This is a genomic window from Microcoleus sp. B3-A4, from assembly GCF_036705385.1.
Classification (GTDB): Bacteria; Cyanobacteriota; Cyanobacteriia; order Cyanobacteriales; family Microcoleaceae; genus Microcoleus.
The window spans coordinates 57,672-115,342 of sequence record NZ_JAUBUI010000003.1 but is presented as its reverse complement, the minus strand read 5'-3'; the positions used below and the strand labels follow the sequence as shown (position 1 = coordinate 115,342).

Annotated in this window: 43 protein-coding genes and 1 pseudogene (2 of these 44 cut by a window edge); 22 read left to right on the top strand and 22 right to left on the bottom strand. The window is 45.5% G+C overall.

Annotation, left to right across the window (positions count from 1 at the left end):
* The 3 genes from QUB33_RS02845 to QUB33_RS02835 all read left to right on the top strand — a co-directional run.
* Positions 1-4,485: the 3' portion of a CHAT domain-containing protein gene (locus QUB33_RS02845; RefSeq protein WP_333346950.1), read on the top strand. 387 nt of this gene lie to the left of the window's left edge; 4,485 of the gene's 4,872 nt are visible here — the last part of the coding sequence; the start codon falls outside the window, past its left edge; it ends in the stop codon at positions 4,483-4,485.
* 579 nt (positions 4,486-5,064) lie between these two features.
* Positions 5,065-10,410, top strand: a complete 5,346-nt coding sequence (locus QUB33_RS02840) for an ATP-binding sensor histidine kinase (RefSeq protein WP_333346949.1) — start codon at positions 5,065-5,067, stop codon at positions 10,408-10,410.
* A 43-nt stretch (positions 10,411-10,453) separates the two neighbouring features.
* Positions 10,454-11,986: an ATP-binding protein gene (locus QUB33_RS02835; RefSeq protein WP_333346946.1), complete on the top strand. Its 1,533-nt coding sequence runs from the start codon at positions 10,454-10,456 to the stop codon at positions 11,984-11,986.
* A gap of 624 nt (positions 11,987-12,610) precedes the next feature.
* Here QUB33_RS02835 and QUB33_RS02825 read toward each other — a convergent pair.
* Positions 12,611-13,303 carry a hypothetical protein gene (locus QUB33_RS02825; RefSeq protein WP_333346943.1) on the bottom strand — a complete coding sequence of 231 codons (693 nt, stop codon included), beginning with the start codon at positions 13,301-13,303 and terminating at the stop codon, positions 12,611-12,613.
* A 28-nt stretch (positions 13,304-13,331) separates the two neighbouring features.
* Positions 13,332-14,717, bottom strand: a complete 1,386-nt coding sequence (locus QUB33_RS02820) for an ATP-binding protein (RefSeq protein WP_333346940.1) — start codon at positions 14,715-14,717, stop codon at positions 13,332-13,334.
* A 121-nt stretch (positions 14,718-14,838) separates the two neighbouring features.
* Between QUB33_RS02820 and QUB33_RS02815 the strand changes: the two genes are divergently transcribed.
* Together QUB33_RS02815 and QUB33_RS02810 are read left to right on the top strand one after the other, a co-directional pair.
* Entirely contained in the window at positions 14,839-15,006 is a 168-nt protein-coding gene (locus tag QUB33_RS02815) for a hypothetical protein (protein WP_333346937.1), read from the top strand.
* Positions 15,007-15,112: 106 nt separating this feature from the next.
* Entirely contained in the window at positions 15,113-15,436 is a 324-nt protein-coding gene (locus tag QUB33_RS02810) for a DUF3155 domain-containing protein (RefSeq protein ID WP_006635576.1), read from the top strand.
* A gap of 352 nt (positions 15,437-15,788) precedes the next feature.
* Here QUB33_RS02810 and QUB33_RS02805 read toward each other — a convergent pair whose 3' ends face one another.
* The 7 genes from QUB33_RS02805 to QUB33_RS02775 all read right to left on the bottom strand — a co-directional run bounded on the left by QUB33_RS02805 (position 15,789) and on the right by QUB33_RS02775 (position 21,254).
* On the bottom strand, positions 15,789-16,322 hold the full coding sequence (locus QUB33_RS02805; RefSeq protein WP_333346933.1) for a cofactor assembly of complex C subunit B: 534 nt from the start codon (positions 16,320-16,322) through the stop codon (positions 15,789-15,791).
* A 174-nt stretch (positions 16,323-16,496) separates the two neighbouring features.
* On the bottom strand, positions 16,497-16,628 hold the full coding sequence (locus QUB33_RS02800; RefSeq protein WP_333346930.1) for a hypothetical protein: 132 nt from the start codon (positions 16,626-16,628) through the stop codon (positions 16,497-16,499).
* Positions 16,629-16,643: 15 nt separating this feature from the next.
* The gene (locus tag QUB33_RS02795; RefSeq protein ID WP_190657761.1) at positions 16,644-17,036 is read right to left on the bottom strand and encodes a PadR family transcriptional regulator; all 393 of its coding nucleotides are present in this window, start codon (positions 17,034-17,036) and stop codon (positions 16,644-16,646) included.
* A 342-nt stretch (positions 17,037-17,378) separates the two neighbouring features.
* On the bottom strand, positions 17,379-17,582 hold the full coding sequence (locus tag QUB33_RS02790; RefSeq protein ID WP_190657763.1) for a DUF751 family protein: 204 nt from the start codon (positions 17,580-17,582) through the stop codon (positions 17,379-17,381).
* Between the two features lie 384 nt (positions 17,583-17,966).
* Positions 17,967-19,259, bottom strand: coding sequence for a type II restriction enzyme (locus QUB33_RS02785; protein WP_333346927.1), 1,293 nt, complete (start codon positions 19,257-19,259; stop codon positions 17,967-17,969).
* Between the two features lie 2 nt (positions 19,260-19,261).
* On the bottom strand, positions 19,262-20,155 hold the full coding sequence (locus QUB33_RS02780; RefSeq protein WP_333346924.1) for a DNA adenine methylase: 894 nt from the start codon (positions 20,153-20,155) through the stop codon (positions 19,262-19,264).
* A 163-nt stretch (positions 20,156-20,318) separates the two neighbouring features.
* A complete protein-coding gene (locus QUB33_RS02775) occupies positions 20,319-21,254 on the bottom strand; it encodes a metallophosphoesterase (protein ID WP_333346921.1) in 936 nt (311 codons plus the stop codon).
* 103 nt (positions 21,255-21,357) lie between these two features.
* On the opposite strand from QUB33_RS02775, the gene QUB33_RS02770 reads away from it, so the two are divergent.
* From QUB33_RS02770 to QUB33_RS02755, 4 genes are all read left to right on the top strand, one after another.
* A complete protein-coding gene (locus QUB33_RS02770; protein WP_333346918.1) occupies positions 21,358-22,389 on the top strand; it encodes a hypothetical protein in 1,032 nt (343 codons plus the stop codon).
* A 232-nt stretch (positions 22,390-22,621) separates the two neighbouring features.
* Entirely contained in the window at positions 22,622-22,747 is a 126-nt protein-coding gene (locus QUB33_RS02765; protein WP_333346915.1) for a hypothetical protein, read from the top strand.
* Between the two features lie 75 nt (positions 22,748-22,822).
* A complete protein-coding gene (locus tag QUB33_RS02760) occupies positions 22,823-23,044 on the top strand; it encodes a Uma2 family endonuclease (protein WP_333347136.1) in 222 nt (73 codons plus the stop codon).
* A gap of 45 nt (positions 23,045-23,089) precedes the next feature.
* Positions 23,090-23,227: a hypothetical protein gene (locus QUB33_RS02755; protein WP_333346912.1), complete on the top strand. Its 138-nt coding sequence runs from the start codon at positions 23,090-23,092 to the stop codon at positions 23,225-23,227.
* Between the two features lie 257 nt (positions 23,228-23,484).
* Here QUB33_RS02755 and mrdA read toward each other — a convergent pair whose 3' ends face one another.
* Positions 23,485-25,299, bottom strand: a complete 1,815-nt coding sequence (gene mrdA, locus QUB33_RS02750; RefSeq protein ID WP_333346909.1) for a penicillin-binding protein 2 — start codon at positions 25,297-25,299, stop codon at positions 23,485-23,487.
* 214 nt (positions 25,300-25,513) lie between these two features.
* Here mrdA and QUB33_RS02745 point away from each other — a divergent pair, with 214 nt between their 5' ends.
* The gene (locus QUB33_RS02745) at positions 25,514-25,873 is read left to right on the top strand and encodes a phage holin family protein (RefSeq protein ID WP_333346906.1); all 360 of its coding nucleotides are present in this window, start codon (positions 25,514-25,516) and stop codon (positions 25,871-25,873) included.
* 153 nt (positions 25,874-26,026) lie between these two features.
* Here QUB33_RS02745 and QUB33_RS02740 read toward each other — a convergent pair whose 3' ends face one another.
* From QUB33_RS02740 to QUB33_RS02730, 3 genes are all read right to left on the bottom strand, one after another.
* On the bottom strand, positions 26,027-26,704 hold the full coding sequence (locus QUB33_RS02740) for an N-acetylmannosamine-6-phosphate 2-epimerase (protein ID WP_333346903.1): 678 nt from the start codon (positions 26,702-26,704) through the stop codon (positions 26,027-26,029).
* A gap of 94 nt (positions 26,705-26,798) precedes the next feature.
* Positions 26,799-27,164 carry a four helix bundle protein gene (locus QUB33_RS02735; RefSeq protein ID WP_190734244.1) on the bottom strand — a complete coding sequence of 122 codons (366 nt, stop codon included), beginning with the start codon at positions 27,162-27,164 and terminating at the stop codon, positions 26,799-26,801.
* Positions 27,165-27,291: 127 nt separating this feature from the next.
* Positions 27,292-29,838: an ATP-binding protein gene (locus QUB33_RS02730; RefSeq protein WP_333346900.1), complete on the bottom strand. Its 2,547-nt coding sequence runs from the start codon at positions 29,836-29,838 to the stop codon at positions 27,292-27,294.
* Positions 29,839-30,469: 631 nt separating this feature from the next.
* On the opposite strand from QUB33_RS02730, the gene QUB33_RS02725 reads away from it, so the two are divergent.
* The 4 genes from QUB33_RS02725 to QUB33_RS02710 all read left to right on the top strand — a co-directional run bounded on the left by QUB33_RS02725 (position 30,470) and on the right by QUB33_RS02710 (position 38,426).
* Entirely contained in the window at positions 30,470-31,756 is a 1,287-nt protein-coding gene (locus tag QUB33_RS02725; RefSeq protein WP_333346896.1) for a chemotaxis protein, read from the top strand.
* A 200-nt stretch (positions 31,757-31,956) separates the two neighbouring features.
* The gene (locus QUB33_RS02720) at positions 31,957-33,879 is read left to right on the top strand and encodes a response regulator (protein WP_333346893.1); all 1,923 of its coding nucleotides are present in this window, start codon (positions 31,957-31,959) and stop codon (positions 33,877-33,879) included.
* 265 nt (positions 33,880-34,144) lie between these two features.
* Entirely contained in the window at positions 34,145-37,615 is a 3,471-nt protein-coding gene (locus QUB33_RS02715; protein ID WP_333346890.1) for a PAS domain S-box protein, read from the top strand.
* A 424-nt stretch (positions 37,616-38,039) separates the two neighbouring features.
* Positions 38,040-38,426: a response regulator gene (locus QUB33_RS02710; RefSeq protein WP_333346887.1), complete on the top strand. Its 387-nt coding sequence runs from the start codon at positions 38,040-38,042 to the stop codon at positions 38,424-38,426.
* 672 nt (positions 38,427-39,098) lie between these two features.
* On the opposite strand, the gene QUB33_RS02705 is transcribed toward QUB33_RS02710, so the two are convergent.
* A complete protein-coding gene (locus tag QUB33_RS02705; protein ID WP_333346884.1) occupies positions 39,099-39,260 on the bottom strand; it encodes a hypothetical protein in 162 nt (53 codons plus the stop codon).
* Between the two features lie 233 nt (positions 39,261-39,493).
* Here QUB33_RS02705 and QUB33_RS02700 point away from each other — a divergent pair, with 233 nt between their 5' ends.
* Positions 39,494-39,802, top strand: coding sequence for a DUF1830 domain-containing protein (locus QUB33_RS02700; protein WP_333346882.1), 309 nt, complete (start codon positions 39,494-39,496; stop codon positions 39,800-39,802).
* Between the two features lie 5 nt (positions 39,803-39,807).
* Positions 39,808-40,227 (top strand): hypothetical protein, encoded by a 420-nt coding sequence (locus QUB33_RS02695; protein ID WP_333346879.1) that lies wholly within the window; start codon positions 39,808-39,810, stop codon positions 40,225-40,227.
* An 82-nt stretch (positions 40,228-40,309) separates the two neighbouring features.
* Here QUB33_RS02695 and QUB33_RS02690 read toward each other — a convergent pair whose 3' ends face one another.
* The gene (locus tag QUB33_RS02690; RefSeq protein WP_190657625.1) at positions 40,310-40,663 is read right to left on the bottom strand and encodes a DUF6464 family protein; all 354 of its coding nucleotides are present in this window, start codon (positions 40,661-40,663) and stop codon (positions 40,310-40,312) included.
* 410 nt (positions 40,664-41,073) lie between these two features.
* Positions 41,074-41,805: a sucrose-phosphate phosphatase gene (locus tag QUB33_RS02685; RefSeq protein WP_333346876.1), complete on the bottom strand. Its 732-nt coding sequence runs from the start codon at positions 41,803-41,805 to the stop codon at positions 41,074-41,076.
* 164 nt (positions 41,806-41,969) lie between these two features.
* Between QUB33_RS02685 and QUB33_RS02680 the strand changes: the two genes are divergently transcribed.
* On the top strand, positions 41,970-44,216 hold the full coding sequence (locus QUB33_RS02680; RefSeq protein ID WP_333346873.1) for an iron uptake porin: 2,247 nt from the start codon (positions 41,970-41,972) through the stop codon (positions 44,214-44,216).
* Positions 44,217-44,817: 601 nt separating this feature from the next.
* On the opposite strand, the gene QUB33_RS02675 is transcribed toward QUB33_RS02680, so the two are convergent.
* Entirely contained in the window at positions 44,818-48,159 is a 3,342-nt protein-coding gene (locus QUB33_RS02675) for a PAS domain S-box protein (RefSeq protein WP_333346870.1), read from the bottom strand.
* A 408-nt stretch (positions 48,160-48,567) separates the two neighbouring features.
* Positions 48,568-49,227, bottom strand: coding sequence for an HAD family hydrolase (locus tag QUB33_RS02670; RefSeq protein WP_333346867.1), 660 nt, complete (start codon positions 49,225-49,227; stop codon positions 48,568-48,570).
* A gap of 111 nt (positions 49,228-49,338) precedes the next feature.
* On the opposite strand from QUB33_RS02670, the pseudogene QUB33_RS02665 reads away from it, so the two are divergent.
* Both QUB33_RS02665 and QUB33_RS02660 read left to right on the top strand, forming a co-directional pair.
* Positions 49,339-50,103 (top strand): annotated as a pseudogene (locus tag QUB33_RS02665) (Uma2 family endonuclease).
* Positions 50,104-50,388: 285 nt separating this feature from the next.
* The gene (locus tag QUB33_RS02660; protein ID WP_333346863.1) at positions 50,389-52,197 is read left to right on the top strand and encodes an aspartate kinase; all 1,809 of its coding nucleotides are present in this window, start codon (positions 50,389-50,391) and stop codon (positions 52,195-52,197) included.
* 380 nt (positions 52,198-52,577) lie between these two features.
* Here QUB33_RS02660 and QUB33_RS02655 read toward each other — a convergent pair whose 3' ends face one another.
* Both QUB33_RS02655 and QUB33_RS02650 read right to left on the bottom strand, forming a co-directional pair.
* Positions 52,578-53,609: a DNA (cytosine-5-)-methyltransferase gene (locus tag QUB33_RS02655; RefSeq protein WP_333346861.1), complete on the bottom strand. Its 1,032-nt coding sequence runs from the start codon at positions 53,607-53,609 to the stop codon at positions 52,578-52,580.
* A gap of 148 nt (positions 53,610-53,757) precedes the next feature.
* Positions 53,758-53,919, bottom strand: a complete 162-nt coding sequence (locus QUB33_RS02650; RefSeq protein ID WP_333346858.1) for a hypothetical protein — start codon at positions 53,917-53,919, stop codon at positions 53,758-53,760.
* A gap of 28 nt (positions 53,920-53,947) precedes the next feature.
* On the opposite strand from QUB33_RS02650, the gene QUB33_RS02645 reads away from it, so the two are divergent.
* Positions 53,948-54,331: a DUF4346 domain-containing protein gene (locus tag QUB33_RS02645; RefSeq protein WP_333346855.1), complete on the top strand. Its 384-nt coding sequence runs from the start codon at positions 53,948-53,950 to the stop codon at positions 54,329-54,331.
* A 58-nt stretch (positions 54,332-54,389) separates the two neighbouring features.
* On the opposite strand, the gene psb32 is transcribed toward QUB33_RS02645, so the two are convergent.
* Positions 54,390-55,112 carry a photosystem II repair protein Psb32 gene (psb32, locus tag QUB33_RS02640; RefSeq protein ID WP_333346852.1) on the bottom strand — a complete coding sequence of 241 codons (723 nt, stop codon included), beginning with the start codon at positions 55,110-55,112 and terminating at the stop codon, positions 54,390-54,392.
* Between the two features lie 132 nt (positions 55,113-55,244).
* Here psb32 and QUB33_RS02635 point away from each other — a divergent pair, with 132 nt between their 5' ends.
* On the top strand, positions 55,245-55,475 hold the full coding sequence (locus QUB33_RS02635; protein WP_190734279.1) for a hypothetical protein: 231 nt from the start codon (positions 55,245-55,247) through the stop codon (positions 55,473-55,475).
* A gap of 166 nt (positions 55,476-55,641) precedes the next feature.
* On the opposite strand, the gene QUB33_RS02630 is transcribed toward QUB33_RS02635, so the two are convergent.
* The gene (locus QUB33_RS02630; RefSeq protein WP_333346848.1) at positions 55,642-56,187 is read right to left on the bottom strand and encodes an NADPH-dependent FMN reductase; all 546 of its coding nucleotides are present in this window, start codon (positions 56,185-56,187) and stop codon (positions 55,642-55,644) included.
* 321 nt (positions 56,188-56,508) lie between these two features.
* On the opposite strand from QUB33_RS02630, the gene ftsH reads away from it, so the two are divergent.
* Positions 56,509-57,671: the 5' portion of an ATP-dependent zinc metalloprotease FtsH gene (gene ftsH, locus QUB33_RS02625; RefSeq protein ID WP_333346845.1), read on the top strand. Its footprint extends 772 nt past the window's final position; only the first 1,163 of its 1,935 coding nucleotides appear in the window; the start codon lies at positions 56,509-56,511; its stop codon lies beyond the right edge, outside the window.

Below are 57,671 nucleotides of genomic sequence, written 5' to 3'. Positions count from 1 at the left end.
TCTTTTTTTGCGACAACTGCTACAGGTATTGGTTTCGGCGATCGCTGGTTCAGTTCTGCCGGAATTAATGATTACAAAGCTTTACTGGGAAATCCCAATCAATTTAATTTTAATAATTCACAAGTGGGTGCAATTGTCAATGCGGGTAACTTGGCAGTTGGCAGCGGGCAAAGTTTAACTTTGCTCGGTGGCACCGTGATTAATACAGGACAATTATCCGCTCCCAACGGTCAAATTACTGTGGCTGCTGTTCAGGGAGAAAATGCAGTCCGTATCAGTCAAGTTGGCAATTTATTAAGTTTAGAAATTACTCCGTCTTTGCCGTCAGAAAACTCGGCGGTCGCCCCGGTTTCTTTGCCTCAGTTGCTAACGGGTCCCGGCGTAGCGTCAGCCACAGGTTTAACGACTAACGAACAAGGTCAATTGGTACTGACTGGCGGCCAAACAGTGTCGGCAGTTCCGGGAAGTGCGATCGTCTCGGGTTCTTTAAATGTATTTGCTCCTTCTGGGAATGCTGGCGGCACAGTCAATATTTTAGGGGAAAAAGTTGGACTCTTCGGCGCAAATATCGATGCTTCCGGGACGAACGGCGGAGGTACTGTGCGCGTCGGAGGCGGTTTCCGGGGGATGGAACCGGTGCCGAACGCACTGGTAACTTATGTTAGTCCTGATTCTACGATCGCAGCAAACGCGATCGACCGTGGCAACGGCGGCACTGCGGTAATTTGGTCAGACAATACAACTCGCTTCTTCGGCAATATTAGTGCTCGCGGGGGCATCGCCGCAGGTAACGGCGGACAAGTAGAAGTTTCCGGCAAAAATGCTTTAACTTTCCAAGGACGGGTCGATACCCGCGCGACTAACGGTGCGATCGGCAATTTGTTCCTCGATCCGGCAAATATTACGATCGTCAGCGGTAACGGCGACACTAGCGGGGGCTCGACTGGCGGGGAACTCGAATCGGCACCAGAACCCAATGAAACATCGATCTCAGAAGTACAGTTGGAAGAGATGGCCGCCGGCAGCAACGTGGTTCTAGATACCCCGGGCTACATCACCCTCCAAGACTTGCCCGATAACAAGCTTTCGCTGCAAGCGAGAACGGGAGACACCGTAACTTTTAGATCGGGCGGAGTGTTTTTTGTCAATGACCCCAAGGATGTAATCGAGACTCAAGGTGGCAACATCAACTTTTTTGCCAGCAGCATCTCTCTGGGCGGACTCAATGCTAACGGCGGCAATATCGCTATCACTGCTAACGGCATTGACTTCAGAGGCGGCAGCAATTCTGTCAGCAGTGCGGGGGGAACAATTCGCTTGCAACCCAACGATAGCCGAGCAATTCGGATCGGTGGCACCGGCGATATTTTGGGCATTTTAGACTTGACGGCAACGGATCTCGGCGCTTTGGCGGGGGGTTTCGGCTCGATCGCGATCGGGCGCGAAAACGGTAGCAGCTCGATCGCGATCGTCGCACCTATTACCTTCAACAGCCCGCTGACACTTCAAGGCAGCTCAATCAGGATCGACAATCCCCTGAGAACAAGCGGCAGCACTAGCTTGACTCTCGACGCGCCCAAAACCGATCTCAACGCCAACATTGCGACATCCGGCGGCGATCTCACTTTTACAGGAAACGCCTCCCTCAATGCTGACGTGGCTTTGAGCACGGAAGCTACGGGCAACATTCTGTTCTCCGGTAGCCTAGACGGATCTCGCGCCCTGAGACTAGACGCTCAGCGAGTGCTGTTCGGCGCTACAGTCGGTCAAGCTGCACCGCTGGCGAGTTTGACTGTCAACGCTGGCAGTACCGGGGTATCGGGCAATATTGCGACATCTGGCGACATGACTTTCAACGGTGCCGTCACAGTCGATCGCAGTGCCGCCCTAACCACCACTACCGGCAATATTGCTTTTGCCAATACCCTCGACAGCACGCCGGGCCGGGCTAATAATTTGACGCTGCGCGCTGGCGGCAACATTACTTTTGACGGCCTAGTCGGTCAAACTCAGAGGTTGGGCCAGCTCTCGGCCGACGCTGCTAGCGTGACGGCTGCTTCCACAATTACAGCGCGCAGTTTGAGCGTTAACGCCCGAGATTCTGTTAGCTTCGGGGGGGACAGCACGGCCGCTTTGGGAGCCGATATCAAGGCAGAAAATGTCCTCCTAGAGGGTAATTTAAGGACGGGTGGCGGCAGCGTGAATCTGCAAGGAAGCGGCGAGGTTCGGACTGGTAATATTACCTCGAACGGGGGGAGGATTCGGGTTGAGGGAAATACTGTTGCTGCGGGTGCGATCGACTCGTCATCGGCGGGCACAGGAGGCGCGATCGCTCTCCAAACCAATGCTGGGCCTTTAACTGCGGGAGCTTTGAACGCTTCGGGGGCGATCGGCGGAAATATTGATGTCACCTCGAAAGCGGGTATTTCGGCTCTAGATATCAACTCCAGCGGCACTTCAAACGGCAACGGCGGAGGCGTTTCCCTGAACGCGACTGATAACATTCAGTTGGGCTTTATCAATGCTCAAGGTGGCCCTGGTGGCGCTGGTGGCCGCGTTGATGTGACAACCCTCGGTTTGTTTCGCTCGAACAATGTTTTCAATGATATATCGGGCAATTCTTCGAGTATTTCTACTGCCGGAGGTGCGGGGGCGGGGAGGATCGCAATTCGCCACGGAGGCGGTATCGATCGACCGTTTGTAGTTGGGGGCGCGATCGACAATGGAACCCTGGGAAGCATTAATGCTGGCGCGGGAAACGCCATTTTGCCCACTTTTTCTTTTAGACAAACTTACACGCAAGGAAGTTTACCAAATCAGATTTCCCTAGTTACGCCGGGCCCGCCCTCTGCTCCTGCACCAATTCCCTCACCAATTCCTGCACCAATTCCCGCACCAATTCCCGCACCAATTCCCGCACCAATTCCCACACCGCCTGTAGTGCCAGTAGTCCCCGTAAATCCTGATCCGGCGCTGTCACTTCCTGCATCCGTGCAAGTAGAATTGCGATCGCAAAGTCGATACAAAACTCCCGAAAATAGCCAGGATATTTTCGCTCCTTCTCGCCGGCTAGATTCGGCAGGTTCGGGAGTTTTAGCATTTGAGGAAATCTTTACTCGCGAGTACGAAAAATATCTGGACTTGCCCGCCAGAAGACCGATTAGTAATATGTCGGTAATTTACGAAACTCTTCGCAAAAATGAACAAATTACCGGGATAAAATCGGCCATTATTTATATGAATTGGGTCAGCAGAGCGGATGCAGGTGCCGCCAAAGAAAATGGTTCGGTGCTGGTAGCCAGTCAGGATTTATCTAATCTACTGCCTGTGAGAAAAAACCTCGCATCCCAGCCTCCTCATCCGTTAGAATATAAGTTGACCCAGAGGCTGCTGCCGGATGGCAAAGAAGTTTCCGATGTTCCTAATGGGGAGCTTTTAGAATTAGTGTTAGTAACAGCTAACGCTCAACCGCAGCGCGTTTTAATTCCGGCGACAACGCGCTGGCAGGTGTTGCAACTAGCCGACGCCCTGCAAAGCGAAATAACTAATCCCCGAAAAAGAGGCAGCCTTAGTTATTTGGATACGGCGCAAAAACTTTATCAGTGGTTAATTGCGCCAGTTGCTGCTGAATTGACAGCTTTAAAGATTGACAATTTAATTGTAATTCCGGCAGCAGGTTTGCGGAGCGTGCCGTTTGCGGCCCTTCACGACGGCAAAGGCTTTTTAGTTGAGAAATACAGCATTAGCGTGATGCCGAGTCTGAGTTTAACTGATATCGCCTACGACAATATTGCGGATGATGAAATTTTGGCAATGGGGGCGTCGGTATTTGAAGATAAAGCGCCATTACCAGCGGTACCGGTGGAGTTAGAGTCGATCGCGCCGCCCGATCGCGGAAAATCATTTTTGAATCAAGATTTTACTCTCGGAAATTTGCAAGCTCAGCGGGTAAATCGGCCTTTTGGTATCATTCACTTAGCAACTCACAGCGAATTCCAGCCCGGGGAGCCGAAAAATTCTTACATTCAGTTGTGGGATACTAAATTGCGCCTGGATCAAATGCGGCAGTTGCGGTGGAATGAACCGCCGGTGAATCTGTTAGTTTTAAGCGCGTGCAGTACCGCTTTGGGCGACGAAGAGGCCGAGTTGGGGTTTGCGGGTTTGGCGGTAGCTAGCGGTGCTAAATCGGCTTTGGCGAGTTTGTGGGAAGTCAGCGATGAGGGGACTTTGGGGCTGATGACGGAGTTTTACCGGCAGTTGCGAACCCCCAGACGCGGTGGCAATTTGATGATTAAAGCGGAGGCTTTGCGGCGGGCGCAATTGGAGATGCTGCAGGGGCGCGTGCGGATTCAAGACGGGATGCTGCGAGTCGATGGGCTTTCTATGAGTCTAATTTTGCCTCCGGAAATTGCGGCGCGGGGCGATCGAGTGCTTTTGCATCCTTATTATTGGGCCGCCTTTACAATGATTGGCAATCCTTGGTAATGGAGATTTCCCACAAGTCTTACCGAAGTTATTAGGGTGGTGTGATGAAATCCCTTGATTCGTTAATTGCCCGAAAACCTATACCATTGATATCAAATCCGTTAGCATCGGAATAGTAAATTCGAGTTTACTGTTCACTGTCAGCAGTAAACAGTGAACATCATTCCGCTGTAACCGGAAATGATAGGACATACATTTTTAGGCATTCGGGTTTCACAGTCTCGCTGGAACAAGGCGTGGGACTCATCATCAGCGATAAATTGACGATCGCATTTGACAAAAATGTGGTTCTGTTTTCCTTTTTCCTTAGTGTTTTTACGGATATGGGTTAATTTGCACTCGCTTTCATTGCATGGTGATTCCACTTATTCATACTATAATTATGCAACCGAGCGCTCAGACTCCTAACATAAATATTTATTTGTAGTTTTTTGAAGAAATGTAAAAAATAATATTGTTTAGTTAAAATTTAAATTTTGCTTAAAGTGCAGGCTAGTCTTTATATTAGAGGATACATCTACTTACAAATTGAGAATTGCTAAAAAAAATGTGTATTAATTATTAAAAGAGGCTGCAAAGATGATTAACTTAGCCGGGTACGAAATTACTAACCAAATTCATGAAAGTAACAATTCTTTAGTTTATCGAGGAGTGAGAAAGCAAGACAACCAACCAGTCATTCTCAAATTTCTCAAGCAAGATTATCCGATGCCAGCTTCGTTAGTCCGATACAAGCAGGAATACGAAATTACACGCAATCTCAACCTAGAAACTGTACCTAAAACCTACAGCTTAGAAAAATACCAGAACAGTTTGGCGATCATTTTCGAGGATAGTGGTGGAGAATCATTAAAGCTGTGGTTGGCTTATCAAAAACTTACCTTAGAAGAGTTTTTGTCAACCGCTATTAAAATAACCCGAGCTTTAGGTCAAATTCATCAACATAACATTATTCATAAAGATATCAACCCCAGCAATATTATTATTAACTCGACAACAGGGCTAGTCCAAATCATAGATTTTGGCATCTCTACTGTTTTAACTCGTGAGAATCCTACCCTAAAAAATCCTAATGTTTTAGAAGGCACTCTGAGCTATATATCGCCGGAACAAACAGGCAGAATGAACCGAGCGATCGACTACCGCACTGATTTTTACTCATTAGGGGTCACTTTTTACGAACTGCTAACAGGGCAACTGCCATGGGATTACAACGATGCAATGGAATTAGTGCACTGTCATATTGCTAAACAAGCAGTACCGCCCCATGAAATCAATCCAGGAATAGGAATTCCTAAAACCGTTTCTAATATAGTAATGAAGCTGTTAGAAAAAACTGCTGAAAAAAGATACCAAAGTGCTTGGGGAATCATCGCAGATTTAGAAGAATGCCGAGAACAAATACAGGCTAAAGGAACGATTGCTGATTTTGATCTCGCCCAAAAAGATATTACGGATAAATTTCAAATTCCCCAAAAACTATATGGGAGAGAAAAAGAACTAGAAACCTTGCTAGCCGCGTTTAATCGCGTTAGCAATGGCACGAAAGAAATTATGTTAGTGTCGGGTTATTCTGGAATTGGTAAATCCGCCTTAGTGCAAGAAGTTTATAAGCCGATAACTAAAGCAAGGGGTTATTTTATTGCCGGAAAGTTCGATCAATTTCAACGCAATATTCCTTACTCAGCTATTGTCAAAGCCTTTCAGTCCTTAGTCAAGCAACTGTTAACTGAAAGCGAAATCCAACTCAATAGCTGGAAAGAAAAACTTTTAGCGGCTTTTGGTGATAACGGTCAAATAATTATAGATGTCATTCCCGACGTAGAACTCATCGTTGGCAAACAGCCACCAGTCCAAGAATTAGGGGCTACGGAAGCGCAAAACCGTTTTAATTTAGTCTTTCAAAAATTCATCCGGATCTGTGGATCTGTGGAGCATCCCTTAGTCATTTTTCTGGACGATTTGCAATGGGCTGACTCCGCTACTCTGAAACTGCTGCAAGTAATGATGGCAGATGAGGAAACAAAATATTTATTTCTAATGGGTGCTTATCGAGATAACGAAGTGAGCCCCACACATCCCCTGATAATGACTTTGGAGGGGCTGCAAAAGCAAGAGGCTACTATTAACCAAATTACCTTAACTCCCTTAGAAATCGGACATATTGCTAACTTGATAGCTGATACTGTGCGTAGGGATAGAGGATCAGTCATGCCCCTAGCTGAGTTAGTCGTCGGTAAAACTCAAGGCAATCCTTTTTTTGTCAATCAGTTTCTCAGAACTCTCTATGAAGAAACCCTCCTGAATTTCAATTTAGTGAAAAGAAGCTGGGATTGGAATATTTCACAAATCGAAGCAGTAGGGATTACCGATAACGTTGTTGAGTTGATGGTCGGTAAATTGAGAAAAATGCCAGATTTAACTCAGCAGGTTTTACGGTTAGCCGCTTGTGTGGGCAATAGTTTTGACTTAAATACTCTCTCGATTGTCAACGAAAAATCTACCGCTGAAACCTTTCAACAGCTATTGCCAGCAATCCAAGATGGATTAATTTTAGCCACTTCTGAACTCGGCGTAACAGAAGAAGAAATCGTTAAATCTCATCTGGTCATTACTACTTATAAGTTTTTGCACGATCGCGTCCAACAAGCAGCTTATACTCTGATTGAGGAAAGTTCTAAAAAAACAGTTCACTTGCAAATTGGTCGCTTGCTGTGGCAAAATACCTCGCCAGAGAAACGAGCGGAAGAGATATTTGCGATCGTCGATCATTTGAATCTGGGAATTGAACTCATTAGTGATGAATCCGAACGAACTGAAATTGCAAAACTTAATTTAACTGCAGGTCAAAAAGCTAAAGCAGCAACGGCTCATGCTGCGGCTACCCAATATTTGCAAACAGGTTTGGGACTGCTAGCAAATTCTAGCTGGACTCATCATTACGAACTGACATTAGCACTACATACCGAAGCAGCAGAGGCAGCATTTCTCAGTGGTGACTTTGACCGGATGCAGAAATTAGCTGAGGTCGTGCAAAACTGTTCCAAAAACCTATTGGAAAAAATAAAAATCTATGAAGTCCAGATTCAAGCTTCCGTGTCGCAGAAAAAGCTACTAGAAGCCGTTAATACAGCATTAGAAGTTTTAAAGCTCTTAGGGGTGGAGTTTCCGTCTCAGCCAAACCCGTCAGATATTGGGCAAGCACTGGGGGAAACGGCGGCAATTTTGAACGGGAAGCGAATTGAGGATTTAAGTGACCTGCCTCAAATGACTGATCCCTATAAACTAGCAGCTATGAGACTTATATCAAGTATCTTTGCTCCTGCATACATTGCTGCTCCACAACTGTTGCTCTTGACGGTGTGCAAACAAGTAGATTTATCCGTCCAATATGGTAATGCTTCTGTTTCTCCCTTTGCTTATGCCAATTATGGTTTTCTTCTTTGTGGAATTGTGGAGGATATTAATTCGGGTTATCAGTTCGGTCAATTAGCTTTAAGTCTATTGTCAAAGTTGAATGCTCAAGAAATCAAAGCCAAGACCGTTGTCCATGTAAATATATTTACCCGACATTGGAAAGAGCATCTGAGAGAAACCTGCGATCCTTTAGTATCTGCTTACTATAGTGGAATAGAGACAGGAGATTTAGAATATGCAGGCTTTAGTCTAATACATTCCTCCTGTGCAGCTTACTATAGTGGCAAAGAACTGACTGTGCTGGACAGAGGGATAGCAATTAACAGAGATGCTATTTATAATGTCAAGCAAGAAATAGCGCTTAATTATATAGAAATAAATTGGCAAGCTATATTAAATTTGTTGGGAAAAAGCGAAAACTCTTGCATTCTCAAGGGTGAAGCCTGTGATGAGGAGCTGAAGTTGCCATTATACCAGCAGGCAAAGGACAAATCGGCAGTTGCATACATATATTTGAACAAAATTTACCTTTGTTATTTGTTTGAAAATTACTCAGAAGGCATTGAAAATACTGCTCTAGCAGAGAAGTGTTTAGATGCAATGGTAGGATTGCCCGTTATTCCTATCTTCCATTTTTACGATTCTTTGGTGCGGTTGGCCGTGTATTCTGATACTCCACAGTCAGAGCAACAGGGCATTCTTGACAGAGTACAAGCTAATCAAGAGAAAATGCAAAAATGGGCGCATCATGGGCCAATGAATTATTTGCATAAATTCTATTTAGTAGAGGCAGAACGGCATCGGGTTTTAGGGGAAAAAGTAGAGGCAATCGAAATGTACGACAAGGCTATTTCGCTTGCTAAAGAAAACGAATACATCAACGAAGAAGCACTCGCTTACGAACTGGCAGCCAAATTTTACTTGGCATGGGGCAAAGACACGATCGCCCAAGCTTATATGCAAAACGCTCATTATAGCTACCAACTGTGGGGCGCTATAGCTAAAGTTGAGGATTTAGAAAAGAAATATCCCCAATTCCTAGCTAGAACATCAGCCAAGACAACAACTCAAACAAAAGTTAACCGAACAACGAATAAGGCTACTACCACTAGCACTAATGTGGGAGATACACTAGATTTAGCCACAGTGATGAAAGCTTCTCAAGCGATTTCAGGTGAAATTGTTTTGAGCAAGCTGCTAGAAAGGTTGATGAAAATTGCGATCGAAAATGCAGGCGCCCAAAAAGGATTTTTAATTTTAGAAAAAGCGGGAAACTGGGCGATTGAGGCTGAAGGCTCGGTGAAGGAAGATGAAGTCAGCGTGCTGCGCTCGCTTCCCCTGAATGCAAAAGCTGATTCTGGGGAAACGCCAAAACTGGCAAGTGCGATCGCCAACTACGTCATCCGCACCCAGAAAAACGTGGTATTAAATAACGCCACCCAAGAAGGCCAATTTACCCGCGATCCTTATATTGCAGCCACCCAACCCAAATCAATTCTCTGCACGCCTCTACTGCACCAAGGCAAGCTGACAGGCATTCTTTACCTAGAAAACAACCTGAGCGAAGGAGCCTTTACCACAGATAGACTAGAACTGCTAAAATTGTTATCAGCCCAAATAGCCATTTCCATTGAAAATGCCCAACTCTACAATAACTTGCAAGAGTTCAATCAAAACTTAGAGCAATTAGTGAGCGATCGCACCCACGAATTATCCAACGCCTTAGATAACTTAAAAGCTACTCAAAGTAAGCTAGTCGAAGCCGAAAAAATGGCATCCCTGGGAGGATTAGTAGCAGGCGTCGCCCACGAAATTAATACTCCCATCGGCGTCGGCGTTACCGTTGCGTCAGCTTTAGCAGAACATACCACAGAATTTGCTTCTACTTATAACAGCGGCAAAATGAAGCGCTCCGAGCTCGAAGAATTTTTGGATATAGCCACCACTAGCAGCAACACCCTTCTAACCAATCTCAACCAAGCAGCAGCATTAGTTCGGAGCTTTAAAGAAGTAGCAGTCGATCGCTCCAGCGAAGAACGGCGAACCTTCAGGGTAAGAGATTATCTCGATGAAATTTTAATCCAATTAAAACCAAAATTGAGAAATAGCAAACATTCGATCGAAATTAAAGGAGACACCAAAATAGCCCTAGATTCTTATCCAGGTGCATTATCCCAAATTATCACAAACTTGCTGATGAACTCTCTGATTCACGCTTACGAACCGGGCGCCAGTGGAAAGCTAGCTTTTGATTGGCAGCAAGAGGGTTCTCGACTTAGATTGGAATATTCCGATGACGGTCAAGGCATTCCCCCAGAAAATTTAAGTAAAATTTTCGAGCCATTCTTTACTACAAAACGCGGTCAGGGTGGTAGCGGGTTGGGATTGCATATTGTCTACAATTTAGTTACCCAAAAACTTCTGGGTGAAATAGAATGTAAAAGTGAGGTGGGAGTCGGCACCAAATTTATTATTAAGCTACCCGTCCAAATAAATTCACAACCGTAGTTTCCTAAATCCCAACATCAGTAACAAAGAAAGGTAAGCAGCAATGGACAAGAGTATTTACGGCTTTTCAAATGAAATATCATCTGAAGAAGTGTTATTTGCGGATGAAGTTAACTCAGATGAAGAGTTATTTTTTGCCGATGAAGTATCAGAAGATACTCCCACAGAAAGCTGGAAAGTTTTGATTGTAGATGATGAAGCTCAAGTTCACACAGCTACCGATATAGCCTTAAGAAAGTTTGTTTATGAAAATAAATCATTAAAATTTATTAGTGCTTATTCCGCTAAGGAAGCTAAACAATTAATTCAAGAACATCCGGATGTGGCCATCATCCTGCTTGATGTAATCATGGAAACGGATGATGCTGGCTTAGAGTTTGTGAAATATGTCCGCCAAGTGTTAGGCAATCAGTTAGTGCGAATTATTTTACGCACGGGTCAACCCGGACAAGTTCCCGAAAAAAGTATTATTATCAATTACGATATAAATGACTATAAAACTAAAACAGAATTAACGACATCAAAGCTATACACTACAGTGCTAACAGCTTTGAGAAGTTTTTGTCTCGGTCATAAATTGCAGTCAGAAATAGAGCAGCGCGAACAAGTAGAGAAAGCACTGCGTATCAGTGAAGAAAAAGAACACCAAAAAGCTCTTGCCTTAGAGCATTTTGTGAAAGAACTGCAAGACACACAACTACAGCTAGTTCAAAGTGAAAAAATGTCGAGTCTCGGTCAATTAGTTGCAGGTGTCGCTCATGAAATTAACAATCCGGTTAACTTTATTTACGGCAATGTCTCCTATGCCAAAGATTATATTAAAGAACTCATCTATATGTTGAATCTCTACCAACGGCATTACCCGCAACCAAAAGCAGAAATTCTCAATGCAATAGAAGATGGAGAGTTGCAATTTATCATGGACGATTTGCCAAAGTTGCTTTCTTCCATGCAGTTAGGCATCGATCGCATTCGCCTTATTGTGCAGTCTCTACGAAATTTTTCGCGGTTGGATGAAACTGAAATCAAATCAGTAGATATCCACGAAGGGATTGATAGCAGTTTGATGATATTACAGCACCGACTAAAAGCTAGGGCAGAGCGCCCTGCTATTGATGTGATTAGAGAATATGGTGAATTGCCGCTTGTAACCTGTTATGCAGGTCAGCTCAACCAGGTGTTTATGAACCTTTTAGCGAATGCTATAGATGCTTTGGAAGAGCGGGTAAGTCAAGAAAAAGGTACAGTTTTTCAGCCCCAGATATTAATTCGGACTGAATTTTTACCGGGCACCTCAGAGGAAAACATTAGCCTTGATTCAGGCATTCGGGTAACAATTGCTGATAATGGCGCTGGCATGACTGAGAAAGTTCGTTCTAAACTTTTCACTCCCTTTTTTACTACTAAGCCAATAGGAAAAGGTACAGGGATGGGATTGTCAATCAGCAAAAAAATTCTGCTAGAAAAACACTGCGGTCAATTGGAGTGTATTTCTACGCCAGAGCAGGGAACGCAGTTTATTATTGAGATACCTACTATCTGTATAGCAACCCATCTCGGGGTAGCTATGGCCTAGAAAGCTCATCTGGCTGAATTGATCGTATAGCGATTTTCTGTTGCATGAAAACAGGGTAATTGTTAATTGCTAATTAATCTCAATTCTGAAAGACTGTTTTCGCGCAGCAAGTCCACCCCTTCAAAAGTCGGGCTAGGCGCTGTGGCTAAAGCCACCTTCTTCTAACTTAATTTTGTTGGTTTCCAATATATTTTTTAACAATCTCTTCCGAGACCTTACCAACTGTGCCGTAAAAATACAGCATATTCCATGTATATGTAGTACACTGCATTCCGTAGATAAGCGGAAAAAATGAAACTTTATGCGATCGAGTTTCGTAAAAAAATAGTTAAAGCCTATGAACCCGGTGATACATCAATTAGGGCGCTGCTGAATTGTTGAGCGCGTAAATACAAGATTAACACATCCTGATAGCTCGTTTGACAGGAAAAACTTTTTGTTATTCTACATCACGCAACAAGTTGCTAAGACATTCCCTTCGACTATTAATTCACTATCTAAAGTTTGCTCATCTTCCGATGCCATATCAAAATCAAAGAAATTATTTGCATCGTATGCGATCGCCGGCGTTGCTTAGTGATACCCTAATTCATAAAGGACTTTTTTGTAATATCATCGACGCGCTCAACGATTTTCGCTTTGCTGGAAATGCCGCCAAACTTCATGATGACAGACGTACCAAAAATACAGGGCCAAATTCAGAAGAGCTAATAATTTAGTGCCATCTTCCAGCATAGCGTGTACTCCTTGGCTTGGTAAGTTTAACATATCGCCAAACCGGGAGATCGCGAACAAGATAAATGCTGCGACTAATGGCAGGTAAGGAGTGGTTTTGATGTATCGCCCAAACTTAACTCCGTAAAGCAAAACAGCACTACCATAACACAAATAAATTAATTTCTTAGATATTCCCAACCGAGAAATAATCAAAGTCATCCGAAACCTGTCATCCAGGAAAAAGAATCCGAGTAGTAAAGCACTAAAAAATAAGAAGAGCGGCGATCGACTGCGCGGATTTTTCTGGCGCAGCACTCCGAAAGTAAATGCACAAATTGCGACTGGGGTACACCAGAGGATTTCGGAAACTCCGGTTAGAATGCCTTCGTAAGGGAACCAGAAATTAAAAGGATCGCTAAACAGGCGTTCAACTGCGTCTCCCTGCTTGTTGAGTTTTGCGTATACGCTCAGCCCACCCAAAACCAGAACAGTCAGAATGTTAAAAGCAGTTAAAAACCTTACACTAAAAAAGTGTTTTTTCAAAACTTCTAAAGAATTTGATAACTTGGGAAGTTTATCGAATAAATGCAGATGCTTCATAAAAAATGTCTCTAATCAATAGGGAGCGTTACTTATTCACGGGTAGCCAAACCACAAATGTAGTGCCACGCTCCGTTGGATATAATAAATTAGTTTCTGCTGAGGGCAGCCATTCAGGATTGACTGGGGAAAATACTTCTATTTCTCCTTGCATTTGACGGACTAAATCGCGGGCGATCGCCAAGCCCAATCCTGTCCCAGGAATTTCGGTCTGCGCTTTTTCTCCCCGGTAGTGCCGCTCAAATAAATGCTCTAAATCCTGGGGGGGAATGCCGGAACCAGTGTCGCTGACTGCAACTGCTATGGCAGGCAGTTGGCTGTATCCGGCCCGATCGCCATCCGCTGCTTTGTACCTTACTTTAATATAAATTTGGTGGCCGGCAGGGGTATATTTCAAAGCATTGTCAATTAAATTGCTCAAAACCTCGCGCAAAGCTCGATCGTTCGCCCGGACAGGTGGCAAATCCGCCTCCAGGTCGGCTACCAATTTCAGATTCCTTTCAGATGCGATCGCTTCGGCGGAAATTAACAGCGGTTTTAAGACTTCTGCCACAAAACAGGATTCCTGCAAATTGGCAGCAGGTGACAGGGACAGAGGAGAATGCCGCATTGATTCCACATTGGAGATTGCTTTTTCTGAAGTACCAGATCGCAGTTTTAGGTGTGCTTCGCCGGTGTCAACGGTTCGATCGAACTGGCCGAGCAACTCTTGCAGCCGATCGCTCTCTCGGACAATACTAAAAGCCACATTGCGGTTTTTGTCTTCCGGTACCAGCCGCCGCGTTAACAGCTTGCCAAAAGTTCGCAACGCTGTCAGCGGACTTTTGAACTGGTGCAGCAAATTGTGCATCGTGTCGTAAACCTGAGCCTGGATTTGCCGACTCGTACCCAATTCCTGCTGCATCCACTGCGATCGCTGGTCTAAAATGCAGGCTAGGGCTAAGGTACGAGCAATTTGTTGTATCTGAGCCTCTTCTCGCTCGTTCCAAGGCCTGTCTTGCCGACCTGTGACTAGGAGTCCCATTACAGCTCCCTCGTGTATCAGAGGCGTCACAATTTGCCTCCGCTGCTGCCACACATTCTCCGGGCCTTGGCACTGATTGGAACTGCGCTCCTCATCCGGAAGGCGCTCTGGTGCGATCGCCCCTACCGTTGATTCCTCCGCCCGAAGAGGCGGCGCCAGCAGTCGCGGTACCGGTTTGACTGTCGAGCTTTCGGAAGATTGCAACCTCAACCCCTGATTTTCTTCCGATTCGGCCGAGGTTTCTGGGTAAACTGCGATCGGCACCAACTTTGCTTCGCTGCCTTCTACCAACTCTTGTGTCAGGTATACCGCGCTGAATTTCGCTCCCAAACTAACGGCGATGGCCACCTGCGAGCGGCAAAGTTTGACAAATTCTGAACTGGCTGGCATTAACATGAGCGCCACATTAAGATATCTAACGGAATTCTAAGTAAATTACAAACGATCGGCTACCGATTACTGATGAGAGACTTTTAGATTTCAGGTTTCTTCCCTTTGATAGGAGCCACCTATGTTGAAGGCATGGGGCTTTCATGAACCAAAATTGCCCCGCATCCGGGTCCGCGTAGTTTCCACCGATCCCCAAGCTTGGCTCTTGCCGGAAGTTGCGGCCCACCATACCACAACCGCTACACTTTTGTGGCTGGGCAGGAATGTTAAGATTATGTCGATATATTAAAAACAGTTGAAATTTTGAGCTAGAACGGATATACTGGCCTCGGATTTGGTAGCTATCATTACAACCTGTCTGCTCATACTGTCTGCTCACAGAGGAGGTAAAGAAATTGGCCAGGAGACGCAAACGCAAGAGTCGCCGCCGACAAGAAGGACGCAGAATTTTAGAGTGTGTGCCTCAATATAGCATCGAGAGCGGCGAAGATAAACCCGTAACAGCGGCTCGCAAGTTCATCCATGCAGAAGGCATTGCTCCCCCAGCTTTGCTGTTAGTCAAGCGTAACGAGCATACCACTGACAGATACTTCTGGGCTGAAAAAGGTTTATTTGGAGCCCAATACGTAGAAGAGAACCATTTCTTGTTTCCCAGCTTAAAGGTGATGTTGGAAGCTACCACAGAAAAAATTCCTGTGGTGTCAGCCAGCCGCGCATAGCTCAAAATGTTTAGCTCAAAACATTGACAGCAATGTTTTTCTAAGTCTTTTAACAAAAGCGCGAGAGTTCTCATTGTCTGGAGAGTGCCAACTGAAATTTATGCGAAAAGTCCTTAGGAATTAGGGTATAAGGAGCCGTCGCAAAAGGCTCGATCGCAGCCCAAGGGCGATCGCCACAATTGGCACTTTCACGATAATGGTTTTTTTTACTGTTTGGTCGATCGAACAAGTGGATCAAAAAAACAGCTACTGGTTTATCAACGAGAGAGCCGCTCTTGTTGAGTCATCGGTTCGTCAGCTCGAAGTCTAACTACGGCATCTAGCATATCAAAAAACGTTCCGCGTCAAACTTTTAATCGAGCGGTTTCAAATCTAAAGCTTTTTGCATTGCTGCTAGTTCATCGCGGTGAGCTCTGACAGTAACAAAGCTCTTGGCTTGGCTTCCAGACTCAGCAACTGATTCGAGTTTGAGGGAGACTTGCTCAGAGCGTCCAGCTTTTTTCCAGTAAAATACCCCCGCCAGCGGGGACAGCAGTACCAAAGCTAGGAAAATTTGACCCTGTTGGGGAACTAGCATTCCCAAAACCAGCCCCAAGCACAGAGCGCCACCTGCACTCAGCAGAGTTAGAAAAATAGCTAGAAACCAACTCGGCCGCACAAAACCCTCAAACGTGACTTTATAGTTGGGGGCATCGACGGCTGCAACTCGGTAAGCTCTATCGGCAAAATACTGTTGTAAGTCGGCTAACAGTAACTCTTGGGCGCTCTCGGAAGCCAGCTTGACTTGTTCGATTCGATCTTTGACTGAAGCCTTGATGAAGAAAAACAAGCCAACAGCCAGCAGTAGCGTTAGCACAAATGTTGAAGGAAGAACAGCAGTATCCATCGGTAGAAGTTTTTGTAATTGAAATTCTCTACTATTACTTTACAGAACTTGACATACGAAAGCGATCGAGGACTTACGCAGACACTTTGTTATCAAAATTCGCAGAAAGCTTCTTCTGCAAGGCGTTGTGCTCTCCATTACCCAATTCCCATATCTCCCCATCGTCGCTAATTCTCAAGTGACAATGCGTAAGTCCTGACGTAGTGTAGCTGCTTTAATCGCTGTCCGGCAGGCGATCGAGCAAAGCGAAGGCAAGGAAGGCAAATCGCTTTGCAAGTAGCGCCAGCTTCTCTTGGGTTTAGGCATCCGATTCAAACTCGGTTAACCCGTCTGACCAGTTTCTAAGGCGCGGGAACGACGATCTGACGCGCCGTTTCCCTGACCGATGTACTCATGCCAGAGACGAGCTAGGTCTTGAGCTTGGTGCCGCCACTCCGGGAGGATTTGATACATCCGGCGGGGGCGGCCGCGTCCTTCTACTTTTTTCCAGTAACCCGTGATTACGCCTTCATCTTCGAGGAATTTCAGAGCGCTGTAAAGAACGGTATCAGAAAGTCGGTAGATGGGGAATTCCCTCTCTAGTTGGCCAATCAGTTCTGTACCGTAGGAATCTCCGCGCAATAACACGGAGAGAATGTAGCACACAGCTAATTCCTTGTTTAGATAAACAGGAGGGGGGTCTTGAAAAAATTGATAGATATGTTCAAACTTCATCTGTCTTGTCCGCTGGAAACTCTCGTGATACCGTCAGGTTAACGGGAGAGGAAAGCGGGGCGGGGGATGCCGCTTCCTAAGGATTAAGTGGGACATCGGGGAAACAGAGGTGCAGTATTTCCCCAGTGAATGTTGATGGCCGCAAAGGCTTGTCCTGCACTTTGGTAATGTTTGCCTGCCCCTTGGTTGAGGAGCACTGCGGTAACTAGCGCAATTTTTTCCTCTTCCAATCTATCGCAGCGACTCTTGTCAAGTGTGCGATCGCCTGCAAGAGTTGGCAGTTACTTTGGAAGTTAGTGTTTTAACTGAATTTGCGGTTGATGTTGGCGCTCTAGCTTGGCTTTAAACCGAACTCAGGCCTAACATAGCCCGCAGTGTAAAAGTTAGAAAGACAAAAGTCGCTACAATCGAACTAATCAGGGCGATCGCAGTTGCCGGTCGATCGAGCAGGGGTTTAAGTCGCTCGAACAGGAAAAAGAAAATTCCCAGACATATCGTGATGAAAAAGCGCGGGTAGCGAGAGACGTTATTAATAAAATCTTGCATGAGCTTGGTGGGGTAAAGTGTCACAGCACCATCTTTGACTGGTAACACTTGTGAGCGAGTTAGACAATTTTGGCACAGCCGAAGCTAAATCTGCCGATCGGGCGATCGGGCATTTTTGCCGCCGAGGCTGACATATATAATTCTAACGAAAACTTTTCGCCGATCGCTCCGGCACTGTCTGTTTAATGCCACGCAACCTCCGGTAACAACTTCAGAAGTATGTCTATTGAGTTGTAGTTGTGATAAATATTATAGGGTCGTTATTTCTAGATAAATGTCTGCTGCCGCACCTTCTTTCGTCTTGCCACGTCCCTTTGTGAAAGGGGCCGGAGGCAAAACTAGGTTGAAGATATTAAAAACCCAGAGAATCAAACTAGGCGAATTTTAGTCTTTTATTTGGGACAAAATCCAAGAAATCCAGCCTTGGACAGTAGACTTACGCCTTTTTATAGTTGTATTATTAATATCGGGACGATTTTCTGAGATTATTTTACAGATTGGATCTTCTGGCGGAATGTCTCCCTCTTTAAGGGTTAATTCAAATACTAAATAGAAAACTTTTTTTTCTAAAATTTTATTAATCAAATCTAGATATTTTAATTTAGGTCTTTTATGTAAAATAGACCTTCCTTCACTTGTCAAGCAAAAAGTTACTTTTTTGGTCAGGGAATCTTTATAATTTTCTATCAGTCCAATATACAGACCAGCATTAGTATAATAGTCAGTTTGCCTGCGATCGAATTCATAGTTTTCTGTAATATCGTCTTTGGTTAAATCTCTTTCTAATAACAAGGATAATAAATCTACTACTCTCTCAAATTTATCAGCTTGGGGAAATGGAACATCTGGCTCTGCAATTATTTTAATATTATTGAGTATCAGATCGACATCACTCCGTTGTATTTCTTCGGGAGCGATCGTATAATTCTTTTGTGTGATCAGTTGGAGAGAGTTATAATCTTTATCATTGCTAAATTCATAAATAAAAAAGCTAAAAATGTCGTTAGAGTATGTCATGAATACTGGAATCACTTTTTTAGTTATTTTTTTTGACCACAATCTGTAAGGATAGTAAAGTTGTCGGATCAAAAAATCCTCAATAAAATATTTTTTAGATTCAATCAATACCAAATAATTTTCACTTTCAAATCCTGCATCTATTTCACACTGAGAATTTTTAACTTTGACTGAATATGGTTCCTTGGCGATGGAATTTATAATATTAAAATCAAAACACTCTGTAGACATTCTCCCCGAAACAGTATAAGCGGTTTTTTCACCCACTAAATCATCTATAATACCGATATTAAATGCACAGTGCAATGCAGAACTCTCAGAATATAAATTTTTGTAATCTATACTCTCTATTTCTGCTGGAAATGCAAAAGGCGTCACTTCTGTTTCACTATCATATTCAACTTTTAAGTGTGTAGCAAACTTCCCAATAACATATTTAGAACGAGAAATTGGCAATATAGATAGATGATTGTCTCGAAAGATATCTGGCAAATTAACCGAGTGATCAAACTTAGCCATCAGCCTGCTTTCTCTTTCTTGATTAATTTGACCAGATGCTATTTCAAAAAAACCATTCTTGTCTACCTCTTCTAATATCTTATGCCTTTCAAATAATATTTCCCAAGCTTTGTCATTGGCAGTTTTATGGCTTTTACTCATATTTATTTATCTTTTTTAATTTCATAATTCAAAACTAATACTTCATCAACCATACCTCTTTTCAAGGCATTTGAGTTGATACTTCTCGTTGCCCTAACTTTTTGGATTTTATCCTGATAATCCTTGTACAAATCCATGATAAAATCTGTACACGAATTACTCAGCATCAGCTTGCAACCTTTTTTATTTAAAACGTCAAACACTTTTTTTAGTCGTTTTTGTTGGTCTCTGTTAAAGCCATTCACATCATATCCCGTAAAAGAAGCTGTTTCCGAAACAGGATCGTAAGGAGGATCGAAATAAACAAAATCTCCTTTCTTGGCATCTTTAACAGCATCTTCAAAATCCTGATTTAACAGTGTGATGTCATTGCTATTTAAGTATTTGTTCACAGCTCTTAAAACAGCGTCATCCAAAAAATTGGGATTTTTATATCTACCAAACGGAACATTAAACTGACCTTGGGAATTAACCCTAAATAAACCATTATAGCAGGTTTTATTTAGATAAATGATTCGTGCTGCTTTTTCCACTTCGGACAAAATTTCATATTTTTTCGTTGAACGATCTAAGTCTCTCATCTCATAATAAGACGTTTCGCTATTGCTATATTTATCCTTGCTTAATTCCTCCATCAGCTCATCTAAGGAGTCTTTGATTACTTTATAGCAGTTAATCAGTTCTTTATTGCTATCATTGATAACAGCTTTTGGGGGTTGTAACTCAAACAAGAGTGCGCCTCCACCTATGAAAGGTTCATAGTATGTATGTTTGCTTGTCATCTTGGGAACATACTTAACAATTTCTGGCAATAACTGCCTTTTACCTCCTGCCCACTTTAAGAAGGGTCTTACTAACGGATTAATTTTCCCTCTTACTAACGTATCGCTTTTCACTCAGATGCCTCTAACGCTGAACAATTTATTGTAAGTTGAATTTTAGTTCAAGTCAAGAGGCAATGGTGATATCGATTCAAGGTGTAAGTCGCACTTAAATATAGCGACAAAAGCACCTTGACATAAATCTATTCATCTGATAAGTCTGGGAAAACAATCTGAATTAAGCCGATCGCACTTGAATCACCCCTCGGTCGAAAACCCGTTTGTCAGTACCGATAGAACTGACAAACATCCGGTCATCATAGACATCAAACGTCGCAAAACTCAGGCGGCTAGCAGAATACTCCGTCCACTCAGAACGCCCCACGGGACGAGTGCCCGCGCCGGCACCGCAAATTAAATAAGTCGTACCGTTAATCGAGCGAGTGCGTTCGTAACTATGCTCGTGTCCGTTGATATAAAGCTGCACGCCGTACTTTTGAAACAAAGGCGCCAAAGTCTTAATAGAAGATTGATTCGATCCGTAGATGCCAGAGGAATAAATCGGGTGGTGGCCGAACACAACTTTCCAAGGTGCGGTGCTCTGACTCAACTCTTTTTCCAGCCAAACAAGCTGATTTTCCCAGTCAGCATTGTGATTGGTATCTAAAGCAAAAAACTGTACCGGATCGCGCCGAAAAGTATAGTAGCGACCTTGCATATTAAAACCCGGATATTTAACTTGCTGGTCGCCGTTACCAGTGCGGATGTCGTGATTTCCCAGACAAGCATAAAATTTTACGTTTTGCTGCAATAACGGCTGATAAGGCTTCTCGAAAACAGCATTAATTTTTTCAAATTCGCCGTTATTGTAGATATTGTCGCCGGCGAGAACAGCAACATTAAAAGGGTTTTCCCGGTGATATTGCGCCATCGCCTCAGCCACAGCATACTGACCTTCAGCGCCGGTACCGGTGTCGGCCACCGAAATAAAGCGTAAAATAGGCGGTGAGGCCGGCAATGGGACGCTCGCCCTTTCTTCCTCAACGTTAGAAGGCGCAGCAGCCTTGGCGTCTGTACCCCAGGCAGTCCGAAGCTGAAACATTTTCCAGATTCCGGCAAAACCTAAGCTGCTGAGACTGCCTAAAATTAGAAAGTGACGGCGTTTGATGCTCATTTTGATTCAGTTACAACTAATGAAATGATAAATTAAGGTTGAGATGGCTCAACTAAAAATTTATCGCTTTTAGATATATTTGCAACGCCCCAAGGCAGAGAAAATGTCAGAAGAACAACTAAACCAGTCAATTCCAGAACCCTCTCAATCTCCGACACCGCAGGTTGATTCGGCTGCAAAGTCTGCCCCCACTGGCAGCAAAACTCAAAATGCCAGCAGCGCGGTTCCCAAAAATCAGAGAATCAATGCTTTGATTGCCTCGATTGGGAATTTGGGAAAAAAAGGCAAAAAATTACCAGCCGAACCCCCGTTGCAGCCCCAAAAGCCGATCGTGCCCACCGCTTCTGACTCAGCAACAGTAACTCCTCCCGCTGTTGCTGCGGAAGTTAACAGCGTGCCACCAAAAGTTGCTGTAAAATTTGATAAAAAGCCTGTATCCCAACGCAGGGAAGGGAGCTTTTTACAGAACGTCGGTGTACTTTGGCAAAGTATTGTACGGCTAGTGCGATCGCTACTGCCAGCATCTACGAACCAGAAGCTGTCCGATCCAATTTTAAACGCCGCCATAGCAGGAATTCTGATCGTTGTAGTCGGTTTAACTTTCAATAGTTTCTCGGCAAAACCGCCGGAGAAAGTAGCAAAAGTGCCTGTCCCAGCAGCGCAGCAATCGCCGCCAACATTTGACGATTTTATGGCGTCTGGAACGCCGAAATCCCCAGAGGCGATCGCACCGTCTAAGCCAATCTCTGCTAAATTCAAAAGCAAGTTGCCCGATTTAGTAGCTCCGGAAAAACCGCAACCAGTAGAAATTATCCCACCGCCACCGCTGACGCCCGAACAGTCTCTGATTGCTGGGATTCAAAATCAAGTTACTGACATTAAGAATCGACTGGGCGGCAGTTTAGTTGAGTCGGTTCAAGCTAATTTTTCCAGCAGCATTTTGACAGTAAAAGTCGCTGAAGATTGGTACAAACTCAGCGAACTTGAGCAAAATCAACTAGCAACGAAGATGTGGAAGGAGGCTAACTCACTCGATTTCAGCAAGTTAGAAATTGCGAATATGCAAGGGAAGTTAATAGCTAGAAGTCCGGTTGTTGGTTCGGAAATGATTATTTTAGAGAGAGGGATTAATTAGAATTTAAAGAGTCTGTATCTGTACACCATCTTACCAGCCTTACAGTCCAGGACGCAGAACCTAATTATGTAGCGTGCTCCCTGCGTACATTACGGCTGTTGATTTGTTTGAGAAATCTCAAACTTTTCCAAGCTGCGACAGAAGGCTAGTATTAAATCATATCAGGTCAGCGGCACGACCACCATTAAATAGGTTTGTAGTGAGGGCTTCAGTCCTCATAAAAATACTAGGAATGAAGTTCTCACTAGAAACCTTAGAACGCTTATTTACCCTTTTAACTCAAGTCGAACAAGTAGAAATTGAATATCCCAGCAGCGACGGAAACCCGATGGCTGAAAGCGGCATCACGCGCGATTAAATGACTTACAGCGTAGAAGCTGTCAAGCTTTACTTTCAACAATGTTCTAATTTTTACCTGTGAGCTAATTCTTTCATTTATTATGAACAAAGGAAGAAGCAAGCGGTTTTCGCTCCAGATATTTATGTGGTGTTTGGAGTTGCCAACCACAAAAGGGATAATTATAAAGTTTGGGAAGAAGGTGGACTTACTCCAGATTTTGTGTTAGAAATTACTTCGGCAACAACTCAGACGAAAGACCAAGAAACTAAACCGGAAATTTATGGGGCTTTGGGAGTTAGGGAATATTTTCACTAATATCCGTCGGCCGATTATCTGAATCAGATTTTACAGGGAGTAGGTTTGATAAACAATCAGTACGAGGCGATTGCAGCCAACAATATCGCTTTCGATACGCTGTGGTTGTTCAGTGAAGTGCTGGGACTGGAATTGCATATAATTTCAGGAGAATTGAGGTTTAGAGTTCCTGAAACGGGTTAGTTTTTGAAGACTCACCAGGAAGAAAACTTGGGACGACTGGCGGCGGAGTCAACATTGCGCTAGCTCGTAACTCAACTCTTAAATTCTGGAATCAGTCTGGAACAGGTGGCGCAAATGATGAATTTATCGACCGTGGAAGTGAGACGATTGGTAGGGGAAATTTTTTGAGCGATCGCACTTTTCCCAGATATGAAGGATAGTGCGATCGAAGTATGGGACAAAGTGAGAACAGTCAACAGTCAACTATTAACTAATGACTACAGAGGCTTATTAGTAGGTTTAAAACCCTGCTTTTGAAAATAGGTTCTAAATACGTCTAGAGCAATTGGTGCCGCCGATACTGCACCATATCCGCCGCCTTCAACGATAACTGCGATCGCAACTTCAGGTTTGTCAGCAGGAGCAAAACCCACATACATAGAATTGTCAGGATGACCGGGCATTTCCACCGTTCCAGTTTTGCCCGCACTTAAAGGAATAGTACCATCATTCAAGCCGCGGCCTGTACCTTTTTTCACCACCTCAATCAATCCTTGTTTAATGACATTTAAAGTTGCCGGCTTAATACCTGTTGAAATTTTTTGAGTAATAGGCGTATTGGTTTGAGAAGCCAACAAATGTGGCTGCACTCGCGAACCACCGTTGGCAATAGTTGACACCATTACTGCCAATTCTAGGGGAGTACAAAGTACCAAACCTTGACCGATCGCCATTGTTACTGTATCCCCAACATACCAATCTTCACCATACATTTTATTTTTCTCTGCTGGTATGGGAACTTGACCGTGATTGGCGGATTCCAACCCCAAAAGCTCTAAATTAATAGTACCGCCAATGCCCATTTTCTTAGCCCATTTCGCCATTTGTTCCGGCCCGGCTGCCATACCTACTTGATAGAAAAACGTATTGCTGCTGTAGGCCAAAGCATCGCGGAAACCGATCGTGCCGTAACCGGCGCCGTGTTCGTTAAAGGAAATTCCGCCGATGTTAATTGAAGAAGAACTTACCAAAGTAGAGTCAGGAGAAAACTTGCCAGACTCCATGCCCGCTACAGCAGTGACAATTTTAAAAGTGCTACCGACTGGATAACCTTGAACTGCTCGATTTAAAAAGGGTTTTTCTGGCCCTTGCAGCCGATCCCATTCTTGTTGAGTGACCTTACGAGTGAAAATATTGGGATCAAATGTCGGCCAACTAGCCATTGTTAAAAGAGCGCCGGTTTTCACGTCGATCGCCACAACTGCACCCAGGCGATTGCCCAAAGCTTTTTCCGCCGTTTTCTGCATATCTAAATCTAAAGTTAGCTGCACCGGTTTGCCGGGAATAGGCTCTTTTACACCTAAATCTTGGATTTCCTCGCCCTTAGCATTCACCTCGATTAAACGGTTTCCCCAAACGCCCTCTAAAGTTGAATTGGCTAATTTTTCAACTCCCATTTGGCCGACGAGCATCCCCATCGGATATGCAGGATTAGCTTTTAATTGCTCTAAACTAGCTTCGCCGACGTATCCCAAAAGGTGAGCTGCTAATTGCTGGTGGGGATTGTCTCGGCTCGATTCTACGCGAATTTCAACTCCCCGCAAAGCATTAGTTTGTTCTCCCAAAGCGACGAAAGTACCGACATCGATATCTTTACTAATTCGCACTGGTAGGGCCGATCTGTAGCCAACTCCATCGATTTTTTTGATAATTTCGGCTGCCGGAAGTTTGACGATCGGGCCCAGTGTACCGGCGATCTCTTGCCACTCCTGGGCCGATCGCTCTTTTGGCCACACATAGACCGATCGAGATACGCGGTTGGCCGCAAAAATTTGGCCGCTGCGGTCTAAAATTTGACCGCGAGTCGCTGGGACTGAAACAGGGCGAATGCGGTTATTTTCCGCCCGCTGTCGGTTGTAGGCTCCCTGTACCAGTTGCAGTTCGGCTAGACGAAATATTGGTAGCGTCACCAAGGTAGTGACGAACAGCATAAAAATCATAACTTGGAGCGATCGGCTGCGTTGCCGTGAAGGATTGTCCAAGCCATTTTTGTCGAATCGGATTTTAGAGTTAAAAGAAAAATCGCCAGCCATATTAATTAATCTGCTCTTTTTATTCAACTAACAGGTTGATACGGTTCCCATCCGGATGATTTGGCATATGATACAGGGATTATAACTTCTAACTCTTTAGTAACAGACATAAATTCTGTCGATTGGCAGACGAATCAGCCGGATTGTATGACTAGGGTAGATATTAAATATCAGGTTTTTGTGACAATTCAACTGTTAAGGAGGTAAGGGCGCTGTGGAACCGATCGATTTTTTGATTGCTTGGCTCGTGACGGGCAGCAGCTTGCTGCTAATTTCTCAACTGCCGATCGGCGTAAAAATTGACAGCACACCAAAAGCAGTAATTTCCGCTGCGGTTTTGGGAATTTTGAATGTTTTAATTTTGCCAATTCTGAAAGCAGTTTTTTTCGTGCCAAACCTACTAACGCTGGGATTGCTTTCCGGCCTGTTTGCTTTTGTAATGAATGTGATTGTTTTTGCCTCGGCTGCGAAGTTAGTTGAAGGATTTAGCTTGCGGATGGGTCTTTGGAGCGCGGTACTGGGGGCGATCGCCTTGGCTGTAGTTAGCAGCTTTATCAACGGCGCACTGATCTAGCAACTTCCCCTGATAAAGGGCGATTGAAATCCCTCGATATTTCACACACTTGCCTTGCGAGTTTAGTTTGTCTAGAACCGATTTCAATCGCCGAATATTTCTTCTCCCTTCTCCCTTCTCCCTTCTTCCTTGTCCCCTCTTCCCTCTTCCTTCTTAGTTCCCAATTGCCGAGTTATAGGCTTTCACCTTAAGATCGATCCCAGTAATATCTGTCCCCACAACAACAGCCACCGCTCCTAAATCCAAGGCTTTTTTAGCCATTTCCGGCCCCGATATTCCGCCTTCGCAGATAACGGGAACCTTAAGCTTTTCTACCATTTCCGCAAGCAAATCAAATCCCGGCGGCGAAAAATTTTCCGTTTGGGCAGTATAGCCAAAAAGAGTAGTTGCTACAGTATCTGCACCCGCTTCGCTTGCCGCGATCGCAGCTTCTATTGTATCTACATCCGCCATCACTAATTTGCCCAATTCACTGTGAATTCGCCCGATTAATGTCTTTAAGTCTTCGCCACCAGCAGGACGGTTTCTCAAAGTAGCATCAACCGCAATAATATCAGCTCCAGAAGCGGCGATCGCCTGCGCGTCTTCAAACCGAGGAGTAATGTAAATCTCGCATCCCGGCAATTGCTGCTTCCAAATCCCAATTATGGGAGCGGATATCTGTTTTCGCACTGCTGCAATGTGAGCCGGAGTGTCAATCCGCACGCCCGAGGCACCTCGATTGATGGCGGTTCGAGCCATTGCCGCAATTACGATCGGATCGTGCAGCGGCGAACCAGCAGGTGCTTGACAAGAAACAATTAATCCTGTAGGAATTTGACAATTAATCATGGGGAATAGGGAATGGGGAATGGGGTATCGGGCATCGGGCATCGGGCATTGGGCATGGGGCATTGGGCATGGGGCATGGGGCTTTTTTTGTAATTTATTCCCTGTGCCCTATTGAACTCAAATAAGCGTTCAGTTTGGGTAGTAGTTTATCGACAATTGGTTTAAATTTGCTTACTTCTTCGCTGGTGATAAGTTGTCTAGCATAGGCTAATCTTAACCAGTTTACTGTTTCGTACAAAGAGCCTCTAGCAATTTTTACAAAACGCCGATTATCTTGGTCATTATAACGACCTCTTCCTTCAGCAATATTAGCACAGACACTATCTGCAGACCGAACTATCTGTTTGCCCATCGTATCTTTTGTGAAGTAATCCCATTTTTTAACAATCTCCCAAATCTGATTCGCCAAACTTTCCGCCAACTTATAAACCTCTAATTCCTCAAAATCAGGTCTTCCCATAATTACGTCAAAAACTAAATTATATTAAATGCCCAATGCCCAATGCCCAATGCCCAATGCCCCATGCCCCATGCCCCATGCCCAATGCCCAATGCCCCATGCCCAATGCCCCATGCCCCATGCCCAATTACCCATTACCAATCCCGGTCATTAAAGAAATAATTTTGTCCAGCAATTGCTCAGGGTGAATCGGTTTAGCCAAACACTCGTTAGCTCCCGCCGTCACGAAAGATATCTGATCTGGCGGAATTTCATTAACGCTTAAAGCTAGAATCTTGATATTTTCAGTAGCGGGTTTTTGGCGCAGTTGGTGAATAATTTCGCAGCCATTCATACCGGGCAAACGCATATCTACAATCACAGCATTCGGCTGCAAAAGTTCAATTTGTTCCACCGCCGCCGAACCTTCAATCATCCACACCACTTGCAGTCCTGCGGCTGTCAGGATATCGCAAATCAGCATGGCAGTTTCTTCATCTTCTTCCACGAGTACGAGGCTGCCCCGCGAGGAATAATGCAGCGGTAAAGATGAATTAGATTTTTCATAGGTGAATTTTGTGGATTCATCTTTGGTTATAGTTTGGATGGGTATAAAAACGGTAAAAGTAGAGCCGACATCAACTTGAGAGTTGACTTCGATCGCGCCGCCGTGAAGCTCTACTAACTGTTTAGTTAAGGCCAATCCCAGACCGGTGCCGCCGTATTCCCGGCGGTAGGGGGAATCCAACTGCTGGAATTTTTGAAACAAAAGCGATCGCTGATTTTCGGGAATTCCAATGCCAGTATCTTTGATTTGAAAAACAGCGGTACTGCCAGCAGGTGCAGTACCAGGCTGCCGCACTGTCGGCGTTCGATTTTTATCTTCTGTCACCCAAACTCGCAGGATTACTCGCCCGCCTTTGGGAGTAAACTTAATCGCATTTCCTAAAAGATTGAAGAGAATTTGTCTCAAGCGGCGCGGGTCAGCGATGAAGCGATCGCACTCTTGTTTTATCCGCTGTTCTTGCAGCAGTTCCACGCCTTGAGCCGCAGCTTTTTCTTTGAGAGCGTGCAGGCTTTGAGAAGCTAATTTAGAAAGGGAAAATTCACTAATTTTTAATACTGCTTTTCCCGCTTCTACTTGCGATAAATCTAAAATATCGTTAATTAATTCTAATAAGTGGTCGCCGCTGTCTCGGATAGTTTGCAGGTACTGCCGCTGCTTTTGCACCGGCACTTCTTTACTGCCAACTTTGCCGTAAGACCACCGCAGCAGCGTGTCGGAAATGCCGATGACGCAGGTGAGGGGAGTCCGCAATTCGTGGCTCATAGCTGCCAAAAATTCGCTCTTGGCGAGGCTGGCAGACTGGGCGGCCACCAGTGCATCGCGCAGTTCTTGCGTGCGCTCTATTACGCGCTGTTCAGAGGTGCGCTTTTGCTGCTGGACTTGTGCATAAAGTTCGGCTTGATAAATAGCGATCGCCAAATGTTCTGCTATTTGCCGCAAAAATGTTTTTTTGCTTTCTTCCCACTCCCGAAGAGTACACTGGTGGGCAATTAGCAGCCCCCACAACTCGTCTTGAACTACGATCGGCACTAGCAACTTCGCGCGCACCTTCGCCCGCCGCATTAACTCTAAAAAACAAGGCTGCGAAGAGTAAGTTGTTTCCACATCCGCGACGCACAAAGCCAAACCTTTGCGATATTTCTCTTTGTCAATGACTCCATTGGTAAAACACTGTGCGTCTTCACTAAAATTTAGTACAGACGAGATAGCATCGTTGGCTAAAGCTTCGTAGGTGACGCGACCTAAATACAAGTAAGACCCGGAATTTTCTTGGATTTCGCCCGATCCAGAAACCGCCGCAGGTATTTCTTTAGCTAACTCGCCATTGTGCGGCGCTGGCACTTTTTCAAATTGATAAATTAACAGGCGATCGACCTCCAAAAACTCTCGCACTCGCTCCACTGCTTTTGACAAAATTACAGGCAATTCCAAACTATGGCGGATTTGAGTTGTCACCTGATTCAAAAGTCGCTCTTGTTCTAGCTGCTGCTGCAAAGCATCTTCTACTGGCTGACAAAATGAAATGCAGGAACTGGCAATTTGTAAGTGATTGACGGCTTCGGGAATCTGGAGCTGTAGCGTTTCTGGAGCTATCACTTTGGGCACGGAATTTGGCTCTATTTCTGTTTGGTAGTGTCTGGGTGGGGGACTGTTTGGTTTGGCATCTGAAGCGAGAATATCCAGCAAATTTAGGGTAAATTCGCTTTGAATAACTGCCGAGTTGGGCTTTATATTTTTAATTCCTTGTTTGAGGGCGCGAATGTCAATTTGCCCTGATAGTGTCGGCGTTATTTCTGCGAGTTTGTCTGCGAGGGGAGAGAGGAAATTGGCGATCGCCCCGGGATCGAAAGTCAACTGCACATTCAATTGCGAATGCAGATTTTTTTCGCTGTGCTTGTGTCCGTTTGTTGCGAACTCATCTAATAGATTGCCCCGCAGCAGGGCGCTAAAATGATCTGATACCACTGCTGCAAACCTTTCCGACGAATTTTCCCGATTTTGAGAATCAGCGATCGCATCGTCGGTCAGCCAAATCGCCCCTGGGATTTCAGCCATTTGCTGTAACAACTGGTAAGCAGCCTCAAAGGTTGCTAGTGGCAAAGTCCGATTTAAGGTTTTTGGTTTCAATCTAGATATTTTCCCGGTTGTTTTAAAGAACAAAATATGAATTCCCCTGTTGTGAGGACGGAACCTGGGACACAGCAGGCGCGGCCCATCCAACAAACTTGAGATGACAGTAGTCAGAAAGGACGTAATATAAGGCCCCGGAGCCAGAGAGCTAATTTCTCCATATAGTTGTCATCTTTCTTCTGGGCGAGTGACCCCCGCTGCAGCGCTTTACGAGCGCGAAAGCGGTAGGAGGAAACGGGGGGAAGGGATACGGCTATATAATCGATCGCTTCTGGTTTTGTTTGTGAACCGGGTTGTTGATGGAAACTAAGCAATTCCACTCCCATTGCTGGGGGGAAGTTAGCACGCGCCTTTGTTTTCTGAGCTGATTCGCCTAATGGCACGTCCTTAACCCAAATAAAAATGTTTAACCCTTAACGACAGAACAGGGAACTAGCTACGCATCCCCTTGGTGTCATTACTCAAAAAACCTAGACATCAAAGGTCTCAGGCTGGTCAACTGAAAATGAAGTTTTAGGCCCCAAGCCCAGTCACTTCCGTGCTGGGTCTTTGACTACTTTCAACAATCTTATTCCAGTATAATATTAATATATAATTTGTTAACTTGTACTTAACGCTATCCGGGTAAATGAGCAATCCAACTCAACTCACCCCCGATTTCACGATCGGACATCTGCCGTGTCACGACTTCCAAGTGAGCGCTGCAACTCCAGGACAGGTAGTGGCTGAAAGATTTGAGCAAGAACCAGACCTGCCGGGAGTCATTATTACTCATGAATCACAAGTATTGGGCATGATTTCTCGCGTCAAATTTCGAGAGCAAATGAGTTTTCCCGATCGCGTAAAACTTTACGGCTCCCACCCGATTCGAGCCTTGTTAGATTTTATTAGAATTCCGCCTTTGGTGCTTGCAGAAAACTGGAAAGTTGACGATGCCGTGCAAGCCTCTTTCAACAGGCACAAAGACTTGATTTATGAACCGATTATTGTGGTAATGGAAAACCAAAGCTACCGCATTTTGGACGTTCAAACTCTGGTAATTGCCCAGTCGAGACTTTTATCGCAAGCTAACAAAATTATTCAAAAATACCGAGTAGAAAGACAAAAGTATTTGGCGCTGCTTCAACAAGAACAGGCTAAGGTTCACGAATGTAATGAGCTTTTAAAAATCCAACAGCGTCAAACAGAAAATTTGCATACTAATCCCAGTTCCCAGCAAGTGGCACTGGTTAAACAAGCTGAAGAAATTGCTCAAATGAATCAGCGATTTGTGAGGATTGCGAAACTGATTTCTTCGGAAGGTCGCCAAGCATTTCAGGCTACTTTTCAAGGTGCTAATTCTATTTGCAACAATACAGATAAAATTTTGGGCGTGGGCAAAGCAATAGCTAACGATTTAGAAACGGTTAACCGTACTTCCCGAACCATCCGGGAGGCGATCGAACAAGTGAGGCATTTAGCAGTACAGGTAGCTGTAGTTACCAATCAAATGGGAAGTCAGCCCAGCGGTCTGAGCAAAGTGAGTCTAGAAATTGGCAGACTGGCAAGTAAAACTTTTGAATTGGGGACTCAAATGGAGCAAATTGCCAGTCGCTTTAAACTTCGAGTTCACGAACTCACGGAGGCAGCAAGAGCGGGTGCTAATGTGGCTAAATCCGTAACGATCAAGATCGATCGCGCAGAAATGGCCCTGCTAGAGTTGGAAGAATTAATAGCAGAAAAAAATTTCAATTCATTGACCGCTATCCAAGAACCTTTGGGAGTCATAAAAAGTCTTAGCGCTAATTCTTTAGTTCGAGAGATAGAACACGCAGAAGTAGCGGTTTCCGAGTTGAAAGACTTAGTTAAACATCAAGATTCCTCGCAATATCTGATTCAAAAAATTCAGCAAGCGTTGAAGTCGAAAAAACCATAAAATTCCAGCCCCAATCTAATGAGGTATTTTGAAAGTAAAAACATTAAAATAAAATAATAATTTACAATTATTCTCTTTCCCTAAAACTATTTGTTATACTGAAGATAGGGATTTTTAAATTCTGTTGTAAAAACGCTATTTAATTAAGCCCAAAAATAGATAAAAAGTTCCAAAAAGAGTGGGAAGGACAGGTGACGGGGATGAAAATCCTGCTGGTAGAAGATGACACAGTTACAGTCAGTTTGCTGACTCAAGCACTGAACTCTCACAATTACAATGTGAATGCGGCTGCAGACGGTGAAACAGCGTTGCATTTGGTGCAGGCATACGATTACGACCTGATTGTTTTGGATGTGCTGATTCCTAAACTCGACGGCATTAGTTTGTGTCGGAAATTGCGATCGTCCGGCTGCCAAATGCCGATTTTACTGCTGACAGCGCTAGATAGCAGCAACGATCGAGTCCAAGGTTTAGAGGCGGGTGCAGACGATTATGTGGTCAAACCCTTTAATCTCGAAGAATTAATCGCTCGAATTCGGGCTTTGCTGCGCCGGGGTAAGACAACTTTGTCGAGTACAAATTTGACATGGGAAAAACTCCAAGTCAACCCGGACACTACGGAAGTAACTTATGCCGAAAAAGTGCTGCACTTGACTCCCAAAGAGTACAATTTGTTAGAACTTTTCTTGAGAAACCCCCGGCGCATTTTCAGTCGCAGCGCCATCCTCGATCGCATTTGGTCGGCCGGCGAATTTCCCCAAGAAGAAGCCGTTACCGCTCACATCAAAGGGCTGCGGCAGAAGCTGAAAGCAGCCGGGATGACAGTAGATTTAGTGGAAACCGTGTACGGATTGGGCTATCGGCTCAAAAGTCTGCCGGATGAGATTGAGAGCCAACAAGTTGGGCAGGAAACGGCAGAAACTGCTAAAACTCAAGAGACTTTATCAACTGAATCCAGCGGGCCCAGCCAGGAATTAAACAAAGACGAACGCCGTCTCAAAGTCTTGAATGCGATTGCCCAAATGCGGGGAAATTTAAAAGCTAATTTTATAGAAAAGGTGGCGATATTCGATCGCGCGATCGCTCAACTGAAAAACGGAAGCTTGGAGGGCGAAGTGCGCGAGGAAGCCCAGGCTCAAGCTCACAAATTAGTCGGTTCTTTGGGAACGTTAGGCTTGCCGAAAGGTTCGGAATTTGCGCGCGAGATAGAACATTTGTTCAAGGCTGAAAACATCTTGAAACCGGGGACGGCTCAGGAGATTGAGGGATTTCTGCATAAGCTCAAACATATATTCGATCACCCGTCGCCCGAACCAGAAGGCGATTTGGTTCCTGCGGTTTCCCAAAAGCGCCGAATGCTGATTGTTGATGATGATACTTTTGGGAGCGAGCAACTGAAAACAGTAGCATCGGGTTCCGGCTTCCAGATAGAAGTTGCCAACTCTCCGGAAGCGGCAAGAAATGCGATTTCTCAACAGCCTCCCGACGCGATTTTGCTGGATTTGACATTTTCCAGAGCTCAGGAAAACGGACTTTCTCTCTTAGCCGAACTCCGCAGTGAAAAGCCCGAAATTCCGGTGATGGTTTTTAGCGCACACAATCAATTGAGCGATCGAATAGAAGTTGCTCGTTTGGGAGCTTCGGGCTTTTTACACAAATCTATGCCCCCAGCAGATATACTCAAAGCAGTCGCCCAACTAATCGACCAGACTGGCCCTGCTGAAGCTAAAGTTATGGTGGTAGACGATGACGTGCATCTATTGGCTGCACTGCAAGTGATTCTACAACCTTGGGGATTTCAAGTAACAACATTGGACGATCCTGAAAAGTTCTGGGAGGTACTCGAAACGACTTGTCCGGATTTGCTAATTTTAGATGTGGAGATGCCCGGTTACAGCGGTATCGAGCTGTGTTTGGCAGTTCGCAACGATTTGCGCTGGAGCAAGCTCCCCGTGCTATTTTTGACAGCTCATTCCGAATCGGAAATAGTGCGCCAAATGTTTGTGGCAGGTGCTGACGACTACGTGAACAAGCCGATCGTGAAACCGGAATTAATTGCTCGCCTCCTGAATCGTTTGGAGCGGACTCAACTAAGAAACAGACTTGCTCAGGCACAGCGTTAATCCCATTTTAGATTAAAGAATTAAAGAATTGAATAACAGGGAATGACTGATGATATATGGGTTTCGATCACGTACCTACACTTGTATTCTTTTTTTTAAATGGGATAACTAGGAGCAAATATTGCAGTGCGTGTCCGAAACGACTCAGGAAGCCTTAGCCAAGACTTGGGAGTGTTAGATTGTGTTGTGATTCCGACGCGGTGCTTTTGATTGATGCTGGCGCGCCGATCGAGAACACAGGCTAATTTAGAGAAGTATTAATCAGATGAAAGCAATGGTATTGCCCTCAGACACAGACAATCTCAATCACAGCGACGGCGAACAAATTTACGCCCCGGCTGCGATCCAACCTCATGGCATCCTTTTAGTGCTGGAATCTCCTGAGTTGAAAATTTTGCAAGTTAGTAACAATATTTTTGAGGATCTCGGCATTTATCCCGAAGAACTTTTGGGCAAATTTTTACAGGAATTTGTCGAAACTGAGGAAATTGAGGCTATAGAAAAAGCTCTATTTGAAAACTGCCCTCAATCTAACGGTATCAGATTATCATTCACAAGTCAAAACCGCCAGTCTTTTTTTCAGGGAACCCTGCATCAATCTAGTTCAGCAGTAATTCTCGAACTCGAGTCGGCTGTTTCCCCAAAACCTAGCGATTCTTTCAATTTTTATCATTTAGTCCAAGAGCCGATAGACAAAATCCACAAAACACCAAACCTGCAAGTGCTGTGTCAGAAAGCAGTTGAAGAAGTGCGGAGGATGATCGGTTTCGATCGAGCGATCGTCTATCAATTTGATGCCACAGGTGCGGGGGAAGTTGTCGCCGAAGACAAAGTAGAAAGTTTGGCTCCTTTATTGGGACTGCACTATCCCGCTGGCGATATTCCCCCCCAGGCAAGAAACCTGTTCAACATGAATTTAATTCGGTTTATTCCCGATATTAACTGTCAGCCTGTAGAACTAATTCCTCACTACAATCCGCTGACAGGTCGCCCCCTGAATCTGGGCTTCTCTTTGTTGAGAGCAGTTTCCCCTTGTCATGTTCAATATCTCAAGAACATGAACATTGGTGCTAGCATGACCCTGACATTAATCAAAGATAAAAAACTCTGGGGATTAATCGCCTGTCACCACCCAACACGAAAGTATGTCAGCTACGAAACAAGAAAAGCTTGCGAACTGCTAGCAAAGTTTGTGAATCTAGAACTTAGCTACAAACAAGATACCGAAAATTGGGAATATGCAATTTATTTAAAAGAAAATTGCCATAAATTTGTCACCAAGATTTCTCAGTCACACTGGTTTGTAGAAGGTTTACTTAAATCCCGAGATGAATTGCTGACCTTAGTGGGCGCCACCGGTGGAGTGGTGTGTGCCAATGAAAATTTAACAACCATCGGCAAAACCCCGGAATTGGTAGAAATAGAAAGCTTAATTGCTTGGATAAAAACTCAAAAAAATAACGATATTTTTCATACAGATTCTCTCTCAAAACTGTATCCGCCATCCGAGAAGTTTAAAGAAGTTGCTAGCGGTTTGCTGGTACTTGCCATGTCCGAGATGCAAAATTATTACATTTTGTGGTTCCGTCCAGAAACAATTCAAACTGTCAACTGGGCCGGTCAACCTGACGGGGAAATTGAAGTTAAACCGGATGGCAGCCGGCCGCTGTCTCCTCGCAATTCCTTTGACTTGTGGCAAGAAACTGTGAGGTTAAAATCTTTGCCTTGGCAGCGGTGCGAAATCGAAATAGCGCGAGAACTTCGAGTGGCTATTACTAGCATGGAGTTGCGGAAAACCAATCAGCAGCTTAGCTTAGCTTTGTCGGCTACCAAAATCGGATTTTGGGACTGGGACATACAGAAAAATCGCATTGTTTGGTCGAGAGAACACGAAGAGTTGTTTGGGTTGGTCCCGGGAACTTTTGACGGAACCGATCAAAGTTTTGCAGCTTGCATTCACCCAGAAGATTTAAAAGGTGTGGAGAATGCTAGGAATCAGGCCCTCGCCCAGCGAACAGATTACTGTCACGAAAACCGCGTGGTTTGGCCCGACGGCAGCATTCACTGGATTGAGGGAAAAGGTAAGTTTTTTTACAACGAAGCCGGCGATGCAGTGCGGATGGTGGGGACAGTTACAGAAATTACCGATCGCAAAGCTAGAGAATTACAGTTGCGCCTGTTGGAATCAGTAGTCACCACTACGAACGACGCCGTGTTAATTACCGAAGCTCAACCGATTGAGGAACCGGGCCCGCGAATTCTTTATGTCAACCCAGCTTTCACGCGGATGACCGGCTATACGCTAGAAGAAGTGGTGGGCAAAACGCCGCGCATCTTGCAAGGACAAAAAACAGACCGCGCCAGTCTCCATCGAATTCGGACAGCTTTGAAAACCTGGCAGCCGGTGCGGGTTGACTCGATCAATTACCGCAAAGACGGGACGGAATTTTGGGTAGAAATGAGCATTGTGCCCATAGCGGACGAAAATGGTGAGTTTACCCACTGGGTATCAGTGCACCGGGATATTAGCGATCGCAAACTTGCTGAAGCCGCCCTCCAACAGCTCAACGAACGGTTAGAAATGCGAGTTTTGCAGCGAACCAGAGAACTAGAAAGCTCTCAAGCAGAACTCCGGGAAAGCGAAGCTTTATTTCGCTCTCTGAGCGAGAGTTCCCCCGTGGGCATTTTCAAAATCGATACTGAGGGGAAATGTACCTATACAAATCCTCGCTGTCAAGCAATTGGAGGCTTCACACCGGCAGCAGCTTTAGGAAAAGGCTGGATGCGGTTTGTTCACCGCGAAGACCTCAAACTAATTCTGTCCAAGTGGTCGGAATCAAAATCGCTAGATGGGGAATTTTCCTGCGAATTCCGCCACATTCCGCGAGACGGAACCATCCGGTTTTGTCGGCTTAAAACAGCTCCGATTTTTTCCGACCGATCTCAACTAATTGGTCACGTCGGCACAGTCACAGATATCACAGAAAGTCGGGCAATTGAAAAAATGAAAAATGAGTTTATTTCGATTGTCAGCCACGAACTGCGAACGCCGCTTGCCTCAATTCGCGGTTCTTTAGGTTTGCTGGCGGCTGGGGTACTGAAAAATAAACCGGAAACTGCCAAACAGATGTTAGAAATCGCTTCGAGCGATACCGAACGGTTAGTGCGTTTGGTCAACGATATTCTAGACTTAGAACGGCTCGATTCGAGCCAAGTTATCCTCGTCAAGCAATGGTGCGATGCCCAGGTTTTGATGCGTAAGTCTGCAGAAGCTGTGCTTTCTTTGGCTGCTGAAAGTAACATTGATTTGTCGATTATGCCCGAAACAGCAAAAATTTGGGCTGACCCCGACAGGATCGTTCAACTGCTGGTAAATTTGTTGAGCAATGCAATTAAATTCTCGGCTCCGGGGAGTACAGTAACTGTCAGGGTTGAAGATTTGGGCGATTCCCTACGGGATAGTTACGCTTCACGGGTGTTATTTGAAGTCACCGATCGAGGGCGGGGGATTCCTGCAGATAAACTAGAAACTATCTTTGGACGGTTTCAACAGGTCGATGCTTCTGACTCCCGCCAAAAAGGAGGTACTGGTTTGGGTTTGGCTATCTGTCGCAGCATAGTACAGCAACACGGCGGCCGAATTTGGGCCGAAAGTGTTGTCTCACAAGGAAGCAGTTTCTATTTCACAGTGCCCGCACCGTTAGAAGGCGAAGGAGGAAAAAGTTTGGAGGTTTGAGATTGCTTCGATCGGATCAGGTGAACGCTCAAGTTCCTGGCAACCCACGCGGGTAGGATGATTTTGGGAGGCGGATAATATGTCGATTTTTGGCGTTGCACAATTGGATGATGATGCTTGTGGAAAGTAGGGTTAAACGTCACGCCTGCGGTGAAAATATATCGGACGGGTTCATGGGCCCATCCCACAAAACAATCAAAATTATCCCGCCATTATGGAACGCCGGATTTTTGTGGTTAGGGTTTCAGTAGGTGAGTGGCAAAATATAGCAACCTCGCTCGATTAGGACGTTTTTAAGTGCTGAAACTCTTAATTTTATTGCTTCTTCCTTCTGCTATATCTGTCAAGAAACCCGGTTGATGAGCCAGCGTGCGTAAGTCTTTTTTCGGTTTACCATGATTAATTTAAAATTAGAGTTTTAATTATGCCAGCAAAGCGCATTCTGGTCATCGATGATGAAAAAAACCTCTGCAGCGTGATTCAGGCCTGTCTGGAACATTTAGGCGGCTGGATTGTACTAAGCGCGCCTGACGGCAGCCAAGGATTGGTTTTAGCTGAAACTCACCTGCCTGACGCTATTCTGTTAGATGTGATGATGCCGGATATGGACGGACTTACTCTGTTTGGTTTGCTCCAAAACAATGCGGCTACTCGGGGGATTCCGGTGATTTTCCTGACGGCTAAGGTGCAGGCGATGGATTTGAGCGAATTTGCTGATTTGGGGGTAGCGGGGGTGATTGCAAAGCCTTTCGATCCTTTGAGTTTGGCACAGCAAGTGGCGGAAATTCTGGGTTGGGAACCGTTGCTTTAAACTAGGGTAAAATACATCGCAGATAGCATATCAAACTCGCCAGTTGAAACCGCTACTAGACCAACAAAGTCGGCCCAGCCCGACGGAAGAATCAAGGGGGCATTAAAGCCGGATGACGATTAAAAATCCGCTTTCTCGTTCTCTTGATGGTTGCCAAAATTACGCAATTATGTTATAAAACCCGGTTTATGCGTCCCAGAAATTCCTAGTTTTTCCGGCTATGTTCATAATTTCCTCATTTTTTTGATTTAGCTTTGAGATCGATCGGTGATTGGTTAATTTAAACTCTGATTCCCTAGAAGTTATAGAGATGATCTCAGGGAGTCGGGGTTTTTTGTTACCTAAAAAGCCGATCGGCTATCACCGTATTTACAGGCAGAATAACTCCTCCAGAAGTTACGCACACTTGCCTGAAGAACGATTTTTTTAAACCCGGAATCACCGATGCAGCCAAGTTTTTTGCTAAAAAACCAGCTTTCAGCCTGCTAATCCAAGATTTACGCAGATTTCCCTCAGAAACCTGCTTGTTTAACCCAGGAGCACAGATGGAACCAAGTTTTTGGCTAAAAAACCAGGTTTTTGCCTAACTTTTGTAATCCCTGCTTCGGCAAAAGTATATTTATCAAAAAAAATGATGGTCTTCATAATTTCCTCATATTTTTTAGATAAAGTTTACTTCAAGCTCTGGATCTGAAGGTCGATCGCACTTTCAGCAGCATTCCGCTGCCAAAGATCGAACCTGTTGTCAGGAGAGTGCGGGGCAGTGATGGTACTTTCAATTAACTGGTGCCACAGCACAACCACCCTAAATAAGTCAGGATATAGGCCCTGCATACCAAACAAACCGCGTTTTGTAACCGGGAAAAACGGAGTTTCTGCGCCAGACCTCTAATTGTTGGCGGGATAACTCAATGCTACAAAAATTAATAACTGAAGATGTGATTCGCGCTCTCGAATAACACAAAAAAAATAAGTCGGTCGTTTGATCAAGAGCAAAAGTCGCAATTGCCACTAACAGGCAAAGCCAAGTCTCAGTTAGTTTTTGAAAGAGTGTGGAGATTTTTTAAATGTCTGAGCAGCTATCTTATAAAGGTAACAACCAGATTCTGTGCTATTACGCAAATGTTACCAACCTAGTTCAGGTGGTTCGGATTGGGAACATTCCTAATTGGTACTTTGAAAGAGTGATGTTTCCGGGACAGCGACTGATGTTTGAAGCTGCTGCAGAAGCAGTCTTAGAAGTTCACACTGGTGTGGTGCCAAGTGCTATTTTATCGGACAAGATTCCCTGCTACGTGCTGCGGGTTATAGAAGAGGTAAGTTCCGAGTTCGAGCTGGTGATGACCGAAGAACGATTGGCGGTATTAGCCGGTTAAAATTCATGAGAAATCAGACGAGATCGAGAACGGCCACGAAAATATTAGTTAACGAGTGTTTGGGGACGGGGAAAATGCAGAAAAATCTTGTCAATATTACCTTAGCTGTAGTTACAGAGGAAGTAGAAATAATCTTGGATTCTTATCCGAAGCACCCCTACCAACAAGCTTTTTCCCCTTCGGGATTGCGACAAGATTTAATTGCTTACGTGCTCAGCCGAGTTCCTAATAGATATACTGCGATCGACTCCAGCGAGTCGGTGTCAAACCAAACAGTTCAGGTTCGCTGTTCTTCAGAGCAATTGCTGCACATAGAAAATTTGATTCATACTGGCATTCGCGAGGTGCTGCACAGCTATCAGAAGATAGATTACCGCCTGCCTGAAGAAGTTAAATTTGATTCGAGAGTTGCTAGTTGGTTTTGATAGTTTCTGGTAAATGAGGGAGACGCCGAGATTCTCGGCACTCTCAGTTGGGCGAGGTGGAATTGTTTACTGACTCGATGGTTCAAGACTTTTCGTAATCGCAGCAGCAGTTGCACGGGCCATTGGGATTGACAGCACAGCGCAGAATTTCCGATCGAGCATTAAAACGGCAGCTAGCATCTCCGATAACCCAGATGCCGCTTACAAAAGTTCTTTCCGTCGGCGGTGTGGCCGACTGCACGTACAGGGCAATTTTTTGCAGTCGGTAGCGGCCGGATTTGAGTTGATAGCGGTGGTGGCGTTCCAAAACAGCGTAGGTTTGTCCCTCTAAATCTAGATAGTTCCCCGGTTGTGGCGTCCAATCCAGCCGAATGCTACCTAAATATTGGCGGGGGTGAGAGAGAATCACCTCTACGGGTAAAGTATTTTGTTCCATGTGGCGGTGGGTTCGCGAACTGAACTAAAGGGGCAAATAGTGAGCTAAACCGACATCTTCTTCATCTAGAAAGATAAGTTTTTTTAGAGAGAGTAATTTCGGTTGAGGCGCTAAACTTAACTATAGAACCTTTGGCGATCGGCGGATAGCCGACTAACCAACAGGGTTAGGAAATAAACTTCAACTCGCTTGAGGTAACTAAAGTTAAGTTCGATTAGCTTTGATAAAGCAGTACACGCTGATGGTATCGCAACTCGCAGGTTCGATCGATATGCGGTTGAGATTCCTGAACAGATTTTAACGGTTTGCAGGACTTGGGGTGCTTCGGGTGCCTTTGTACTGAGGACTTCAGTCCTGTGATTTTTATGAGGACTTGAGTGCTCATACAAACCAAACCGAATTTTTGGCCATCAAAATTCCCAAAAATATGCCATTCCTTCCATGATTCCCCAAGCGCAAGCAGAACCTGCTAAATAATGATTTTCAGTGCCGCATTCGCGATGCCATTCTAAGAGCTCTGACATAGCATTAGCGACGATTACTCCCCGGACATCCTGTTCAAACATATTGATATCATTGCCAGAATCACCGCAAACTAATGTTGCCTCAGATGGAATTTGTAGGCGCTTTTGTAAATAAGTAAGGGCATTACCTTTATTGCTAGTTTGCGGTAAAATATCCACATCGCGATTGCTGCTAAAAATGATTTGACCTGGCAGTCTCGATTCAGTTAACTTTCGCTGCAAAGTCTGGACAATCGAACTATTTTCTGCTGCTGGTTCCAGACAATAACTGATTTTCCAAGGATTTTGTTCTTTTAGGGATTGGGGTTTAAGCTGGGAAAACTGCTGAGCTAAAGAGGCGATCGCCATTTTATCCCAGTCTTGAGAAAGATATTCCGCCCAATCTAAGTCGAGGGTTCCGTCTTGGTAAATTTCGCTGCCTACACCTGCGATCAAATAGTCCGGTGCTAGCAGTTGTTTTTGGGCAATTAATTCGCAAGTTGAAGCGTAAGAACGCCCGGTAGCGTAAACCAAACAAATTTGCGATCGTTTTGATTGCAAGCGCTGGTTTAAAACTTGAGTTGCTTCGTCATCTCCGACTAGCGTGTTGTCTAAATCTGTAACTAATAAAAACTTCATTTTGGGAATTAGTCAGTAGTCAGTAGTCATCAGCGATCTGGAACCGAGGGCTTCCTAAAATTCTTTTAACTATTTATAAGAATTTGTTAAACCAAACACATTTATAAGCAAGCTTATCGTTTAAGATTGGCCAAATTTAATTTTCAACAAGTGGTGTGAGCGGTATGGTGAATAATTCAACCTCCCTTAAAGCTTTTTGGCTGTCTTTCTTGATTTCTGGTGCGGCAGTGCCTTTGGGGCCGATCGCAGCAACAGCTCAAATTCAGGATACCTCAACTCCAGAAGTTGCGCTAGAAGCGAGTGCCGTCCCGGAGGCTACCCCAGACGCAGCGCTGGCAGCAGGTAAGATTGAGATACCGCAGTTAGCGGCGATAAGCGCAGAGACTAACTCCGCAGTCGATCGCGCTTTACCCGACACAGATGCAGCATGGGTGAATAGCGCTTTACCCGACACAGATGCCTCAGTCGATCGTGGTTTACCTCAAACAGATGCAGCAACAGTCGATCGTGCTTTACCTCAAACAGATATAGCAACAGTCGATCGTGCTTTACCCCAAACAGATGCAGCAACAGTCGATCGCGCTTTACCCGAAACAGATATAGCATGGGTGAATCGTGCTTTACCCAAACAAGATAAAGCAACAGGCGATCGCGCAACAACAACCCCAGAAATAACGGAGGCAATTCGCGAATTGCCCCCACAGGAGTTAGAAATTGCAAACTCTCCTCAGTCTCAAAACGTTGCTGAAGCCAGCAAAGTTGCCGACATCAGCAGCGAGACGGGCACCGCTGATGACCTCAGCATACAAGAAGACGCAGCACAAGTCACTTCTGTTTCCCAACTGTCCGACGTGCGGCCGACAGATTGGGCTTTTCAAGCCTTGCAATCCCTAGTAGAAAGATACGGCTGCATTGCGGGATATCCAGACGGCACATTCCGAGGCAATCGAGCAATGACTCGGTATGAATTCGCCGCCGGATTAAACGCTTGCTTAGACCAAATTACCAAACAACTTGGCGGTTCTACTGGTAATTTAGTCAAGCGAGAAGATTTACTTGCTTTGCAAAGATTGCAAGAAGAATTTGCAGCAGAATTAGCTACTTTGCGCGGTCGAGTGGATGCTTTAGAAGCCCGCACTGCCGAATTAGAAGCCAACCAATTTTCAACTACGACTAAACTAAACGCATTTGCTTGGTTTAATCTGAGTGGAGCTTTTGCGGGCAAGCGAGTCCGAGTTGAAGCAATAAATGCAGATGCTGCTCCGCTCGATCGAGTACCCGGACGCGATCCTGTCACCAACAGACCAATTGTGCAGACAGTGGACGACCCAGAAATTACTTTCAGCCACTTAGTTTGGTTAACCCTCACTACTTCTTTTACAGGGAAAGACCAATTGATTACACAGCTAGCTGTAGGTAACGGAACTGCACCAGCCAATCAGTATACTTCTCCGGGTCTTTTTAATACTTTTGGTACTCCTTTTCTAGACCAGACTGCTGGAGTGAATCCCAATGAAGTTATCCTGCGAGAACTTTCTTATCAGTTCCCGGTTAGCAACAGCTTGCAAGTAGTAATCGGCCCGAGAATTAATTTCTACCGCTACTTTGACAACAATAACTTTAGCTTTTTCGTGGACGGTGCGAGCAGTTTCAATTCTAACAACAGCACTTTGTTAACTGCTACCAAACGCGGCGCAGGTGCTTTGGCTTTGTGGGATATCAGCCGCCAATTGAAACTGCGTTTGGGCTATTTGGGCGAGAGTATGGAATTTTTGCCCACTCCGGTGTTTAATTCCGCTTCCAATCCGTCTCAAGGCTTGTTTGGTGGGACAAATACGAGTACCGCCGAACTAACATTCAGTCCGAGCGATCGGGCAAATTTGCGGTTTTTGTACAGCCGTTCCAACATCCAGCAAATTGGCGGGCTAATTGGAGCACCGAATGGCAGGCCGATTAACGGTTTGGCAGATGACGGTTTCGGTGGCCGTCTCGGCAATGCTACTGCCAATACTTATAGCTTTAATTTCGATTGGTCGCTCAGCCGCCGTTTCGGTCTTTTCGGTCGCTACGGCTACGCCGAAACCAATATATTTCCCAAGACTGACAGACCCGACGGCACGATCAAAACTCAATCTTATATGTTAGGATTTGCACTTCCTGATTTCTTCAAGAAAGGAGCTGTGTTTACGGCCTCATTTTTAGTACCTTTTGACGTTACTGGCGGTCGGAGGTTTCTGGTTTCTGGCGGGGGGAATGGTGGCAAGCAGTACGAAATTGAAGCCACTTATTATTTGCCTCTCACCGAGAATATTTCGCTCGTGCCGGCATTTTATGCGATCTGGAATGCCAATAATTTCGATAACAACCCGACAATTTTTGTTGGCAATTTGCGGACGCAGTTTAGTTTTTAAGTAAATTAGGTCTGCCTTGAACCTAATTATAGTATTTTTCAGTTGAGTCAGCTACACATTAATAATCGGTAATGGGGTGCTGAGTGTAGATTACCTGACTCATTGGAAAACAGCTATATGTAAGGTATGCCTGAACCGCCTTACCGCGTTATATCAAATCTGTTAGCATCGGAATTCTTCCTATCTCTCTTCTCGACCTCTGCGTGAATCAGCGTCAATCCATTGTCATCTGCGGTTAATACATTCTCTTTTTTTTAACCGCAGATACAGACAGATAAACACAGATTAATGCAGATAAATTCTATCAATTCCGGTGACACCATCCATCCGTGATTGTTGACTTTTGACTGGATTTGACTATTCCGATGCAACCGGAATTGATATTAGACTAGGGTGTCAAACCACTGATAGCAAATCCGCGCTTCATCGTCTGGCGTAAAATCGAGTCAACAGTCAACACTCAACCATCTTTCAGTTTTTCGACCCCGAGTTAACCGCCAACAGTCAACAGCCAACAGTCAACAGTCAACAGTCAACAGTCAACAATCATGAGGAGTGCAACCGGAATTGATATGATATCCTGATTAGCACCGTCCTGATGTCAACGAATTGGAATTTCGATGATAAATTCAGTGCCTTTACCGGGTTCTGAGAGGCACTGCAATTTACCGTTGTGTTTTTCAACGACAATTTGGTGCGAGATGGATAAACCCAAACCTGTGCCTTTACCTACGGGTTTTGTAGTAAAAAACGGGTCAAACAAACGCACAATCTGATCTTCGGGAATACCCATACCGTTGTCTTTGATCCGAATTAAAATGCTCTTGTCATCAATCGTTTCAGTTTGAATGGTAATAGTAGGAAAGAGAGGATTTTCGGTGTCTTTGGCTTGGCTGCTGCTTTCTTCCAAGGCGTCGATCGCATTTGCCAATACATTCATAAATACCTGATTTAACAGCCCGGGATGACAGTTTATTTGGGGCAGTTCTCCGTATTCTTTTATCACTTTAATGCCCTGCCATTTTGCCTTGGCTTTCAGCCGGGTGTTCAACATTAACAAGGTACTTTCTAAACCTTCGTGAATGTCGGCCGTCTTGATTTTAGCTTCGTCTGCCCGCGAGAAATTGCGAAGAGTTTGAATAATTTCTACAATGCGCTCGCATCCGGTCTGCATCGAACTGAGCAACTTGGGCAGGTCTTCTGCTAGAAATTCTAAGTCTATATCATCGGCTTGTTGCTGAAGTTTTGCTGGGGGATTCGGGTACTCTTCTCGATAGACCTGTACGATTTCTAATAAGTCTAGAACGTAGCCTCGGACGTGGCAGAGGTTGCCAGCGACAAAGCCAACTGGGTTGTTAATTTCGTGGGCAATTCCTGCTAGCACCTGTCCGAGGGAAGACATTTTTTCGGTTTGTACTAACTGCATTTGAGTTTGCTGCAAGTCGCTCAAAGCTGTTTGCAGTTCTTGGGATTTTTGCCGATCGCGATCGGCGGCGGCGGCCCGTTCTTCCTCAACTCCGATCGCCCCGGCAATAATTCCGATCAGCTTGCAGTCGGCTTCTGTGGGCGCGATCGACTCGGTGTTGACAACGCACACCGCACCCACGTAATTGTCGCCCAGCCGCACTGCTTGTCCCAGATAGCTTCGCAGTTGGTAGCGGATGACAGCGGGATCGGTTTGGGCGTAGATCGTGTTCTGCAAGTCAGGAATCGCAACAGCCAGATCGCTTCCTTTGCTGCATACGTCGGTGCAGATGCGGTCCTCGGCGCGATCGACCAGCGGGTAGTCCGGCGGCGCTTGCCAAGTCGCGATCGCGCGCAGCAGACCGCCACCGACGCGGTTGTAGATGGCGCAACTTCCGCCCAAAAGCTCGCCGGCTAAGGATGTCAGGCGCTGGATGTTCTCAGCGGCGTCGGTGGTGAATCCCAAAAAGCACTCGTTGATTTTGCTGAGGCGGTACTCTGCTTGCCTGCGCGCCGTCATGTCGCGGGAGTTGATCACAATTCCTTTCACAGCGGGGTCTGCTAGCAAGTTGATGCCCACACCTTCGAGAAAACACCAAGAACCGTCAGCGCGGCGGAACCGACCTTCTAGGGCGATCGCATCGCCTGGATTTGCGAGCAGTTTTTCGCCGTCGGAAATCACCGAGGCAAGGTCGTCAGGGTGGATTAAATCGAGAGCAATTTGACCGGCGAGTTCATCGGGTTCGTAGCCTAAAACTCTTTCTACAGAAGGGCTTTCGTAAACAATGCGACCGCTGGCGTCGAGAATAGTAATGATGTCGGAACTGTTGAGAATTAGCGATCGCCACTTAGCCTCATTTTGAAACAAAGCTGACTCGGCTTGTTTGCGATCGGTAATATCCTCTACCATTTGCAAAATAAACTGTGGCGTTCCCTGACTGCTGTCGATGACAGAGGCGCTGAGGCGTCCCCACCTGATGCTGCCGTCTTGGCGGAGGTAGCGCTTCTCAATTTGATAAGCTTCGCGGGAGCCCGCGGCCAACTCTTGGCGCAACTGGCGCGAAACTTCTGCGTCTTCCGGGTGCGCGCAGTCGTCGAGGCCGACACCCCGCAGTTGAGCTTCCGATCGCCCTAACATAGCTTGAAATGCCGGATTAGTGGCGATCGCAACACCTTCGAGGGTAGCGACTACCATGCCGATCGCAGCGCGTTCAAAAATTGCCCGAAACCGCTGTTCGCTGTCTCGCAAAGCTGCATCCGCTGCCACTTCCTGCGTGATGTCACGCCCCGCGACTGCCAAACCTTTGCGCGAACCGTCGGGGTTGAACAGTGGCACTTTCCGCACTTCAAACAAATTGCTGCCGCCTGTGGGCAAGGAAACAATTTGGCGGCTGGAGGTAAGAGTGCCTGCTTGCCAGGTGGTTTCGTCGGTTTCCTGCCAAGTTAGCAGGATTTCTCTGACTCTGGGATCGGCGGCGGCAGCGAGTTCGGCAGTAGTTTTGCCCTGGTAGTCTGCGGTTTCCCACCCCAAAAGTTGGAGGGCGCAGTCGTTGGCAATCAGCCAGCGCCCCTCGCTGTCTGTGAGGTTGATCGCGTCGGGCACGGCGTTAATCGCGGTTTTCAACCAGTATTCTTGATTTCGCAGGGCTGCTTCGGCGCGCTTGCGATCGGCGATTTCGGCGACGGTTCCTTCGTAGTAAATGAGTTCGCCATCTTCGTCGCGGACTTCGCGCACGTTTTCCGAGATCCAGGTAGTGCTGCCGTCTTTGCGGCGGACGCAGGACTCAAACTCTTTCAGGGAGCCATTTTTGCTGATTTCTGCAATGAAGGAAGCGCGGCGGGTGCGATCGGCGTAAAGGTTTTTTGCCGAACATTTTGCGATCAGTTCTGACGGGGAATCGTAGCCGTACATTCGGGCGAGTGCCTGGTTGGCGCTGAGGTAGCGCCCGTCTGGGGCGGTTTGAAATATGCCTTCGGTGGCGTTTTCAAAGATGCTGCGGTATTTTGCCTCGGCTTGTTTGAGGGCTTCTTCTGCTTGTTTACGATCGGTGATATCAGATTGGACGCCGATGAAGTGGGTAACGAGTCCGCTGCTGTCGCGCACCGGCGATATGGTGAGTTCGTTCCAGAAGGGGGTGCCGTCTTTGCGGTAGTTTTTCAGAACGACTTTGCAGTCATGCTGTTCTTTCAGGGCCACGCGGATTTGATCGACGGCAGCACCATCGGTATCCGGGCCTTGCAGGAAGCGGCAGTTCTGCCCGATTATTTCGCTGCGATTGTAGCCTGTAATCCGCTCGAAAGCCCCGTTGCAGTAGACTATAGGCTTGTCCGGCCGGGTAGCGTCCGCGATCGCGATGCCGTTGCTGGTAGCTGCCAGGGCGCGATCGTACAGCCGAAATACTTCTTCTATTAAATTCGGTGTGCCGCCAGTACGAGTCGGCGATAGCGTTTCAGAAGGAATGCTTATATCTATCTGCATGATTTTCTATAAATTGAGTTTATTGTACAGATCCCGACTGGCAGCACACCCTAGACTTTAACAGAATTGCCTGTTTTCCACAGGCAGAAGTTAGAAGGCTATTATGCAGAATTTGGGCGGTAAATTCTACCTGAAAAAAATCTGGCTTCCCTCGTTTTTTTCCTCTTTGCTTCTGCCTTGTGCCTTCTACCTTCAAAGGAATCCTACTTGTTAATTTATAATAGCTGTTCCCGGGATCACTCTATCTTTGGTATGGTTTGCTTGGCAGGGTTTAGGTAGCTTACAAGTTCGCGCATTTATTTTTTTGATTGAATCAAAATCTAATGCCGGGAGTCTCTATAGAAATATTTTGAATAAAAGACATAGGATTTAAACGATTCCAAAGATCCAATAAAAAAACCGGAAAAATTAATGTTGAACGAACACAGCAAGTTCTGAAATATCGTCGATCGCGAAAGTCGGTTCTAGGGCGAGACACTGAGCGCTATCGCCATATCCGTAAGCCGCCCAACAAACATCTATCCCAGCATTTTTAGCAAACAGCAAATCAATCGCTGTATCGCCAACCATTAAAATTTGACTGTTATCCAAGTCCGGGAACAGCGGTTTAATAATTGAGTGAAAAACCGCCGCCTCGGGTTTCATAATTATTTCTCCGTTGTCACCTAAAATCAAATCAAAAAAACTGTAAATTTTCAATTTTTGCAGTAACGAATTCACAAAACTAACGTGTTTGTTGCTAAAAACTCCCAAGCTCAATCCCGACTTTCGCGCCAACTGCAAGACTTGCTTTGTCCCGGTAAATAACTCTACCTGCTTTTCACCTTCCGTCCGATAATAAGAGCGGTAAGTTTCCACCCATTCAGGAATTGCGCTTTCCTCGATCGCCGGATGCAGGATTTTAAAACTATTTGGTAAATTGATGCCGATCGTACTTATAATAGTATCAGCAGCAGGCGGGGTAATATTGAAAGTTTCAAAAGTTTTGGTAAAGCAAAATACAATAGCTTTGTGAGTAATTGCTAAGGTGCCGTCGAAGTCAAAAATAATTAACTTGTACTTACTCATATTTCGGAAAATTTTTACTAGAGGAACCGGAGGTTTCCAATGATATAATAACATTATTAATCTTTAAGTCACAAATTATAAGTATAATCTTTAAACATTCAATAGGTCAGCATGAGTGTCACCGAAAAACCCGAAATTATAGCAACAGATTTCTTTGAGCACACTCAATTACCAGAGTCCGACGGTACTTTTGTAAAAAACGTCCAAGAACATCCTCAAAGCATCCTGTTAACAACATCAATCCGACTGATTTTAGATCGAATTCATCCGGACGGACAATACTGCATCGGTCAAGATTCCGGTATTTACTGGCGGGTTGCCCAACCCCCGGAACCGCCCGAAAGAGGAGCCGAAGCACCTGATTGGTTTTACGTGCCCGACGTGCCGCCAACTCTTGACGGAAATCTTCGCCGATCCTATGTAATGTGGCAGGAATTAATGCCGCCTCTGATTGTACTTTAATTTGTTTCTGGTGATGGCAGTGAAGAAAGAGATAGGACTCCTCGCCAGGGCAAATTCTGGATTTACGAACGGATAATTAGAGCGGCTTTTCACGGCATTTATGAAGTCAAAAAGGCACAATTTGAAGTGTATCATTTGGTAGAAGATCGGTTCGAGTTAGTTCCACAAAATGAGCGCGGACATTACCCGATCGCACAAATAGGAGTGGAATTAGGTATTTGGCAAGGGGTTGATCAGGGTGTAGAACTGCCTTGGCTGCGCTGGTGGGATGCCTCTGGGAATTTGCTGCCGGCGGCCGAGGAACGGGCAGAAGAAGCCGAATTAGTGGCAGAACGAGAACGACAAAGGCGCATAGAAGCTGAGTTGCGAATTCAAGCTTTGGAAGCGCGTTTGCGAGAGTTAGAAGGCGAGTAATGCGATTTTAGATTTTAGATTTTAGATTTTAGATTGGCGATGACTGAGGACTATCGGGGTTAAGATATTCATAAGTCATTCGCAATTCTTCAATCAAAAAGCTAAATTCGCATAAGTCGCAGGTTCCGGTAGGGACACGGCTATTCACTGTCCCTAGGAACATCATGCGCTGTAAAAACCCGATCGCCTAGCAGCCTCCTCAGAAACGATATAAACATTCATCGGTTATCATCGGAAATTTGCGTATATTAGCTTAAGTATTACATCACTTTTTGTGTAAGTCCTATGGCACTAATTGTTCAGAAATATGGCGGAACCTCGGTTGGTACAGTCGATCGCATTTTGGAAGTAGCCCGACGAGTTGTAAAAACAGCACAGCTCGGCAACTCTCTCGTTGTCGTACTTTCGGCGATGGGCAAAACCACCGACGGTTTAGTTAAACTCGCCAAGGAAATTTCCCCAAATCCCAATAAGCGGGAAATGGATATGTTGCTCTCCACTGGGGAACAAGTCTCGATCGCACTTTTGAGCATGGCATTGCAGGAAATGGGACAGCCCGCAATTTCCCTCACAGGCGCCCAAGTTGGCATTGTCACCGAAGCTGCCCATACCCGCGCCCGGATTTTGCGAATTGACCCGAATCGGCTTGAAAGCCAGTTAAAAAGCGGTAAAGTCGTTGTGGTTGCGGGGTTCCAAGGTATCGCCGATGCCGGAGAATTGGAAATTACCACCTTGGGCCGTGGCGGTTCCGACACAACCGCCGTAGCCTTGGCTGCTGCGCTGCGGGCCGACAGGTGCGAAATTTATACCGACGTTCCCGGAATTCTGACTACAGATCCGCGCTTGGTTGCCGACGCCCAATTGATGGACGAAATCACTTGCGACGAAATGCTGGAATTGGCGAGTTTGGGGGCAAAAGTCCTCCACCCGCGCGCGGTAGAAATTGCGAAGAATTACGGCGTGCCGCTGGTAGTGCTTTCTAGCTGGAGTGACGCCCCCGGTACGCGGGTAGTGTCCCCACCCCCGAAACTTCGGCCTTTGGAGGGTTTGGAGCTCGCAACAGCGGTGGATGCGGTGGAATTTGACTTAGATCAGGCGGGGGTGTCGCTGCTGCGTTTGCCCGATCGCCCCGGCGTAGCAGCGCGGTTGTTTGGTGCGATCGCCCAACAAAACCTCGATGTAGACTTAATTATCCAGTCAATTCATGAAGGAAATACTAACGATATTGCCTTCACCGTGACGCGAAAATCTCTGCAACAAGCCACCGCCGTTGCAGATGCAATTATTCCCACCCTCGGCAAGAATTCTCGCCCAGAATTGGGAGAACCGGAAGTGAAAGCAGAAGAGCGGCCAATAGCTAAAGTTAGCATTGCGGGTGCGGGAATGATCGGTCGTCCGAGGGTAGCGGCGCAGATGTTTAAGACTTTAGCGGATGCGGGGATTAACATTCAAATGATTTCTACATCCGAGGTGAAAGTTAGTTGTGCGATCGATGCCGAAGATTGCGATCGGGCCGTTGCTGAACTCTGCAAAGCATTTGATGTCGCCAACTCCCCTATTGGGCTGCATTCAGCATCCCACAAACCGCCCGCAGTCCGCGCCGTTGCGTTGGATCTCAATCAAGCGCGTCTAGCAATTCGCCAATTGCCCGATCGACCCGGAGTAGCAGCAAAACTGTTCGGACTTTTAGCCGAAGAAAATATCAGCGTAGACACGATCATTCAGTCGCAGCGCTGCCACAATATCGACGGCATATTAACTCGCGACATTGCATTTACCGTCGCGCAAATTGACGCCGAAGCTGCTAAAAAAGCCCTGGAAAAAGCCGCCCCAGAATTCGGATGGGGCGAAGTAGCAGTCGATACACAAATAGCCAAAGTTAGCGTGGTCGGTTCCGGCATGGTAGCGCATCCGGGAGTAGCGGCAAAGATGTTTGAAGCGCTTTCCCGCCAGCAAATCAACATTCAAATGATTGCCACTTCCGAGATTAAAATTAGCTGTGTTGTGGATGAGGAACAAGCCGTAACTGCTTTGAAGGCAGTTCACGCAGCCTTTGAACTTGCCGGCACTGAAAGAATCCAAGTTCCAGCGTAAGACAAGTTTGCAGTTGGGAATTAAGATTCCCTCCGATCGATCGGTGGTTGTATGGCGGTTTTCTTTAGGGACACGGCAGTGCCGTGTCCTTGCAAATATCGCGGACACAGCAGTGCTGTATCCCTACAAATATATTCGGATTTGGACACCGCACTGCCGTGTTCATACAAATATCGATCGACCGTCAACGATTAAAGTTTTGAGTGCAAATTGCACATCATAAGGCTGTGTTAAAATGAAATTGGCGCTCGAATTAAGGAATTTAATCTTAATCTTGTATTAGTAGGGTGCTTCAGAACCCAAATCCTCGCTCATCGCTCTATACATCCGTCTGACGCACCTTAAAAGTCGATGGGAGTGGCACACTTGCGTAAGTGCTGTTAGAAAAGACCAAGCTCTAAATATTCATTTATTTCTCTTGGCAATCCCTTCATTTCATCATACAATAAATTTTGACTTAATATTTCTTGCGCGATCGCCTCTACAATCGGCACACAAACCGAATTCCCAATTTGCTTGTAACTTTCCCCCGCACTCGGATAAGTTTTAAAATCTTCAGGAAAACCCATAAGACGGTAACATTCCTTCAGCGTCAACTTTCTCACCATATCTTGCTCAGGAATGTAGATAAAAAACCTGCCAGATGTTTCTTGCGAAGGAATTGTCGGATGCACTCCATCTACCGAATAAATTCGATTAGGCTGTCTGTGAACTCTCGATAAATGTTCTGTATTTGGCCTGACGCCAGTTTTCCAAGTACCTTTATTTCTGTAACCTACAAACAAAAGTCCCGAATCTTGCTTTCTTGGAGACTCAATTAAAGTATACTCGGATTTATCCAATATTTCAAAATCCCCTGTCTCGTCTAGAAATTCCCAGAGTTTTGGAGTCAACTGGGTTTTAAGCCGAGAAAAATTGAATGGTTTACCTTGAGTTGCAATAATAAATATTCTTTCACGATGTTGAGGAATTCCAAAGTCTTTAGCATTCAGCATTTTGTAATTCACGCTGTATCCCAAATCTTCAAGACTGGCAATAATTATTTTTAAGGTATTTCCCTTGTCGTGATAAATTAAGTGCTTGACATTTTCGAGAACGATAACTTGAGGCTGCTTGATTTTTATAATTTTACAAATCTCGAAAAATAGCGTGCCTCTAGTATCTTCAAAACCGAGCTTTTTGCCACAGATACTAAAAGGTTGGCACGGAAACCCGGCGACTAAAATATCAAAGTCTGCTAAATCGGCGGGATTGATGTTACTGATGTCGGCAAAAGGAACCTCACCGAAATTTTTTGTGTAAACTTCTCGGCATTTGCTGTTAATTTCGCAGGAAAAAACGCATTCAAAGCCAGTTTTTGCAAAACCTTGTCTGAAACCTCCTATTCCCGAAAACAAATCTATAAATTTCATTCTTGCTTAGCTTAAGACGAACAAATTCTATATATAATAATAACCGAGTTTGCATCCTATATAAGTGAGCAACGGCTAAAAAAACACAATACCCCGAGCACCGACTTCTTGAAAAAGTCGGGGATATAACAGCGATCGCGTCTTAAGTTCACTCATCAATTTCTCTGTCGAGCCCGATCGACTGTAGCATAGGAGCGATCGGCAAATTGCAGGAATTGTCGATCGCCCGAAAATTCCCCCCGCATTCAACCAACCAACCTGCCAAACTTGTCCCGCAGCCGACTAAACTAGAAATAGCAGAACAAATCACAGCTATTGTCTACTTTCTTTCACAAACCATGAGTCAAACCTTGGAAAATCTCACCGCAATCGATGACAAGCTATCCAAACGCCACATCGACCTCGATCCGGGCGGCTACTTCATCATTTATCTCGATCGCGAAACCAGCTTAATTTGTGCCAAACATTTCACCAACATCATCGACGATCGAGGCCTCGCCGTCGATCCCGAAACTGGTAAACCCATCCCCGCCCGTGGCAAAGTAGAACGCACAGAGGTCACACTTTTTACCGGCAGAACCGCCAAAGAACTTTGTGTCAAAATTCTAGAAGAAACCCGCCCCAGCCCGGTGACAATGTTAGATCACGCGGCTTATCTGGGACGGGAATTTGTACGGGCAGAAATTGCATTGTTGAGCGATGGAGAATACGTTCAAGATTAGTGCAGCCCTGCCATATTTTCTTGCCAAAACGGCAACTGATCGGATTTAGCAGCACCGATCACGAAAAACCTTGATACCAGAAATAAGTCACCATCGGAATCACTGTCGCCAATACCAACAGCACAACCACAACAACTGTGGCATTGCCTTGGTCTGTTTCTTCAGCTTTTTTAAACGTGCCTTCAACTTGAATGTTGTCAACAACTTCAGGAGCACCCGGATCGGGTTCGCCCGACAAAACAGTTGCAATGCGCGTACTTGCAGCGGCAAATGCCTCGTTGTATTTATTGGCTTCCCGCAGCGGCACTTGCACAGTTTCCCCAGCCACACTCTGGGCAATTTCATCGCTTAGCAGGGATTTCACCCCTTCCCCCGTCCGAATTGCCGCACTGTTGGTAACAGTGTCGAGAACGAGTAAAATTTGATTAGTCTGGTCTTCTTTTGTGGGAAACCACTGTTCAAACAGTTGGTCGGTGAAAGTGGCTGTCGTTTCGCCGTAGTCTAAGCGGTGGATGGTGACAAATCTGACTTGTTTCCCTGTTTTGTTTTCCAGGTTGTCGAGCACGCTGCTAATATTGCTTTCGCTGCTGCGGCTGAGCACGTCGCCTTTGTCGAACACCCAAGTTCGATCGCCCGCCGACAACACGGGTATTTCGTAAACGCCAGTCGCCAATGCCGGCAATACCGCCATCTGGGATGCGATTAGGGCGATCGCGATCGCCGCCGCCAAAGGTTGGAGATATTTTCTCCAGTTAAATAATTGCTTCAGGAGTCTGGTCATGAGGTTAACCGTAAAACTGACTTTTTTCCAAAAATACTATAGAAACCCCCGTAAAATTCATTTTATGCAGGGCAATATTTACAATTAGCTCACCAGTGGAACTCCCCGCCCGATTATTTTAGGATTCTAACTATGGAACCAGCAGACACTTATAAAGGTTGGATTATTCAATCCCAGAAAGTCTTCTACGTCGAGGTTTGGGATAGCCGCGGCAACCGCCACGTCGCCGTCCAAAATGCCAAGACTGAGGAGGAAGCTTTGGAATTGGCTAAAAAGTGGATTGATAAATATGAGTCAAAACCCGGCAGAATGGCGATCGACGTACCCCATCCTTTCGGAGATATGATCGATATGCCATTTTGAAGTCAGTTGACTGTTGACTGTTGACTGTTGACTGTTAACAGTTACATTACAGCTTATAGCGTGCTCTACTAGAGAAAAAACCTCTTCAAATCGAGCAATTATTGCAACTGACGTATCCGAATAATATGCCAGTTGCGTCCAAGACTGCATTTTTCCTGAGAGACAATTACGAAATTCCTCGCAATTTCCGCGTATTTTCCACTAAACTTCGAGCAAATTCGTCGAACCTTTCAGACAGTTTTTCATCTAACAATTTACCATCAGCACTAAAAGCTTTCCAAGCTTGTCCGATCGCAATTTGTTCGGGAATTACCCAAGCGTGTACCCATCTCAAAATCACGCGCAAATCGTTGAGTGCATTGCTGTTAACTTGCCCTCCCAAAACACTAATCGCACCCGCAACCTTCCCGTCCAAATGCTCAAAACTCATCAAATCCAGGGCATTCTTGAGAGCACCGCTGACGCTACCGTGATACTCCGGCGTTGCCAAAATCAAGCCGTCGGCTTCCTTAACCGCATTCTGCAGCTTTTCCACATCCGGGTAATCGAGATAATCATTCTCACCAGTGCAGAATGGCAGATTGAGCGATCGCAAATCGAATATTTCAACTTCCGCGCCCAGGGCCTGCGCCCGTTCTGCTACCACCTTCAACGCTAACTGGCTGTAGGAGCCAGCCCGCAAACTTCCACCAATGCCGACAATTTTTACCATAAAGCTTAAAAACAATAACTGCTTTACTAAAACGTACTCATTACGAGTATGATTAACATAGCAAGTTCGATCGGCAACTGTCAAGTAAAGTTTCCGATGTAGAAAATAGAAGGAAGAACACAAGGTTATGGGTAGGAGGGTGAGTGCTCGGCCGGTAAGGGAGAACAGACTCGGATCGTTAACAGGCCGCTATTTTGAGGGGCCTCTTAAGATGCCCGCGAGAGATAAACCCATCCAACACCCGCCATCTTGTTAAAATAAATGAACGTAGCAAACCAAAAGCGGTCAATCTTGGCAGTCTTCAACATTGGGCAAAGCAATATGAAAAATTCTTGGAAACACGCATGGCTGGGGCATCTAGCTGTAAACAAAGACAAGTCGAGCCAGAATCCTAAAAAATCAATTCCAGGACGGAATCTTTGGCGCATCCTGGGCAGTTTGGTGATTTCTCAAGGAATATTGCTCTCGACCCCGGTGTTTGCCGACAGCGCGCCAAACACCATGAGTTACAGCCAACTGATCGACAACATAGAAAAAGGGCAAATCAGTAAAATCGAAGTAGACGAAACTCAAAAAACTGCCAAGGTTAGGCTAAAAAATCAAAAAAGCGATCAGACCCAATCAGTTAGTCTGTTCGACTACAACAACCGAGAACTGTACTCGCAAATCCGCGCCAAAAAGATTGACTTTGAAGTCAAACAAACAGCCGACAACGCCGCCGCAGTCAGTTTAGTAGTAAACTTGCTAGTGATTTTTGCAGTGTTGGCAGTGTTGATGGCAATCCTGCGCCGATCGACCCAATCTCAAGGAAATGCCATGAACTTCGGCAAATCCAGAGCTCGTTTCCAAATGGAAGCCAAAACCGGCGTGATGTTCGACGACGTAGCAGGCATCGAAGAAGCTAAAGAAGAACTGCAAGAAGTCGTAACCTTCCTCAAAAAACCCGAACGCTTCAACGCCATCGGCGCCAAAATTCCCAGAGGAGTTCTGTTAATCGGGCCTCCCGGAACCGGCAAAACAATGCTGGCAAAAGCCATCGCAGGCGAAGCAGCAGTCCCCTTCTTCAGTATCTCGGGTTCCGAATTTGTCGAAATGTTTGTCGGAGTTGGCGCCTCCCGCGTCCGCGACTTGTTCAAGAAAGCTAAAGAAAATTCGCCCTGCATCGTCTTCATCGACGAAATAGACGCCGTAGGAAGACAGCGCGGCGCTGGTATCGGCGGTGGCAACGACGAACGCGAACAAACTCTCAACCAGTTGCTGACAGAAATGGACGGCTTTGAGGGTAACAGCGGCGTGATTGTGATTGCAGCTACCAACCGCCCCGACGTTCTCGATACCGCTCTGCTGCGGCCCGGCAGGTTCGATCGCCAAGTAACGGTAGATTTACCCAGTTACAAAGGGCGTTTGGGGATTTTGCAAGTTCACGCGCGCAACAAAAAACTCGACCCAGAAGTTGCCCTAGACACGATCGCCCGCCGCACTCC

Bases quoted from the DNA above. Each gene is read 5' to 3' on its own strand.
- QUB33_RS02840 (WP_333346949.1), top strand. From the start codon at position 5,065: ATGATTAACTTAGCCGGGTACGAAATTACTAACCAAATTCATGAAAGT.
- QUB33_RS02835 (WP_333346946.1), top strand. From the start codon at position 10,454: ATGGACAAGAGTATTTACGGCTTTTCAAATGAAATATCATCTGAAGAA.
- QUB33_RS02825 (WP_333346943.1), bottom strand. From the start codon at position 13,303: ATGAAGCATCTGCATTTATTCGATAAACTTCCCAAGTTATCAAATTCT.
- QUB33_RS02820 (WP_333346940.1), bottom strand. From the start codon at position 14,717: ATGCCAGCCAGTTCAGAATTTGTCAAACTTTGCCGCTCGCAGGTGGCC.
- QUB33_RS02815 (WP_333346937.1), top strand. From the start codon at position 14,839: ATGTTGAAGGCATGGGGCTTTCATGAACCAAAATTGCCCCGCATCCGG.
- QUB33_RS02805 (WP_333346933.1), bottom strand. From the start codon at position 16,322: ATGGATACTGCTGTTCTTCCTTCAACATTTGTGCTAACGCTACTGCTG.
- QUB33_RS02800 (WP_333346930.1), bottom strand. From the start codon at position 16,628: ATGCCTAAACCCAAGAGAAGCTGGCGCTACTTGCAAAGCGATTTGCCT.
- QUB33_RS02795 (WP_190657761.1), bottom strand. From the start codon at position 17,036: ATGAAGTTTGAACATATCTATCAATTTTTTCAAGACCCCCCTCCTGTT.
- QUB33_RS02790 (WP_190657763.1), bottom strand. From the start codon at position 17,582: ATGCAAGATTTTATTAATAACGTCTCTCGCTACCCGCGCTTTTTCATC.
- QUB33_RS02785 (WP_333346927.1), bottom strand. From the start codon at position 19,259: ATGAGTAAAAGCCATAAAACTGCCAATGACAAAGCTTGGGAAATATTA.
- QUB33_RS02775 (WP_333346921.1), bottom strand. From the start codon at position 21,254: ATGAGCATCAAACGCCGTCACTTTCTAATTTTAGGCAGTCTCAGCAGC.
- QUB33_RS02770 (WP_333346918.1), top strand. From the start codon at position 21,358: ATGTCAGAAGAACAACTAAACCAGTCAATTCCAGAACCCTCTCAATCT.
- QUB33_RS02765 (WP_333346915.1), top strand. From the start codon at position 22,622: ATGAAGTTCTCACTAGAAACCTTAGAACGCTTATTTACCCTTTTAACT.
- mrdA (WP_333346909.1), bottom strand. From the start codon at position 25,299: ATGGCTGGCGATTTTTCTTTTAACTCTAAAATCCGATTCGACAAAAAT.
- QUB33_RS02740 (WP_333346903.1), bottom strand. From the start codon at position 26,704: ATGATTAATTGTCAAATTCCTACAGGATTAATTGTTTCTTGTCAAGCA.
- QUB33_RS02735 (WP_190734244.1), bottom strand. From the start codon at position 27,164: ATGGGAAGACCTGATTTTGAGGAATTAGAGGTTTATAAGTTGGCGGAA.
- QUB33_RS02725 (WP_333346896.1), top strand. From the start codon at position 30,470: ATGAGCAATCCAACTCAACTCACCCCCGATTTCACGATCGGACATCTG.
- QUB33_RS02720 (WP_333346893.1), top strand. From the start codon at position 31,957: ATGAAAATCCTGCTGGTAGAAGATGACACAGTTACAGTCAGTTTGCTG.
- QUB33_RS02715 (WP_333346890.1), top strand. From the start codon at position 34,145: ATGAAAGCAATGGTATTGCCCTCAGACACAGACAATCTCAATCACAGC.
- QUB33_RS02710 (WP_333346887.1), top strand. From the start codon at position 38,040: ATGCCAGCAAAGCGCATTCTGGTCATCGATGATGAAAAAAACCTCTGC.
- QUB33_RS02705 (WP_333346884.1), bottom strand. From the start codon at position 39,260: ATGCAGGGCCTATATCCTGACTTATTTAGGGTGGTTGTGCTGTGGCAC.
- QUB33_RS02700 (WP_333346882.1), top strand. From the start codon at position 39,494: ATGTCTGAGCAGCTATCTTATAAAGGTAACAACCAGATTCTGTGCTAT.
- QUB33_RS02695 (WP_333346879.1), top strand. From the start codon at position 39,808: ATGAGAAATCAGACGAGATCGAGAACGGCCACGAAAATATTAGTTAAC.
- QUB33_RS02690 (WP_190657625.1), bottom strand. From the start codon at position 40,663: ATGGAACAAAATACTTTACCCGTAGAGGTGATTCTCTCTCACCCCCGC.
- QUB33_RS02685 (WP_333346876.1), bottom strand. From the start codon at position 41,805: ATGAAGTTTTTATTAGTTACAGATTTAGACAACACGCTAGTCGGAGAT.
- QUB33_RS02680 (WP_333346873.1), top strand. From the start codon at position 41,970: ATGGTGAATAATTCAACCTCCCTTAAAGCTTTTTGGCTGTCTTTCTTG.
- QUB33_RS02675 (WP_333346870.1), bottom strand. From the start codon at position 48,159: ATGCAGATAGATATAAGCATTCCTTCTGAAACGCTATCGCCGACTCGT.
- QUB33_RS02670 (WP_333346867.1), bottom strand. From the start codon at position 49,227: ATGAGTAAGTACAAGTTAATTATTTTTGACTTCGACGGCACCTTAGCA.
- QUB33_RS02660 (WP_333346863.1), top strand. From the start codon at position 50,389: ATGGCACTAATTGTTCAGAAATATGGCGGAACCTCGGTTGGTACAGTC.
- QUB33_RS02655 (WP_333346861.1), bottom strand. From the start codon at position 53,609: ATGAAATTTATAGATTTGTTTTCGGGAATAGGAGGTTTCAGACAAGGT.
- QUB33_RS02645 (WP_333346855.1), top strand. From the start codon at position 53,948: ATGAGTCAAACCTTGGAAAATCTCACCGCAATCGATGACAAGCTATCC.
- psb32 (WP_333346852.1), bottom strand. From the start codon at position 55,112: ATGACCAGACTCCTGAAGCAATTATTTAACTGGAGAAAATATCTCCAA.
- QUB33_RS02635 (WP_190734279.1), top strand. From the start codon at position 55,245: ATGGAACCAGCAGACACTTATAAAGGTTGGATTATTCAATCCCAGAAA.
- QUB33_RS02630 (WP_333346848.1), bottom strand. From the start codon at position 56,187: ATGGTAAAAATTGTCGGCATTGGTGGAAGTTTGCGGGCTGGCTCCTAC.